Source organism: Ensifer sp. Root142 (assembly GCF_001426785.1).
In the GTDB taxonomy this organism is placed as follows: Bacteria; Pseudomonadota; Alphaproteobacteria; order Rhizobiales; family Rhizobiaceae; genus Ensifer; species Ensifer canadensis.
The window spans coordinates 432,558-488,916 of record NZ_LMFK01000012.1 but is presented as its reverse complement, the minus strand read 5'-3'; the positions used below and the strand labels follow the sequence as shown (position 1 = coordinate 488,916).

54 protein-coding genes and 2 pseudogenes (1 of these 56 running past the window's edge) are annotated in these 56,359 nt (G+C 61.4%); 15 read left to right on the top strand and 41 right to left on the bottom strand.

The genetic code is table 11. The features are described from left to right. Positions 1-687 carry the 5' portion of a polyamine ABC transporter substrate-binding protein gene (locus ASD52_RS14890; protein ID WP_025425981.1) on the bottom strand. 408 nt of this gene lie to the left of the window's left edge, so only the first 687 of its 1,095 coding nucleotides appear in the window; it begins with the start codon at positions 685-687; its stop codon lies beyond the left edge, outside the window. 89 nt (positions 688-776) lie between these two features. Here ASD52_RS14890 and ASD52_RS38405 point away from each other — a divergent pair, with 89 nt between their 5' ends. Both ASD52_RS38405 and ASD52_RS14885 read left to right on the top strand, forming a co-directional pair. Further along, positions 777-965 carry a hypothetical protein gene (locus ASD52_RS38405; protein ID WP_128090405.1) on the top strand — a complete coding sequence of 63 codons (189 nt, stop codon included), beginning with the start codon at positions 777-779 and terminating at the stop codon, positions 963-965. 60 nt (positions 966-1,025) lie between these two features. Continuing rightward, complete coding sequence (locus ASD52_RS14885) at positions 1,026-1,979, top strand: fatty acid desaturase family protein (RefSeq protein WP_162254166.1); 954 nt, start codon at positions 1,026-1,028, stop codon at positions 1,977-1,979. A gap of 12 nt (positions 1,980-1,991) precedes the next feature. Here ASD52_RS14885 and ASD52_RS14880 read toward each other — a convergent pair whose 3' ends face one another. Beyond that, complete coding sequence (locus ASD52_RS14880) at positions 1,992-3,401, bottom strand: XRE family transcriptional regulator (RefSeq protein WP_025425979.1); 1,410 nt, start codon at positions 3,399-3,401, stop codon at positions 1,992-1,994. 228 nt (positions 3,402-3,629) lie between these two features. Here ASD52_RS14880 and aceA point away from each other — a divergent pair, with 228 nt between their 5' ends. From aceA to ASD52_RS14865, 3 genes are all read left to right on the top strand, one after another. After that, positions 3,630-4,919 (top strand): isocitrate lyase, encoded by a 1,290-nt coding sequence (gene aceA / locus ASD52_RS14875; protein ID WP_025425978.1) that lies wholly within the window; start codon positions 3,630-3,632, stop codon positions 4,917-4,919. A gap of 82 nt (positions 4,920-5,001) precedes the next feature. Then, the gene (locus ASD52_RS14870; RefSeq protein WP_025425977.1) at positions 5,002-5,241 is read left to right on the top strand and encodes a hypothetical protein; all 240 of its coding nucleotides are present in this window, start codon (positions 5,002-5,004) and stop codon (positions 5,239-5,241) included. A gap of 255 nt (positions 5,242-5,496) precedes the next feature. Beyond that, positions 5,497-6,603, top strand: a complete 1,107-nt coding sequence (locus ASD52_RS14865; protein ID WP_025425976.1) for a helix-turn-helix transcriptional regulator — start codon at positions 5,497-5,499, stop codon at positions 6,601-6,603. A 5-nt stretch (positions 6,604-6,608) separates the two neighbouring features. On the opposite strand, the gene ASD52_RS14860 is transcribed toward ASD52_RS14865, so the two are convergent. Next, positions 6,609-7,478 carry a LysR family transcriptional regulator gene (locus ASD52_RS14860; protein WP_057211594.1) on the bottom strand — a complete coding sequence of 290 codons (870 nt, stop codon included), beginning with the start codon at positions 7,476-7,478 and terminating at the stop codon, positions 6,609-6,611. 88 nt (positions 7,479-7,566) lie between these two features. Between ASD52_RS14860 and ASD52_RS14855 the strand changes: the two genes are divergently transcribed. Further along, positions 7,567-7,779: a hypothetical protein gene (locus ASD52_RS14855; RefSeq protein WP_057211550.1), complete on the top strand. Its 213-nt coding sequence runs from the start codon at positions 7,567-7,569 to the stop codon at positions 7,777-7,779. A 27-nt stretch (positions 7,780-7,806) separates the two neighbouring features. On the opposite strand, the gene ASD52_RS14850 is transcribed toward ASD52_RS14855, so the two are convergent. After that, on the bottom strand, positions 7,807-10,332 hold the full coding sequence (locus ASD52_RS14850; protein ID WP_025425973.1) for a methyl-accepting chemotaxis protein: 2,526 nt from the start codon (positions 10,330-10,332) through the stop codon (positions 7,807-7,809). Here ASD52_RS14850 and ASD52_RS39555 point away from each other — a divergent pair. After that, on the top strand, positions 10,325-10,576 hold the full coding sequence (locus ASD52_RS39555; protein WP_146160867.1) for a hypothetical protein: 252 nt from the start codon (positions 10,325-10,327) through the stop codon (positions 10,574-10,576). The genes ASD52_RS14850 and ASD52_RS39555 overlap by 8 nt on opposite strands. Before the next feature lie 104 nt (positions 10,577-10,680). On the opposite strand, the gene ASD52_RS39330 is transcribed toward ASD52_RS39555, so the two are convergent. Further along, positions 10,681-10,827, bottom strand: coding sequence for a hypothetical protein (locus tag ASD52_RS39330; RefSeq protein WP_164474899.1), 147 nt, complete (start codon positions 10,825-10,827; stop codon positions 10,681-10,683). Between the two features lie 230 nt (positions 10,828-11,057). Then, positions 11,058-12,242, bottom strand: a complete 1,185-nt coding sequence (locus ASD52_RS14845) for an NAD(P)/FAD-dependent oxidoreductase (RefSeq protein ID WP_057224764.1) — start codon at positions 12,240-12,242, stop codon at positions 11,058-11,060. A gap of 123 nt (positions 12,243-12,365) precedes the next feature. On the opposite strand from ASD52_RS14845, the gene ASD52_RS14840 reads away from it, so the two are divergent. The 5 genes from ASD52_RS14840 to edd all read left to right on the top strand — a co-directional run bounded on the left by ASD52_RS14840 (position 12,366) and on the right by edd (position 19,488). Continuing rightward, positions 12,366-13,802 (top strand): glutamine synthetase family protein, encoded by a 1,437-nt coding sequence (locus ASD52_RS14840; RefSeq protein ID WP_025425971.1) that lies wholly within the window; start codon positions 12,366-12,368, stop codon positions 13,800-13,802. A 16-nt stretch (positions 13,803-13,818) separates the two neighbouring features. Continuing rightward, on the top strand, positions 13,819-15,105 hold the full coding sequence (locus ASD52_RS14835) for an FAD-binding oxidoreductase (RefSeq protein WP_025425970.1): 1,287 nt from the start codon (positions 13,819-13,821) through the stop codon (positions 15,103-15,105). Positions 15,106-15,307: 202 nt separating this feature from the next. Beyond that, on the top strand, positions 15,308-16,783 hold the full coding sequence (zwf, locus tag ASD52_RS14830; RefSeq protein WP_025425969.1) for a glucose-6-phosphate dehydrogenase: 1,476 nt from the start codon (positions 15,308-15,310) through the stop codon (positions 16,781-16,783). A gap of 8 nt (positions 16,784-16,791) precedes the next feature. Further along, the gene (gene pgl / locus ASD52_RS14825; protein WP_025425968.1) at positions 16,792-17,490 is read left to right on the top strand and encodes a 6-phosphogluconolactonase; all 699 of its coding nucleotides are present in this window, start codon (positions 16,792-16,794) and stop codon (positions 17,488-17,490) included. Between the two features lie 177 nt (positions 17,491-17,667). Next, entirely contained in the window at positions 17,668-19,488 is a 1,821-nt protein-coding gene (gene edd, locus ASD52_RS14820) for a phosphogluconate dehydratase (RefSeq protein ID WP_025425967.1), read from the top strand. A gap of 97 nt (positions 19,489-19,585) precedes the next feature. Here the strand turns inward: edd and ASD52_RS14815 are convergent, their stop codons facing one another. The 7 genes from ASD52_RS14815 to ASD52_RS14785 all read right to left on the bottom strand — a co-directional run bounded on the left by ASD52_RS14815 (position 19,586) and on the right by ASD52_RS14785 (position 27,128). Continuing rightward, a complete protein-coding gene (locus ASD52_RS14815; RefSeq protein WP_025425966.1) occupies positions 19,586-19,951 on the bottom strand; it encodes a GFA family protein in 366 nt (121 codons plus the stop codon). Between the two features lie 166 nt (positions 19,952-20,117). Beyond that, entirely contained in the window at positions 20,118-20,528 is a 411-nt protein-coding gene (locus tag ASD52_RS14810; protein WP_057224761.1) for a hypothetical protein, read from the bottom strand. Positions 20,529-20,661: 133 nt separating this feature from the next. Then, entirely contained in the window at positions 20,662-21,750 is a 1,089-nt protein-coding gene (ugpC, locus tag ASD52_RS14805) for a sn-glycerol-3-phosphate ABC transporter ATP-binding protein UgpC (RefSeq protein ID WP_057211548.1), read from the bottom strand. Positions 21,751-21,787: 37 nt separating this feature from the next. After that, a complete protein-coding gene (locus ASD52_RS14800) occupies positions 21,788-23,446 on the bottom strand; it encodes an alpha-glucosidase family protein (protein WP_107026830.1) in 1,659 nt (552 codons plus the stop codon). 23 nt (positions 23,447-23,469) lie between these two features. Next, positions 23,470-24,618 carry a carbohydrate ABC transporter permease gene (locus ASD52_RS14795; protein WP_057211547.1) on the bottom strand — a complete coding sequence of 383 codons (1,149 nt, stop codon included), beginning with the start codon at positions 24,616-24,618 and terminating at the stop codon, positions 23,470-23,472. Position 24,619: 1 nt separating this feature from the next. Next, the gene (locus ASD52_RS14790; RefSeq protein ID WP_025425961.1) at positions 24,620-25,630 is read right to left on the bottom strand and encodes a sugar ABC transporter permease; all 1,011 of its coding nucleotides are present in this window, start codon (positions 25,628-25,630) and stop codon (positions 24,620-24,622) included. Between the two features lie 139 nt (positions 25,631-25,769). Then, a complete protein-coding gene (locus ASD52_RS14785; protein ID WP_025425960.1) occupies positions 25,770-27,128 on the bottom strand; it encodes an ABC transporter substrate-binding protein in 1,359 nt (452 codons plus the stop codon). A gap of 290 nt (positions 27,129-27,418) precedes the next feature. On the opposite strand from ASD52_RS14785, the gene ASD52_RS14780 reads away from it, so the two are divergent. Further along, a complete protein-coding gene (locus ASD52_RS14780; protein WP_025425959.1) occupies positions 27,419-28,450 on the top strand; it encodes a substrate-binding domain-containing protein in 1,032 nt (343 codons plus the stop codon). 54 nt (positions 28,451-28,504) lie between these two features. Here the strand turns inward: ASD52_RS14780 and folD are convergent, their stop codons facing one another. Both folD and ASD52_RS14770 read right to left on the bottom strand, forming a co-directional pair. Continuing rightward, positions 28,505-29,404, bottom strand: a complete 900-nt coding sequence (gene folD / locus ASD52_RS14775; RefSeq protein ID WP_025425958.1) for a bifunctional methylenetetrahydrofolate dehydrogenase/methenyltetrahydrofolate cyclohydrolase FolD — start codon at positions 29,402-29,404, stop codon at positions 28,505-28,507. A gap of 197 nt (positions 29,405-29,601) precedes the next feature. Then, complete coding sequence (locus ASD52_RS14770) at positions 29,602-31,623, bottom strand: GumC family protein (RefSeq protein ID WP_025425957.1); 2,022 nt, start codon at positions 31,621-31,623, stop codon at positions 29,602-29,604. Positions 31,624-31,794: 171 nt separating this feature from the next. On the opposite strand from ASD52_RS14770, the gene ASD52_RS14765 reads away from it, so the two are divergent. Next, positions 31,795-33,060 carry a transporter gene (locus tag ASD52_RS14765; RefSeq protein ID WP_038575893.1) on the top strand — a complete coding sequence of 422 codons (1,266 nt, stop codon included), beginning with the start codon at positions 31,795-31,797 and terminating at the stop codon, positions 33,058-33,060. Here the strand turns inward: ASD52_RS14765 and ASD52_RS14760 are convergent. The 3 genes from ASD52_RS14760 to ASD52_RS14750 are packed head-to-tail and all read right to left on the bottom strand — an operon-like array spanning position 33,004 to position 35,977. Next, positions 33,004-33,951: a DUF6492 family protein gene (locus ASD52_RS14760; RefSeq protein ID WP_057224759.1), complete on the bottom strand. Its 948-nt coding sequence runs from the start codon at positions 33,949-33,951 to the stop codon at positions 33,004-33,006. The genes ASD52_RS14765 and ASD52_RS14760 overlap by 57 nt on opposite strands. Next, the gene (locus ASD52_RS14755; protein ID WP_239637564.1) at positions 33,945-34,760 is read right to left on the bottom strand and encodes a WecB/TagA/CpsF family glycosyltransferase; all 816 of its coding nucleotides are present in this window, start codon (positions 34,758-34,760) and stop codon (positions 33,945-33,947) included. Before ASD52_RS14755 ends, ASD52_RS14760 begins: the two co-directional genes overlap by 7 nt. Next, the gene (locus tag ASD52_RS14750) at positions 34,757-35,977 is read right to left on the bottom strand and encodes a glycosyltransferase family 4 protein (RefSeq protein ID WP_063991842.1); all 1,221 of its coding nucleotides are present in this window, start codon (positions 35,975-35,977) and stop codon (positions 34,757-34,759) included. Before ASD52_RS14750 ends, ASD52_RS14755 begins: the two co-directional genes overlap by 4 nt. A gap of 159 nt (positions 35,978-36,136) precedes the next feature. Between ASD52_RS14750 and ASD52_RS14745 the strand changes: the two genes are divergently transcribed. Then, positions 36,137-37,126 (top strand): glycosyltransferase, encoded by a 990-nt coding sequence (locus ASD52_RS14745; RefSeq protein WP_025425952.1) that lies wholly within the window; start codon positions 36,137-36,139, stop codon positions 37,124-37,126. A 17-nt stretch (positions 37,127-37,143) separates the two neighbouring features. Here ASD52_RS14745 and ASD52_RS14740 read toward each other — a convergent pair whose 3' ends face one another. The 23 genes and pseudogenes from ASD52_RS14740 to ASD52_RS40010 form a co-directional block, all read right to left on the bottom strand. Beyond that, the gene (locus ASD52_RS14740) at positions 37,144-37,707 is read right to left on the bottom strand and encodes a hypothetical protein (RefSeq protein ID WP_025425951.1); all 564 of its coding nucleotides are present in this window, start codon (positions 37,705-37,707) and stop codon (positions 37,144-37,146) included. Then, positions 37,708-38,076 (bottom strand): hypothetical protein, encoded by a 369-nt coding sequence (locus tag ASD52_RS14735; protein WP_025425950.1) that lies wholly within the window; start codon positions 38,074-38,076, stop codon positions 37,708-37,710. It abuts the gene before it with no gap. Positions 38,077-38,090: 14 nt separating this feature from the next. Next, on the bottom strand, positions 38,091-38,642 hold the full coding sequence (locus ASD52_RS14730) for a rod-binding protein (protein ID WP_025425949.1): 552 nt from the start codon (positions 38,640-38,642) through the stop codon (positions 38,091-38,093). Between the two features lie 116 nt (positions 38,643-38,758). Next, complete coding sequence (locus ASD52_RS14725; RefSeq protein WP_025425948.1) at positions 38,759-39,172, bottom strand: hypothetical protein; 414 nt, start codon at positions 39,170-39,172, stop codon at positions 38,759-38,761. A 4-nt stretch (positions 39,173-39,176) separates the two neighbouring features. Then, a complete protein-coding gene (gene fliR / locus ASD52_RS14720) occupies positions 39,177-39,929 on the bottom strand; it encodes a flagellar biosynthetic protein FliR (RefSeq protein ID WP_057211542.1) in 753 nt (250 codons plus the stop codon). Continuing rightward, the gene (gene flhA / locus ASD52_RS14715; protein WP_025425946.1) at positions 39,926-42,013 is read right to left on the bottom strand and encodes a flagellar biosynthesis protein FlhA; all 2,088 of its coding nucleotides are present in this window, start codon (positions 42,011-42,013) and stop codon (positions 39,926-39,928) included. Before flhA ends, fliR begins: the two co-directional genes overlap by 4 nt. 220 nt (positions 42,014-42,233) lie before the next feature. Further along, a complete protein-coding gene (gene fliQ / locus ASD52_RS14710; RefSeq protein WP_025425945.1) occupies positions 42,234-42,500 on the bottom strand; it encodes a flagellar biosynthesis protein FliQ in 267 nt (88 codons plus the stop codon). Positions 42,501-42,507: 7 nt separating this feature from the next. After that, complete coding sequence (gene flgD, locus ASD52_RS14705; RefSeq protein ID WP_025425944.1) at positions 42,508-42,918, bottom strand: flagellar hook assembly protein FlgD; 411 nt, start codon at positions 42,916-42,918, stop codon at positions 42,508-42,510. After that, positions 42,909-43,358 (bottom strand): flagellar biosynthesis repressor FlbT, encoded by a 450-nt coding sequence (flbT, locus tag ASD52_RS14700; RefSeq protein WP_025425943.1) that lies wholly within the window; start codon positions 43,356-43,358, stop codon positions 42,909-42,911. Before flbT ends, flgD begins: the two co-directional genes overlap by 10 nt. Next, the gene (gene flaF / locus ASD52_RS14695) at positions 43,355-43,702 is read right to left on the bottom strand and encodes a flagellar biosynthesis regulator FlaF (RefSeq protein ID WP_025425942.1); all 348 of its coding nucleotides are present in this window, start codon (positions 43,700-43,702) and stop codon (positions 43,355-43,357) included. Before flaF ends, flbT begins: the two co-directional genes overlap by 4 nt. Before the next feature lie 35 nt (positions 43,703-43,737). After that, a complete protein-coding gene (locus ASD52_RS14690; RefSeq protein ID WP_057224756.1) occupies positions 43,738-44,790 on the bottom strand; it encodes a flagellar hook-associated family protein in 1,053 nt (350 codons plus the stop codon). Between the two features lie 2 nt (positions 44,791-44,792). Then, positions 44,793-46,208: a flagellar hook-associated protein FlgK gene (flgK, locus tag ASD52_RS14685; RefSeq protein ID WP_057224754.1), complete on the bottom strand. Its 1,416-nt coding sequence runs from the start codon at positions 46,206-46,208 to the stop codon at positions 44,793-44,795. A 23-nt stretch (positions 46,209-46,231) separates the two neighbouring features. Beyond that, positions 46,232-47,464, bottom strand: a complete 1,233-nt coding sequence (locus tag ASD52_RS14680; RefSeq protein WP_025425939.1) for a flagellar hook protein FlgE — start codon at positions 47,462-47,464, stop codon at positions 46,232-46,234. Between the two features lie 91 nt (positions 47,465-47,555). Further along, positions 47,556-48,227: a response regulator transcription factor gene (locus ASD52_RS14675; RefSeq protein WP_025425938.1), complete on the bottom strand. Its 672-nt coding sequence runs from the start codon at positions 48,225-48,227 to the stop codon at positions 47,556-47,558. Positions 48,228-48,497: 270 nt separating this feature from the next. Next, positions 48,498-49,055, bottom strand: coding sequence for a transglycosylase SLT domain-containing protein (locus tag ASD52_RS14670; protein WP_025425937.1), 558 nt, complete (start codon positions 49,053-49,055; stop codon positions 48,498-48,500). Next, positions 49,006-50,463: a flagellar hook-length control protein FliK gene (locus tag ASD52_RS14665; RefSeq protein WP_025425936.1), complete on the bottom strand. Its 1,458-nt coding sequence runs from the start codon at positions 50,461-50,463 to the stop codon at positions 49,006-49,008. Before ASD52_RS14665 ends, ASD52_RS14670 begins: the two co-directional genes overlap by 50 nt. Further along, positions 50,460-51,770 (bottom strand): chemotaxis protein MotC, encoded by a 1,311-nt coding sequence (gene motC / locus ASD52_RS14660; RefSeq protein WP_025425935.1) that lies wholly within the window; start codon positions 51,768-51,770, stop codon positions 50,460-50,462. Before motC ends, ASD52_RS14665 begins: the two co-directional genes overlap by 4 nt. Before the next feature lie 5 nt (positions 51,771-51,775). Next, the gene (locus ASD52_RS14655) at positions 51,776-52,984 is read right to left on the bottom strand and encodes a MotB family protein (protein WP_057224752.1); all 1,209 of its coding nucleotides are present in this window, start codon (positions 52,982-52,984) and stop codon (positions 51,776-51,778) included. Continuing rightward, complete coding sequence (locus ASD52_RS14650) at positions 52,981-53,634, bottom strand: hypothetical protein (RefSeq protein WP_025425933.1); 654 nt, start codon at positions 53,632-53,634, stop codon at positions 52,981-52,983. The genes ASD52_RS14655 and ASD52_RS14650 overlap by 4 nt, the downstream gene beginning before the upstream one ends. Before the next feature lie 454 nt (positions 53,635-54,088). Further along, positions 54,089-55,057, bottom strand: coding sequence for a flagellin (locus tag ASD52_RS14645; RefSeq protein WP_025425932.1), 969 nt, complete (start codon positions 55,055-55,057; stop codon positions 54,089-54,091). Positions 55,058-55,389: 332 nt separating this feature from the next. Beyond that, positions 55,390-55,630 (bottom strand): annotated as a pseudogene (locus ASD52_RS14640) (flagellin); the annotation flags it as partial. A gap of 1 nt (position 55,631) precedes the next feature. Next, a partial coding sequence (locus tag ASD52_RS40015; RefSeq protein WP_277996385.1) for a flagellin occupies positions 55,632-55,778 on the bottom strand: 147 nt, incomplete at its 3' end. A 158-nt stretch (positions 55,779-55,936) separates the two neighbouring features. After that, positions 55,937-56,359: pseudogene (locus tag ASD52_RS40010) on the bottom strand (flagellin); the annotation flags it as partial.

Genomic DNA, 56,359 nt, shown 5'->3' with positions numbered 1-56,359 from the left:
ATTGGCAAGCGCGTTGATGTATTCCGACGAGTGAAACTTGCGGATATTCGGACGAACGCTGGCAAGCAGTTCGGCAGCCTTTTCAAGATCGGCCGCTTCGTGGCTATCAGGATTGAGGCCGAGATAGGCGAGCGCCGACGGCATCACATCCGTCGGGGAATCGAGAACATGGATGCCGCAATCCTTGAACTTGGCGGCTAGTTCCGGCTTGAAGATGACGTCCCAGTTGGGCTTCTCGTCGGTGCCGAGAATTTCCTTCATCTTGTCGACGTTGTAGCCGATGCCGGTGGTGCCCCACATGTAGTCGATGGCGTATTCGTTGCCCGGATCGTACTTGGCCGTACGCTCCATGATCACGTCCCACATATTGGTGAGGTTCGGGAGCTTGGACTTGTCGAGCTTCTGGAACACGCCGGCCGCGATCTGGCGCTGCAGGAAGGTCGCCGTCGGGACGACGACGTCGTAGCCCGAGCCGCCTGCGAGCAATTTGGTTTCGAGGATCTCGTTGGAATCGAAGACGTCGTAGACGACCTTGATGCCCGTTTCCTTGGTGAAGTCTTCCAGAATGCTGCTGTCGATATAATCCGACCAGTTATAGACGTTGACCACCCGCTCCTGCGCCGAAGCGAGCATGGTCGAACCGGCCAGTATGACCGTCGCCATGGTTGTAACGATGAATTTGGACATGCAGTTCCCTCGTTATTATCGGTTCGGACAAGGCCGCCCCGTGACACGGATCCAGGCCCATTCTGGATCGCTCCGGGGCGAGGTTAGGCATGTTTCTCGACAACCTCAAGCGGTTTTGTGCTGGAAAGAGGCGGACCTCTTCAGCCACCCCAGTTTTCGCAAGCCAAGGAAAATCGGGCACTTATGGCGAAGGGCGCGATCCCGCCATCGGCAGGTACCAAGCGGCCGACGTTAACCATGGCGGCAACCAGCCAGAACACGCGTTCGTTTACGATTGATTAACCATAAGGCGCATGCGATTTTTCCCCTCGGTTGTGTATCAGCGTCTGGGTAGTGTCATGAGTGGACGGAACCGCAGGATCGATCCGAGAGAGTTGAAGCGCCTTTCGATACTCGAGCCACAGAAATCCCTTGCGGCGATCGCGGTCGACTGGGCGATCATCGCCACCGCCATCGCCGTCAGCGAATATACCGGCAATATCCTCGTCTACCTCATGACCGTGATCGTGATTGCCGGTCGCATGCATGCGTTCGGTTGTCTCGTTCATGAGGCGGCGCACTACCGCATCATCAAGAACCGCAAGCTCAGCGACTGGATGAGCGACCTGTTGCTCGCCTGGCCGATGCTGGCGACCGTCGATGGCTACCGGCAGAACCACCTGGCACACCACCAGCATGCCAACACCGACGACGACCCGGACCGGACGGCAAAGCTCGGCATGGCGCAGTTCACCTTTCCGCAGAAGATCGCGCGTGGCGTGATGCAACTGCTCGGCTATCTCGTCGCCGTCAACTCGATCCGCGACATGGTGCACATGGCCAAGCGCATGTCGAAGAACGACCGGTCGACGCGGAGCTACAAGATGCTGCGCCTTTGCTTCTATATCGCTGCCGCCGCCATTTTCAGCCTTCTCGGCATCTGGCGCGAATTCGCGCTCTACTGGCTCGTGCCGTTCTTCACCTTCTTCTGCCTGTTCCTTTACGTGCGCAGCGTTGCGGAGCATTTCGGCAACATGGACTATAGCGACGAGCTGACGAGTTCACGCACGGTCTATCCGCATGCCTGGGAAAGACTGTTCTTTGCTCCGCACCACATCAACTATCATCTGGAGCACCACCTCTATCCCGGCGTGCCGTTCTATAACCTGCCCGAACTGCACGCGATCCTGATGCGCGACAAAGCCTATGCGGACAAGGCGCACATTACCCGCGGCTATACGACCGGACTACCGGCCGAATGCTTCGCCGCCAGTGCGCCGCTGCTGCCGAGCCATCACCCCGTCAGCTACTGAAAGTCCCAGCGCCTACTGAAAATCGAAGACGCTGAGGCCTGTTGCCATCTCGTCGAGCCCAAGCGGGCGCGTCACCGGAGGCTCGGCGCGCGCAAGACAGCCCTGCCGCTCGCAGAGCCGACAGGCCGCCCCGATCGCAACCGCGGGCGAGCGTAGCGTGCCATAGACCACCTCATCGGCAAAAGAGGCCTCACAACTGATCAGCAACGCGGTGCGGCGAACCCGCTCTTCAAAGCCCGCCTGCGGACCATCGAGCGTGCGCGACACGGTAAGGAACGCCAGTCCCTCTGTTGTCTCTACGCGGTCCACCAGGATTTGCCCCGGCACCGAGAAGGCGGCATGGATATTGAGCTTCGGACAGCCGCCGCCGAACCTCGCTTGCGGGAAACCCGATGCGCCGGAACGACGGAGCCGATGCCCGGCATTGTCGATCTCCATCAGGAAAAACGGAACGCCGGTCGCGCCGGGCCGCTGCAGCATGGTCAGCCGGTTGGCGACCTGCTCGAACGACACTTGGAAACGCGCCCTGAGCACGTCGATATCGTATCTCGCCCGGACGGCTGCCGCATGAAATGCCGCATAGGGCATCATCAATGCGTGGGCGGCATAGCGGGCGAGTTCGAAGCGGCCGATGCGGCGCGCTTCGGCGGTCGACAGGCGCAGCGTCTCCAACTCCCGGACGATCGCTTCGTGACAGGCAATCGAGGCAACCTCCATGGCGATCTCGCGCAACTGGTCATAGGGCGATAGGCGCTCGGAGATGAAGAGCCGCATGGAATGGCGATCGAAGCGGCGACGCAGATTGGGCATGGCATGAACGGGCAGATTGCGCACGACCAGGCCGTGTTCCTTCTTCAGCCAGGCTTTCAGTGCGCCGATCAGATCATCGCCCGGCGAAAGCGCCTCGTGAAAGGCCTCCGCCATTTCTTCGATCCGGGCGAAATGATTGGGTCTCGCCTCCAGCGTCTCGCGCACCTCGTCCATCGGTAGGCGGGTGCCCGACAGCGCCTCCATGTGCCCCTGCCCCGCCAGGAGGTCGGCAAGGTCCTTTAGCCGCGCCGCCTGCTCGCGATAGGCGCGGTAAAGCTTGACGACGCCGCCGGCGGCATTGGGCGCCGCTTCGGCAACTTCGATCAATTCCTGATCCCCCGGCAGTTCCGCCGCCAGCAGCGGATCGGCAAAGACCTCGCGCAATTGCGCCAGTCCACCGCCAGTTTCACCCTGCAGTTCCTCGAGGTCGACCTTGTAGACCGATGCGAGTTTCAGAAGCAGCTGGACGGTCAGCGGACGCTGATTGCGCTCGATCAGGTTGAGGTAGGACGGCGAGATGCCAAGCGCTTCGGCCATCGCCGTCTGCGTCAGCGAGAGCCCGTTGCGGATCCGCCGGACACGAGGACCGGCAAAGATCTTGTTCTCAGCCATTTGTCACTACCTTTACAACTCTGACGACGACCACACATTTACATAATTTACAAATTTACCGTGCACGCCTGTCAAAGGCAAGACAAGATAACCCTTTTGAAAGGCCATGAACTTCGATTTCCATAGCCCTATTGCGCAGCGCAATGTAAAAACTGTCACATCAACTAGAGACGAGGAAAGCCATACGACAAAAGTCGAATGGTGGATGAGTTCCAGCAGGAGGAAATGATGACTGATTTTTACAAGCTTGTTCCCAGTGCCCAGCAAGGCCGCTTTGATGGCATCGAACGCCCCTACACCGCTGAAACCGTGAAGCGGCTGCGTGGTTCGGTCGAGATCCGTTACTCCCTGGCCGAAATGGGTGCCAACCGCTTGTGGAAGCTCATTCACGAAGAGGACTTCGTCAACGCGCTCGGCGCGCTCTCGGGCAATCAGGCCATGCAGATGGTTCGCGCCGGCCTGAAAGCAATCTACCTCTCCGGCTGGCAGGTCGCGGCCGACGCCAACACCGCATCAGCGATGTATCCGGACCAATCGCTCTATCCGGCAAATGCCGCTCCGGAGCTGGCAAAGCGCATCAACCGCACGCTCCAGCGCGCCGACCAGATCGAGACCTCGGAAGGCAAGGGGCTATCGGTCGACACCTGGTTCGCACCGATCGTTGCCGACGCCGAAGCCGGTTTCGGCGGCCCGCTCAATGCCTTCGAGATCATGAAGGCCTTCATCGAGGCCGGAGCTGCGGGCGTTCACTACGAGGACCAGCTGGCGTCCGAAAAGAAGTGCGGCCATCTCGGCGGCAAGGTCCTGATCCCGACGGCCGCGCATATCCGCAATCTCAACGCGGCACGGCTTGCAGCCGACGTCATGGGTACGCCGACGCTCGTCATCGCCCGCACCGATGCGGAAGCGGCCAAGCTGTTGACGTCGGATATCGACGAACGCGATCGCCCCTTCGTCGATTATGACGCCGGACGCACGGTCGAAGGCTTCTACCAGGTGAAGAACGGCATCGAGCCGTGCATCGCGCGCGCCATCGCCTATGCGCCGCATTGCGACCTGATCTGGTGCGAAACCTCCAAGCCGGACCTGGAGCAGGCCCGCAAGTTTGCCGAGGGCGTGCACAAGGCGCATCCGGGCAAGCTGCTCGCCTACAACTGCTCGCCGTCGTTCAACTGGAAGAAAAACCTCGACGACGCGACGATCGCCAAGTTCCAGCGGGAACTCGGTGCGATGGGCTACAAGTTCCAGTTCATCACGCTTGCCGGCTTCCACCAGCTGAACTTCGGCATGTTCGAGTTGGCGCGCGGCTACAAGGCCCGGCAGATGGCGGCCTATTCGGAGCTTCAGGAGGCGGAGTTCGCCGCCGAGGTCAATGGCTACACCGCGACCAAGCACCAGCGCGAAGTCGGCACCGGCTATTTCGACGCCGTGTCGCTGGCCATCACCGGCGGCCAGTCATCGACGACAGCCATGAAGGAATCGACCGAGCACGACCAGTTCCGCCCGGCCGCAGAGTGAAGGACCGGGGAGCGTGGCAATCCCTGCCCGCCGCGCTCCCCATGCAATCGACGAGAAACCGCTGACACCAAGGAGAACTCCAATGACAGTTCAGACACGCGTCAAGGAAAGGGCCGAGGAACAGTCTTCGGCCATGACCCCGGATCAGCAGGCGGCGATCCGCATGGTCGCCAACGACCTGCACCGCCTTAACCAGGCCGTCATGAAAGCCGTCGACGCCGGCGTATCGGTCGAGCTGGTACGTTCGGCCCGCCATCATGGCGGCGAAGGCAACTGGGGCGACCTGTTGATCCCTGTTATCGTCACTCAGGGACGCGCGTGATGACGGTGCTGACGGCCGCAGCCTTGCTGCTTCTGGCGGCTTGGTCGAGCATACCCAAACCACAGACGGCAACCGCGACCGTCCGCCGCCCCGTTTAGCACCCCACAGACCGACAACCCTGACGCGAAAACGGCCGGCAGCAACGCCGGCCTGCCGCGTTTCACGCCGGTCTTGCAAGCAGATATACCATTTCAAGTTGCTTATTGCCGAGGCTCCTGCCTATACTAACTCGGTCTAGTGCGAGCGGGGGCACGCATGTTCCGGACAGGAACGGCGAATACGGAAGAACTGATCGATCTGATCTATGGCGCTGCGTTCGGCGAATGCAGCTGGGAGGATTTTCTGAGCCGGTTGGCGGGCACTGTGCCAAACGGTAAGTCCGCGCTCCACTATCATGACCTCGCGGCACCCGCGTCGCATGTCCCCTATGTCTCCGGATTTACGGCCGACGACCTCGATCAATTCAACAACCATTTCGCCGCAGTGAACCCGTGGATCCCGAGAACCGTTCTGGTACCCGTCGGCCGGGGCCTATGTGGCGAGCATATCGTTTCGCGGGAAGATCTGGTCAAATCCGAATTCTACAACGACTGGCTAAAGCGACAAACCGGATGCGAGACCAGCGTCGGCGTGACGATCATAAGAGATGCGACACGCACATTCATTCTATCGACATGTACGACATCAACCGACGCAGAGTTCAACCATCACGCCGCCGATCAATATACGAGCCTTGCACCGCATCTCAAACGCGCGTTCGAGTTTGTCCGGAAGCGCGATGTGATGACGGTCGAGCGCCAGCAAGGGCAATCTTTGCTCGATTCGATCGGCGTTGGCCTGATGTATGTCGGCGAGAATCTCCGTGTCCGCTCCATGAATGAACACGCGCAACGCATATCGGCGACAGGCGCGCCAATTCGTATCGCTACAGGCGGGCGCTTGACGTTAAGCTGTCCGCAGACAAGCGCAGCGCTGGAAGCGCTGACATTGCGTGGCTGCACGGATACGCGCCCACATGTCTCCATTGTCAAGGGCGCCGGTGGGACGGCATATCGCATCACGCTCTTGAAGTTGAATTCCGATGCCTTCACCGAACTCCTTAGCGGCCCAACCGTTGCTGTCGTCATTGAACCGACCACGTCGCTGCTTCCGGAAGTGCGGAGCAGGCACTTGGAGGACATCTACGGATTGACTCCCGCCGAAATCAGAATCGCCTCCGGCCTCGCTGCAGGACTGTCGTTAAGGGAAATCGCCCTGGCGAACAGCGTCAGCTACGAAACGATCCGCACCCAGCTGAAGAGCATCTATTCCAAGACCCAGGTGAACTCGCAGGCGGCACTCGTCAGCCTCTTGATGCGCTGACCGCTTCAGCTGCGGCGGGGTCGTTTGCCGGCGAAGATGTCGGCGTGGCTTTTCAGTAATTTTGTCATGCGATCGACGACCGTGCGGATTTCCGTGCGATGGCGGTCCTCGTTGTTCATCACGATCCATTGCCGATGCATAAGCGCAGGGATCTCCTCGCCCGCCCGCTCCAGCAGAGGGTCGAGGTCGCCGACGAAACAGGGCAGCACGGCACAACCGGCTCCCGCCCGGGCGAGATCGAGCAACGAACGAGGGCGCGTTACGGTCGCTACGATACGTCCCGTCGCGTTCTCATGCGGCCAACGCAGATAGGACGAGATTGCATCCTCGTCGCCGACGGCGACCCATCGGCCGTTTACCGCCGGCGTTGCATTCTTCTGCCGGTAGACGGCATAGGCAACTTCTCCCACCGGGCGGGCTGCCAGATAGCCCTCTTCCGGCTCGAAAGCGCGGATGCCGATATCGCTCTCGCGATAGGCAAGGTTGGCGCGGGTCTCGCCTATGGTGATCGCAAGGCTGAAGCCATCGCGCTCGGTGCAGAGCGCCGGGAAATTTTCGGCAAGCAGCCAGGACACCCAGGTTCCGGCGGTGATGCGAACGACCGCCCCCTCGCCCTCCCGTCGCCAGCTCTCGACGCGGCGGGCCGCCGCCTCCATCTCCTCGAGCTGCTCGAACAGAACCTGCCCGTCGCCGGTCAGCTGGTAGCCGGTCTGGCTGCGCACGAACAGCGTGCGGCCGGTGCGTTCCTCGATCTCGAGCATGCGCCGGCCCAAGGTCGCCGGGCTGGAGCCCAGCGCCTGCGCGGCGCCCGTCAGTCCGCCGGTGCGCGCGACACTCATGAAGCAGCGATAAATGTCCCAATCCATGTCTTTCATCGGTGAAAAACATAGGCCGATATCTTGTGTATGTAAAATAGCCTTTGCTGCATAGAAGAGGGGATGCCATCCAATGAGGAGCATCACCATGGAAATACTGGCAATGGCCTATCTGGCCGATATGACGATGAAAAGCCGCCGCTGGGACGAACATTTCGACCCCAAGCCGCCGGGGTTGGTGAGGCGGATGTTTCGCCGCTGCATCGCTGCGTTTGCGGCGCATCAAGAGATACAAGCCGGCAAGAATAGCCTACAAACGACTTGCGCCGCGCAACCGGTGGGTCGCGCGGCGCGATGCTGAGGACGAAGCCGCTGTGGCCTTGGCCAATCAGGCGGCGCGGTAAGCGTGGATATCGGCGGCTTCCGGCTCGAGCCGGAACTGCTCGACCAGCATCATCAGCGTGTCGGCCTGGTTGGAGAGCGCCAGGCTCGTTGCCGTTGCCTCTTCGACCATCGAGGCGTTCTGCTGGGTCATCTGGTCCATCTGGTTGACCGATCCGTTGACCTCGTTGAGCGCCACCGCCTGGTCACGGCTGGCGGTCGCGATCATTTCGACATGCTGGCTGACAGTAACGATCTGGGCGCTGATCGAGGCCAGCACCGCGCCGGTCTCCTTGACCAGGTGCGAACCGGAATTGACCTCGTTGGTCGACTTGTTGATGAGGCCCTTGATCTCGCGGGCAGCTTCGGCTGAGCGTTGCGCCAGTTCGCGAACCTCCTGTGCCACCACCGCGAAGCCCTTGCCGGCTTCGCCGGCACGTGCCGCCTCGATGCCGGCATTCAGCGCCAAGAGGTTGGTCTGGAACGCAATGTCGTCGATCACCTCGATGATCTGCTCGATCTGGCGTGAGGCCTCTTCGATGCGGCCCATGGCGGCGATCGCATTGGTGACGACGGTTGCCGAGCTGTCGGCGCTCTTCTTCGTCTGCGTGACGGCGACGTTAGCCTCGTTCGCGCGCTCCGCCGACGAGCGGACCGTCACGGTGATCTGGTCGACCGCAGCGGCCGTCTCTTCGAGCGAGGCTGCCTGGGCCTCCGTCCGCTTCGACAGCGAGTCAGCGGCATGATGCATGTCCGAGCCGCTCTGCTGGATCGCCTGTGCATTGGCGCGGATCTGGGCCAGCGTATCCTGCAGGCGGATCAGCGAGCCGTTGAAGTCCGTGCGCAGCTGTTCGAGGCGGCCATGGAACGGAATGTCGATCTGGCGCGACAGGTCGCCCTGCGCCAGACGGCCGAGGCCGGCGGCGAGTTCGCTGACGGCAAGATCGATCTGGCGATCGAGCTCGCGCTTCTCGGCGTCGTTGCGGCTTCGCTCGATCTCGGCGCGGGCGCGCTGTTCTTCGCTTTCTGCCTCGATGCGCACCTTGGAAAGCGCGTTTTCCTTGAAGACGCCCAAGGCGCGGGCCATGTCGCCGATCTCGTCCTGACGGGCGTCGCCGTCAATGGAGGTATCGAGGCGGCCGTCTGCCAGGCGACGCATGGCGGCGGTGATCTGACCGATCGGCTTCTTCAGCGTCAGCGTCAGGGCGATGCCGGCAAGCAGGGCGATGACGACGCCTGCAACAGTCGCGGCCACGGAGATCTGGTTTGCTTCCTGGCGCTCGGTGCCGGCGGCAACCTTCTGCTGTTCGGCAAAACCGGTCAGGTCGCTCCAGATCTGGTTGATCGACTGGCCGGCGGCGTCGAAATCGGCGGTCCGCTTCACGGTGATTTCAACCAGAGACGCGGCGTCCTTTTTCATTACGGTGATGATCGGCATCAGCGTGTCGGCAATGGCGTCGAAGGAGGCACCTTCGCTTGCAACACCGCGCAGCGTTGCCATGTTCTGCTGAACTGCAAGGAACTTGTCGAGCAGCTTCTGGCGGTTGCTTTCCGTCGTCGACCCCATGAAGGTTGCGGCGGAGATCTGGATGTCGGTGATCGAGCTCGAAAGCCGGCGCGTGGCCGTCAGAACGGATTCGGTGCTGACGATAAGCTGATCGAGTTCGGCGAAAATCCGGGTGGCATCGCGCATCTTGCCGACAGAAGCCGCTTCGAGACGGAAGCTCGCGGTGCGGAAACGGTCGACATACTTCGAGATACCGGCAAGCGTTTCAGGACCGGCGGGCGCCTTCAAAAGCGCACCGATCTCGCTCGATGCGGAGGTGATCGTCTCGGTCAGCGACTTCTCGTCTTTCGGCAACAGCCGGAAGATGTCGCGCTCGGTGCGGCCGATCATCGGGAAGCGTTCCTTGACGGCCTTGAGCTTATCCTCCACCGTCGTCGCCTTGCTGACTTCGGTGCCGAACTCGTTGAAGAAGCGGCTGGCGCGCATCAGCTTTTCGGCTTCGCGCAGCATGGTCTTGGCGGCATTCTCGTTCTTGCGCACGGCATATTGCAGCCGGTTCGACTCGTCGTTGATCTTGGCGCGTTCGACCAAGAGAGCATCGAGGTTCGCCGTCATCGTTGCGCGCATCTCCTGCTCGCCGACATGCAGCTTCCAGAGCCCGTCGATGCGGGCTTCGATGTCGGCGGTCGCGGCGATAGCGGCCGTCAACTCGTCCTGGCCGCTCTGGCCGGCAACCTGTGCGGCGGTCTCGGCGAGAATTTCCTTCTGCGCAGTGATCTTGCCCTGCACGGCGTCGCGGGTTTCCTCGGTGGTCGAGTGCAGGAAGTTGTTCATCCCCGCATAGACATCCTTGAAGCCGCTCAGCGTCTGCAGGACGCTGTTCGAAATCTCCATCCGGCCCTGAAGCAGGCCGGACGCATAAAGGCCGGTAATGCCGACGGCACAGATGCTGACGACGAAGGGCAGAATGAAGAACAGCACCTTCGTCTGGATCTTGAAACGGGCAAGAATTCTATCGATGAACATGGAAAACACCTTGGCTCGCAGCTCGCATTCGCCTCCCCCGGCGGCTCGAAACATGTCCCGCCTTCCGCGTAACCGCGAAAAGGACGAAACGATCGAGAGCCACCCGATGCGCAAACAGGCTGATGTTTTTCGGAAAAATCATGCGGCGCACACCGCCAGTCCGTCAGCAATCATTGCGGGACCGCGCCACCTCCCCGGTAGCGAAGTCCTGACGGAACTCACTTCGTCGCAATATTCATTTTGAACGATTAAAAATTGTATAAGCGCGGAGCACTCGCCAACGAATTTCCGAAGGCGTTGGGCTCATGAGGCGCTCGAGGTCCGGCCGTTAGCGGCCGGCTGGCAGCATCAGAGCCAATAAGCCGGCAGCGTTGCGAGGGCAGCAACGGCAAAGAACGCGATCAGAGCAATGCGGGTCAACGCTACTCTCTGGACGCGGCTCTCGTCGGTGCGAGCGATCGCGATGGCGCGGGGACGACGGCGTGGCTGGTTCATGACATCCTGTCCTTCTCACTGACCGGCAACGTTCGGCCCGGATAAACCGGCTTGCCAGTCCAGACCATATTGCAGCCATGCCGTGGCAGAGAAAAGCCCTAAAAATGGAAACAGTGTGATTTCCGTTTGCGGAACAGTTCTTTCTGACCAACCGCCGGCTGTGCCGACACCAAAGAGGTTCCGGCATATCCGTTAACAATGGCTGAAGCCAAATGCCGCAAAACCAGGGATCAGACGTCCTGGCCGGCTGCGAAGCCCGATGCCCAGGCCCATTGGAAATTGTAGCCGCCGAGCCAGCCGGTCACGTCGACGCATTCGCCGACGAAATAGAGACCGGGAACAGCCTTCGCCTGCATCGTCTTTGAATCGAGACCATTGGTGTCGACGCCGCCGAGCGTCACCTCGGCAGTGCGATAGCCTTCGGAACCGGCGGGCTTGATCGCCCAAGCCTGGATCGATGCCGATAGCGCATCGATGGTCTTGTCCGAGAGGTCGGCGAGCTGCCGTCCCGTCAGCTTGGCGCCATCGGCAAAGAATTGCGCAAGCCGGCGTGGCAGAATATCGCCGAGCGCCGTCTGGACGGCCTGCTTGCCATTGGTGCGGCGCAAACCTTTTAGGATCGAGGCGATGTCGATATCGGGCATCAAGCTCAGAACGATGTCCTGCCCCTCGCGCCAGTAGGACGATATCTGCAGGATCGCCGGGCCACTGAGGCCGCGATGGGTGATCAGCACCGCCTCGCGAAACGCCGTCTTACCGGAGCGCGCCTCGGCGTCGGCGGCGACGCCGGCTAGTTCGCCGATCGTCTCAAGCTGCACCGGATCGAGCGTCAGCGGCACAAGCCCGGGACGGGTTTCGACCAGGGCCAATCCGAACTGCTCTGCGATTTTATAGGCAAGCCCCGTTGCGCCCATTTTCGGGATCGACTTGCCGCCGCTGGCCACCACCAGCGACTGGGCATCGACCGGTCCGTCGCCGGTCATCACCCGGAAGCCGGCACCATGGCGCTCGACACTCGCGACCGTCGTCTCAAGCCGAAGCTCGGCGGCCGCATCGCGCATCTCGGCGAGCAACATCCTGATGATGTCCTTGGCCGAATGATCGCAGAACAATTGCCCCAAAGTCTTCTCGTGCCAGGCGATGCCGTGTTTTTCGACCAGCGCCAGGAAGTCTCGCGCGCCGTAGCGCGCGAGCGCCGATTTGCAGAAATGCGGATTGGCCGAGAGGAAGTTCTTCGGCCCGGCATGGATGTTGGTGAAGTTGCAGCGGCCGCCGCCGGAGATGCGGATCTTCTCGCCCGGCGCCTTTGCATGGTCGATGACCAGCACCCGCCGGCCGCGCTTGCCGGCCTCGATGGCGCACATCATGCCGGCCGCACCGGCGCCAATGATCACCACATCCTTCTTCTCAGCCACGAAACACCTTTGAGCTCTTTGCGCATTCCATTCCGGTCACGGCGGGGAAAGTCAATCGTCACGCTCTAGCCAATTGCCAATCTCTGGTTATGATGCGCTATCCGAAGCCAAAACCGGTGATTTATGCCCTCCAAGAGAAGTGCTGCCCAACAAACAACGAAAATCAGCAAAACCTCGAAAATACCCGCCGCCCTGCATTCCCTCCGAGGCGTCAAGACCTGGAAGGAAGCAACGGATTGGCTGAAGATCCGCGGGATCGAAGACATCGAATGCATCACGCCCGACCTTGCCGGCGTTCCCCGCGGCAAGATGATGCCCACCTCCAAGTTCACCTCCAACACCTCGCTTGCACTGCCTTCCGCCGTCTACCGCCACACGATCTCAGGCGAATATCCTGACGAGACCGGACAATTCCGCTACGATTCGCGCGACAGCGACATCAAGCTCGTCCCTGATCTTTCGACGCTTTCGGTCGTCCCCTGGGAAACCGACCCAACGGCGCAGGTGATCTGCGACATCGTCGGCTCCGAAGGCGAACAGATCAGCTACACGCCGCGCAACGTCTTGAAGCGCGTGGTCGACCTCTATCGCCAGAAGGGCTGGAAGCCGGTCGTTGCGCCCGAAATCGAGTTCTACCTCGTCGCCACCAATGACGATCCCGACTATCCGCTGCATCCGCCGAAGGGCCGCTCCGGCCGGTCGATCCTTGGCGGCCAGGGCTATTCGATCGCCGGCATCAACGAATTCGACGAGCTGATTGACGACATCTATCACTTCTCCGAGAAGCAGGGTCTGGAGATTGACACGCTGATCCACGAGGAGGGACCAGCGCAGCTCGAAATCAACCTTCGTCACGGCGATCCGATCGAGCTTGCCGACCAGGTGTTCCTGTTCAAGCGCACCATCCGCGAGGCGGCGCTGAAGCACGGCATCTACGCGACCTTCATGGCCAAGCCGATGCAGGGTCAGCCGGGTTCGGCCATGCACATCCACCAGTCGGTGATCGAGATCAACACCGGCCGCAATCTGTTCTCCAATCCGGACGGCTCTGCCTCCAAGGAGTTCTTCAACTTCATCGGCGGCATGCAACACTATGTGCCGCGCACGTTGGTGATGATGGCGCCCTACGTGAACTCCTTCCGCCGGCTGACGCCCGATATGTCGGCGCCGGTGAATACGGCTTGGGGCTACGACAACCGCACGACCGCGTTCCGCATTCCGGTTTCCGAACCGGTTGCCCGGCGGATCGAGAACCGGCTGCCGAGTTCGGATGCCAACCCCTATCTGGCGCTCGCCGCCTCGCTTGCCTGCGGCTATCTCGGCATCATCGAAGGCCGCGATCCGACGGCACCGACGGAAGACACGGCCAACGAAGGCGAAATCGATCTGCCGCGCGGGCTGCTCGAGGCCGTCGCCCTGCTCGAGTCGGCGCCGTCGCTTGCCGAGGTGCTGAGCCCCGAATTCATCGCCATCTATGCCGGCGTGAAACGTGGCGAGTTCGAAACCTTTATGCAGGTTATCAGCCCGTGGGAACGCGAGTTCCTGCTGCTGAACGTCTGACCTGAAAGGCAGTCCAATGCCCTGGCAAAGCCCGATCTCGCCCGGTTTCTCCTGGTATGAGGCAACCGTTCCCGATCGACCCGAATATCCGCAGATGCCGGGATCGAGGAAGGCGGATGTCGCCATTATCGGCGGCGGCTATACCGGGCTTCAGGCGGCCTACAACCTTGCTCGGCAAGGCGTCGATGTCACGCTCATCGACGCCTGCCGCTTCGGCGACGGCGCGTCGGGGCGCAACGGTGGCCAGTTCGGCACCGGCCAGCGCGCCTGGGCCGACGAGACCGAGGAAACGCTTGGCCAGGAACGGGCACAACTGCTGTTCGATATGGCAGAGAACGCCAAGCGGCACGTGCTCGACTTCGCCAGCCAACACGACATCGATATCGAGTTCATGCCGGGGCAGCTCTCCGTCGGCCACAAGAAGAGCCTGGAGAAGGATTATCGCGACCACGTCGAGGCGATGGCGACCCGCTTCGGCTATCCGCATCTCTCGTTCATGGAACGGGAGGAGACGGCGAGCCGGCTCGGATCGTCTCGCTATCACTTCGGCATCCGCGATGTCGGCACCGGACATATCCATCCGATGAAGCTGCTGCTCGGACTGGCGAAGCAGGCGGCCCTTGCCGGCGCCAATCTGTTCGAGCAGACCAAGGCGCAGAAGATCGAGCGCAAGGGAACGGCTGTTGTCATCACTACCGATCGCGGCACGATCACCACTGAGCGGGTGCTTGTCGCGTGCAATGCCTATATCGGCAATCTCGAGCCGGTCAGCGCCAGCCATGTGATGCCCATCCGCTCCTTCATCGGCGCGACCGAAGTTCTTTCCGCTCACCCCAACGTGCTTCCCGGCGGTGAATCGGTCGACGATTCGCGCTTTGTCGTGCGCTACTTCCGCAAATCGAAAGACGGGCGGCTGCTATTCGGCGGGCGCGAAGCCTACACCGCCGACAATCCGCGCGACATTTCCACCCATATCCGCCGGCAGATCAGCGAGATCTATCCGGAACTCGGCAATGTCGAGATCACCCACGCCTGGGGCGGTTCCGTTGGCATCACCTTGCCGCGGACGCCCTTCTGTCGCGAGGTGATGCCGGGCGTCACCTCGATCGGCGGCTATTCCGGCCACGGGGTCATGCTTTCCAACTATTGTGGCAAGCTCTACGCTGACCTTGTGCTGGGCAAACCGACGGAACTCGACCTGTTGAAAGCCTTGAAAATACCGGCTTTTCCGGGCGGAACACGCTTCCGATCGGCGCTTCTGTTCCTGGCGCTCAGCTGGTATGCGCTGCGCGACAGGCTCTAAGGCACGTTGTGTCAGGATGGTGTCACACTATGTGCATTAGATCTTTGTTTCCGTGCATGTCGTCGCCCCGAAACCGCGGCATATTTTCGGGCGACATGCATGAGAAAGCGTGTGCGACAGCATTTTATTGCGTCGCACCCTAGCGCGTTTAAATCGATTAGATTATATGTGTCCCTGACCTGAACAAGATCGAGATTATCCCATGAGCAGCCAGATCATTCCCGTCGAACCATTTGATTATGTCGTGTTCGGCGGCACCGGCGATCTCGCGGAGCGCAAGCTGCTGCCAGCGCTCTATCACCGCCAGATGGAAGGCCAGATTACCGAGCCGACCCGCATCATCGGCGCCTCGCGCGCCGCGTTGACGCATGAAGAATATCGCAAGTTCGCCGCCGATGCGCTGAAGGAACACCTGAGGCCGGCGGAATACAATGAAGAGGAAGTGGCGAAGTTTACCGCCCGCCTCTTTTACGTTTCCGTCGATGCCAAGTCCGACCAGGGCTGGGATACGCTGAAGAAGATCCTGGAAGAAGGCAAAGACCGTATCCGCGCCTTCTATCTCGCCGTCGGACCGGCGATCTTCGGCGATATTTCCGAGAAGATCCGCGATCACAAGCTGATCACCAAGACCACCCGCATCGTCGTCGAAAAGCCGATCGGCCGCGATCTGGCGTCGGCGACCGAGCTCAACGACACGATCGGCAAGGTCTTCCGCGAAGAGCAGATCTTCCGCATCGACCACTATCTCGGCAAGGAGACGGTGCAGAACCTGATGGCGCTGCGTTTCGCCAATGCGCTCTACGAGCCGCTGTGGAACTCCGCCCATATCGACCACGTGCAGATCACCGTTTCGGAAGCCGTAGGCCTCGAAAACCGGGCCGGCTACTACGACAAGGCCGGTGCGCTGCGCGACATGGTGCAGAACCACATCCTGCAGCTCGTCTGCTTTGTCGCAATGGAAGCCCCGACCTCAATGGACGCGGAAGCCGTGCGCGATGAAAAGCTTAAAGTTCTGCGCGCGCTGAAGCCGGTCAATGCATCCAATGTCGAGCAGGTGACGGTGCGCGGCCAGTACCGCGCGGGCGCCTCTGCCGGCGGCCCGGTCAAGGGCTACCTGGAAGAGCTCGAAGGTGGCGTTTCGAACACAGAGACCTTCGTAGCGATCAAGGCCGAAGTCAGCAACTGGCGCTGGGCCGGCGTGCCGTTCTACATCCGCACCGGCAAGCGGCTTGCTGGCCGCATGTCGGAAATCGTTATTACCTTCAAGCAGATCCCGCACTCGATCTTCGACAACAGTGCCGGTCGCATTTCCGCCAACCAGCTCGTCATCCGCCTGCAGCCGAACGAAGGCGTCAAACAGTCGCTGATGATCAAGGACCCCGGTCCAGGCGGCATGCGCCTTCGCAACGTTTCGCTCGACATGAGCTTCGCCGAGGCTTTCGACGTGCGCAATGCCGACGCCTACGAGCGGCTGCTGTTCGACGTCGTGCGCAACAACCAGACGCTGTTCGTACGCCGCGACGAGGTCGAGGCCGCATGGAAGTGGGTCGATCCGATCCTGAAAGCCTGGGAAGAGACCGGACAGCAGGTGCAGGGCTACACCGCCGGCACCTGGGGTCCGAGCCAGTCGATCGCACTCATCGAGCGTGACGGCCGCACCTGGCACGATGCGATATAGGTAAGGCAATGAGCACGACGCTTCACACATTCGACAATGGCGCCGCCCTGGCAGAGGGCTTGGCGGACGCCGTCAGCGCCGCACTTGCCACCGGCATTGCCACCCGTGGCACAGCAAGCATCGCCGTTTCCGGCGGCTCGACGCCCAAGGCATTCTTCCAGGCGCTCGCCAGGAAGGATATCGCCTGGGACAAGGTGACGGTCACGCTGGTGGACGAACGCTTCGTTCCACCGGAGAGCGATCGCTCCAACCACGCGTTGGTCACGGCCAATTTGCTGCAAGGCCCTGCGGCGAAAGCGCATTTCCTACCGCTTTACCACGCCGCCGCTTCGGCAGAAGATGCGGCCGGGCTCTCCAGCAAGGCGACGGCAAAGATCGGCACGCCCTTCGACGTCGTCGTGCTCGGCATGGGAACGGATGGCCATACCGCGTCGTTCTTCCCGGGCGGCACGCAACTTTCAAGGGCGATCGACGCGACGACGCCGCGCGGCGTGATCACCATGGAAGCCGAAGGTGCTGGCGAACCGCGCCTGACCTTTACCTTCTCCAGCCTTCACGATGCCAGGCTGCTGGTCCTGCACATCGAAGGCGAGGGCAAGAAGGTGGTGCTTGCCAAGGCGGAAGGTCCCGGCGACGAAGCCGAGATGCCGATCCGCACCATGCTGCGCCGTGCGGCCTCGCCGCTGCAAATATACTGGGCGCCATAACGGCCGGATCACCGGCCGGTTCAGGACGCTTTCAACCGGTGGCGCCCCACCGGAACGCGAAGGCGTTGAAAGAGCTCATACCGGGGCGTGGCCTGCACGTTCTCCCAAGCAGGCAACGCTCCGGATCGATGACTGGATGAAGATGAGGAGTCTCAAGACTCCGGAACAGGATTTGCCATGTCCGCCGATTCCCGCATTGCCGCAATCACCGCCCGCATCGTCGAGCGCTCGAAGCCGCACCGAGAGCCTTATCTCGATCGGGTGCGTCGTGCGGCGTCCAGCGGCCCACATCGCAGCGTTCTTGGCTGCGGCAACCTCGCGCACGGGTTTGCCGTCTGTTCCCCCGCCGAGAAGGTGGCGCTCGCCGGGGATCGCGTCGCCAACCTAGGCATCATTACCTCCTATAACGACATGCTTTCGGCGCATCAGCCGTTCGAAACCTATCCGGCGCTGATCCGCGAAGCCGCGCACGAGGCAGGCGGCGTCGCCCAGGTTGCCGGCGGCGTGCCCGCCATGTGCGACGGCGTCACCCAGGGCCAGCCGGGCATGGAACTGTCGCTGTTTTCGCGCGACCTGATCGCCATGGCCGCCGGTGTCGGCCTGTCGCACAACATGTTCGATTCCACCGTCTATCTCGGCGTCTGCGACAAGATCGTGCCGGGCCTTGTCATCGCGGCCCTGACCTTCGGTCACCTGCCGGCAGTCTTCGTGCCGGCCGGGCCGATGACGACGGGCCTGCCGAACGACGAGAAGGCGCGCGTGCGCCAGCTCTTCGCCGAAGGCAAGGTTGGCCGCGAAGAGTTGCTCGAAGCGGAATCCAAGTCCTATCACGGACCCGGCACCTGCACCTTCTATGGCACCGCCAATTCCAACCAGATGCTGATGGAGATCATGGGCTTCCACCTGCCCGGCGCCTCCTTCATCAATCCCGGCACGCCGCTGCGCGACGCGCTGACGAAGGAAGCGACGAAGCGGGCGCTGGCGATCACCGCCATGGGCAACGAGTTCACGCCATCAGGTGAAATGATCGACGAGCGCTCGATCGTCAACGGTGTCGTCGGGCTGCACGCCACCGGTGGCTCGACCAACCACACCATGCATCTCGTCGCCATGGCGCGCGCCGCCGGCATCCTGCTCACCTGGCAGGATATTTCCGAACTTTCGGACATCGTGCCGCTGCTTGCGCGCGTCTACCCGAACGGCCTTGCCGACGTGAACCACTTCCATGCCGCCGGCGGCATGGGCTTTCTGATCAGCCAGTTGCTTCGGGGCGGCCTGCTGCACGACGATGTGCGCACCGTCGTCGGCCAGGGCCTGGAGGCCTACAAGATCGACGTCCGCCTCGGTGCCGACGGCGGTGTCGAGCGCCGGCCGACGCCGGCCGAAAGCGCCGATCCGAAGGTACTCTCCACCATCGACCAGCCGTTCCAGCACTCGGGCGGCCTCAAGATGCTGACCGGCAATCTCGGCAAGGCGGTCATCAAGATTTCCGCCGTCAAGCCGGACCGCCACGTCATCGAGGCACCGGCAAAGATCTTTCATGACCAGGGCGAGTTGAACGCCGCCTTCAAGGCCGGCAAACTCGAAGGCGACTTCGTCGCCGTCGTGCGCTTCCAGGGCCCGAAGGCGAACGGCATGCCGGAACTGCACAAGCTGACGACCGTGCTCGGCATCCTGCAGGACCGCGGCCAGCGCGTGGCGATCCTCACCGACGGCCGCATGTCGGGCGCCTCGGGCAAGGTGCCTGCCGCCATCCACGTTACGCCGGAAGCCAAGGATGGCGGGCCGATCGCCCGCATTCAGGAAGGCGACATCGTGCGTATCGATGCCGTCACCGGCACGATCGAAGTGCTTGTCGAGGATATCGCGCTCAAGACGCGCATTCCCGCCCATGCCGATCTCTCGGACAACGAGTTCGGCATGGGGCGCGAGCTGTTCGCACCGTTCCGCGCCATTGCCGGCTCGGCCGACCACGGAGCAAGCGTGCTGTTCAACTGAGCCGAACCTCGGCGTCACCGCGGAGGATTTGTCTTCCATCGAGCTATCGCTGCCGGCCCTCGCCGCCGGTAGCGGGCCGCGCTTGCGAAGACGAGCGCTACTTCAGCGGCCCCGGATACATGTCGTTTCGACCGTCGTAACGCTCGACCTCCAGCGTGAAGATGTCGATATCCTCGATGCAGCGCGCATTGAGCGAGACGCGATTGTTCGGGTAGCCGCTGCGCATGATCGCCACACTGCAGGTCGGGCAGAAGTGATGACCTTCAGTCACGCCGCGCCAGACATAGGTGGAAAGGCGACGCTTCTCGGTGATCAACCGGATCTTGCTGCCGTCAATCTTCCAGTGGAGGAAGCCGGTGCGCCGGCATGTCGAGCAGTTGCACTCGACCAGCCCCGAGAGCTCCTCATCGACTTCGATGCAGATATCGCCGCAGTGGCAGGAAAGGCGGTAGGGTCGTTTCATCGATCGGTTGCCTCGCTTCTGGCGTGCAGGCGACAACAATCCAACGCCCACACTCCATGTCAAGCATAGTTTGGAGGCCTCGAAATACGGTGTCCCTGGCCGCAAAGGCGCATCGCCCGCCAGTCCGTCTCGGCCGGACGGGGCACCCGCACGAACGCTTGCCGGTTCAGCGGTAGATGTCGAGTGTGCGGTTCCGGTGGTTCGGATGGGTGCTGTAGACGAAGATGCGATTGAGGTCGCGATCGGTCAGGAGCCGCAGGAAGCGCGCTTCGACGATGTTGTTGGCGTGCACGCGCTTGAGCAGGCAGCCGACCATCTGGATGCGGGCGCTTGGAATGTCGAGGTAGAAATTCTGCGGCAGCTGGTACTTGGTCAGGATACCCAGAACCGCGCCGCTTTTCGACAGCTTGATGATTTCGCAGCGGCGGGAGCTCAGCTCCGTCATGCCCTTTTCGGTATATTCGATCCGCGCCTCGTTCCTCGTGTCCTCCATCGGGAACGTGGTTTCGCGATCGTACATGAAAGATTCTTCCTTGTTCAGGAAGTGTTGCTGCATCACCGGTGCCGCGGTCGTCATTCTACAGGCCCCTTAGTATCCCCTGCCCGTCAGGCTAGAGGAAGAAATTTAACAGAGGGTAGATTGAGGGCCTTCGCAAAGAAAAACCCGTCCGAAAATCGGACGGGTTGAAGACAAACGATGGTGGTCTTTGTCAGACGCGGTAGCTCTTGCCGCCGGCTTCGAACAGATGCAGCTTGTTCTTATCGGCCGTGAACCGGACTTTTTCGCCGCGATGAACGGGCAGGATGCCCGGGATCTTGGCGATGATCGGCTCCTTCTCCACCAGTCCCTCGATATAGAGCAGCGTCACCTCGCCGAGCGCCTCGACGATGGCGACCGTTCCTTCGAACAGGAAGTCCTCGCCGCTGGCCGTCTGGAGATCTTCAGGACGCACGCCGAAGCTCGCCGTCTTGCCGTTTTCCGACGCGTTCGTGGCGATATCGAGTGTCACCGACTTGCCGCCAGAAAGCTTCACCGTCGTCTGCGGGCCGGTGGCGGTGATCGTCGCGGGGATGACGTTCATCGCTGGCGAACCGATGAAGCGGGCGACGAACAGGTTCGCCGGGCGCTCGTAAAGCTCGAGCGGCGGGCCGACCTGCTCGATATGGCCGGCCGACAGCACGACGATACGATCGGCAAGCGTCATCGCCTCGACCTGGTCGTGGGTAACGTAGATCATCGTCGTGTCCGCCATCTGCTCGTTGAGCTTGGCGATCTCGATGCGGGTGGCAACGCGAAGCGCCGCGTCGAGGTTCGACAAAGGCTCGTCGAACAGGAAGACCTTGGGATCGCGGCAGATCGCCCGGCCGATCGCCACGCGCTGGCGCTGGCCGCCCGAAAGCGCCTTCGGCAGACGATCGAGGTACTTGGTGAGCTGCAGGATATCGGCTGCCGCGCGCACGCGCCGGTCGATCTCCTCCTTCGTCTCCTTGGCGATCCGCATGCCGAAGGCCATGTTGTCGTAGACGGTCATATGCGGATAGAGCGCATAGGACTGGAACACCATGGCGATCCCGCGCTTGGACGGCGGCACGTCGTTGACGCGCTCGCCATCGATGAACATGTCGCCGCCGGTAATCTCCTCCAGACCCGCGATCATGCGCAGCAATGTCGACTTGCCGCAGCCGGACGGACCGACAAACACGACGAACTCGCCCTGCTTGATGTCGAGATTGATGCCGTGAATGACATCGACCGCACCGTAGGACTTGCGGATATCTTTAAGCGTCAGACCTGTCATCGCACCCTCCCCTTCGTCTCTTTTGTCTGTCGTTGTCTCAAACCAGCCGCGCGAAGAATGCGCTCCAGGCTGGAAGATTGACCTTGTCGTTCTTGATCTCGGCCGTAAAACCATGGCCGTCAAGCGCTTCCACTGGCTCCTTCGGCAAATCAACCGTAGCGGCCGTACCGCTCATGTTGAATGCGCAGAAGAGCTTCTCGTTGCCGTGGCTGCGCACGAAGGCAAGCACGGGCGCATCGGTGCTGCGGAACTCGATCTCGCCTTTGGCAAAGGCCGGATGCGCCTTTCTGAACTGCAGGAAGCGTCGATAGTGCTCCATGACCGAAGCGGTGTCATCCTTCTGCGCGGAGACCGCCCGGTTCAGGTGTTCGGCCGGCACCGGCAGCCAGGGTTTGGCATCGCCGAAGCCGCCATTGGCAGCAGTGCTATCCCAGACCATCGGCGTGCGGCAGCCGTCGCGCCCCTTGAAGTCGGGCCAGAACTGAATGCCGTAGGGATCCTTCAGATCCTCGAAGGCAAGCTCGGCTTCGGTGAGAGCCAATTCCTCGCCCTGATAGATGCAGACCGAGCCGCGCAGCGACATCAGCAGGCTTGCCAGCAGCTTGGCGTGCGCGTCGCGATCGGCAACGCCATCGCCCCAGCGACTGACATGGCGAACGACGTCGTGGTTGGAAAAGGCCCAGCAGGCCCAGCCCTCCGGCGCCGCCTTGTGAAAGTCGCGCAGAACCTCGGCGACACGCGCCGGTGTCAGAGCGTCGGGCGCCAGGAACTCGAAGGCGTAGCACATGTGCATCTTGTCGCCGCCGGAGGTGTACTCGCCGGCGATCTCGAGACCACGCTGGCTGTCGCCGACTTCGCCGACCGCCGCGATTGCCGGAAACTCGTCCATGACAGCACGGAACCGCTTCAGGAACGCAAGGTTCTCCGGCTGGTTCTTGTCGTAGAGATGTTCCTGATAATTATACGGGTTGACCGCCGGTGCAGTGGAGGCGTTGCGCCGCTCCGGCGCCAGCGCCGGATTGTCGCGCAGCTGTTTGTCGTGGAAATAGAAGTTGATGGTGTCGAGGCGGAAGCCATCGACGCCGCGCTCCAGCCAGAAGCGCTCGACGCCCAAAAGCGCCTCCTGCACATCAGGATTGTGCAGGTTGAGGTCCGGCTGCGAGGTCAGGAAGTTGTGCAAGTAATATTGCAGCCGCGTCGGATCCCAGGCCCAGGCCGAGCCGCCGAAGATCGACAGCCAGTTGTTCGGCGGCGTTCCATCGGGTTTCGAGTCTGCCCAGACGTACCAGTCCGCCTTGGCGTTCGCCCGGCTGGCGCGGCTCTCGACGAACCAGGGATGCTGGTCCGAGGTATGGGACAGAACGAGGTCGATCATCACCCGGATACCGAGCCGATGCGCCTCGGCGATCAGCGCATCGAAATCGGCGAGATTGCCGAAGATCCCGTCGACGTCGGTATAGTTCGAAACGTCGTAGCCGAAATCCTTCATCGGCGAGGTGAAGAAGGGCGATATCCAGATAGCATCGGCGCCGAGCGAGGCGACATGCGGCAGGCGGGCGGTGATGCCCTTCAAATCGCCGATGCCGTCGCCGTTGGAGTCCTGGTAGGAGCGCGGATAGATCTGATAGATCACCGCGCCTCGCCACCAATCCTTGTCGGCCTGCAAAATGGATTCGCTCATTTCAGTCATGCTCATTCCGTTCAGAAGTCCCTGTGAGGTCAACCACCCTTGACCGATCCCGCCAGCAGGCCGCGCACGAGGTAGCGCTGCAGGCTGAAGAACACGATCAGGGGGACGACGATGGTGATGAAGGCGGAGGCGGTCAGGATTTCCCAATTGCCGCCGCGAGAACCCAAGAGATTGACCAGCCGGCCGGTGAGGACCAGTTCATCCTGGCCGGCGCCGAGGAAGACGATGGCGACGAGCAGGTCGTTCCAGGTCCACAGGAACTGGAAGATCGCGAAGGACGCCAGCGCCGGGAACGACAGCGGCAGGATGATCTTGACGAAGATGTCGAAGTCGCTGGCGCCGTCGACGCGTGCGGATTCCATGATCTCGCGCGGCAGGCCGGCCATGTAATTGCGCAGGAGATAGATCGCCAGCGGCAGGCCGAAACCGGTATGGGCGAGCCAGATGCCGACATAGGTCTTGGCCGGCACGCCGAAGAAGGCGCCGACGCCGTTATAGAGTTTCAGAAGCGGGATCAGCGACATCTGCAGTGGCACGACGAGCAGGCCGACGACGACCGCAATCAGGATCGCGCGCCCCGGAAACGGCATCCAGGCGAGCGCATAGGCGGCGAAGGCCGCAATCAGGATCGGGATGATCGTCGAAGGAATGGCGACCGTCAGCGAGTTGATGAAGGAAGCGCCGATGCCTTCGGCGCTCAGCACTTCGACGTAATTGTCGAAGGTGAAGCGCGGCGGAACGGCGGCGGTGAAGAAGATGCGCTGGCCGCGCGAGCCTTCCATCTTCGCGTCCGAGACGATCTCGAAGCTACCATCGGCCTGGACGGTCAGCTTCTCGCCGTCGTTGAGCTCAGCAGTTTCGCCAGGCTTGAAGGCGGTCGGCTTTTGGCTCGAAAAGCCGAAGGCGGAAACCTCACCGGCAGAGGTGCCTTCAAGCACGTCGCCCGAGATCACGAACTTGCCGTCGCGTTCGACCTGGGTATCGGCACCCGGCGCGCGGGCGACGATATTCTGGGTCGAAGTCGACAGTGCCGTCCACCAGCCGGAAACCGCGAGCTGATCCTTGTCGCGCAGCGACGAGATCAACAGGCCGGCGGTCGGCAGCGTCCAGAGGGCGACCAGGAGAAGAACAGATAGATGTACGGCCCAGGTGAGAGGGGAGCGTGTCGCCGGGTTCATCTCAGTGCCCCTTCATTTCTTTGGCCGCATTGCGGATGTTCCAGATCATGATCGGGATGACGAGGACCATGATGACGACGGCGATCGCCGCACCGCGCCCAAAGTCGCCGCCGCCGCGGAACATCCAGTCGAACATGAGATTGGCGAGCACCTGGCTCTGCCATTGCCCGTTGGTCATCGCCAGAACGATATCGAACACCTTGAGGACCAGAATAGTGATCGTCGTCCAGACGACGGCGATCGTGCCCCAGATCTGCGGCACCATGATCTTGAAGAAGATCTGCCAGCCGTTGGCGCCGTCGATCACGGCGGCCTCGACCGTCTCTTCCGGGATACCGCGCAGGGCGGCCGAGAGGATCACCATGGCGAAGCCGGTCTGGATCCAGACCAGGATGGCCATGAGGAAGAAGTTGTTCCAGAAAGGCAGCGTGATCCAGGCCTGAGGATCGCCACCGAAGGCAACGACGATCGCGTTCAGGAGGCCGATCTGCTCCGTGCCCTCGGCGCGATAATCATAGATGAACTTCCAGATGACGGCGGCGCCGACGAAGGAGATCGCCATCGGCATGAAGATCAGCGTCTTGGCGATGTTGCCCCACCAGATGCGGTCGGTCAAAGCGGCGATGACCAGCCCGAAGAAGGTCGCGAGCGCCGGCACCACCAGCAGCCAGAGGAAGTTGTTGAAGATCGACTGGCGAAACTCTCCGTCGTTCAGCATCCAGACGTAGTTACTGGCACCGACGAAGTTTTGTCCGGCGCGGTCATGCAGGCTGAACCAGACCGACATGATCACGGGGTAGATGAGGTAGATCGTCAACGCGAACAGCGCCGGGGCGAGAAACAGCCATGGCCGGATGGCATTGGTGATGCGCAGGTTGCGCGACGCCTCGACACCAGATCTCCCCTTCGATGGGAAAATCAGATCGAGAATGAAGCTGGTTCCCCAGAAGTAGGCGGCGCAGCCGAGAACCCCGGCCACCATCGTTCCTACGGCAAAGACGAGCTGTTGCATGACATGTCCCTCCCCCTGAAATGCACTTTGCGTGCAGGGCATGGCGATTGTCGCCGTTCTCGTTGGGGCCCTGCCGCGCCAAGCGTTCAACGGACCCAAGGACAGGACGGGCGGCGCAATCGCCGCCCGTCGTCCATTTTTACTTGATGGCGTCCCAGGCCTTCTGAACGCTGTCGGCAACGTCGGAAGCGGACTTGCCGCCGACGAAATCGACCATGCCGGTCCAGAAGGCGCCCGCGCCGATCTTGCCGGGCATCAGGTCGGAGCCGTCGAAGCGGAAGGTCGTCGCATTCAGCAGGATCTCGCCCTGCTTCTTCAGCGGCGGGTTGCCGTAGGCATCGACGTTGACGCTCTTGTAGGGCGTCAGGAAGCTCGTCTGCGCCATCCAGACTTCATGCGCGATCGGTGTCTTCAGGAACTCGATGAAGGCGCGTGCCGCCGGCGTGTCCTTGGTGATCATCGCCAGCGTGCCGGCACCGAGAACCGGATTGCCGAGATCCTTCTTGCTGTCATAAGGCGGCATGTAGAAGAAGTCGGCATCCTCGCCGATCACCGTGCCCTCAGGGAAGAACGACGGAATGAACGAAGCCTGGTGATGCAGGTAGCACTTCGGCGGCGACGCGAAGAGCCCCTTCGGGCTGTCGCGGAAGTCGGAGGACGCGACCGCTGCCGCGCCGCCGTCGACGAACTTGTCGTTCTTGGCAAACCAGCCGAACTCGTCGATCGCGCCGACGACTGCCGGATCGTTGAACGGGATCTCGTTCTTGACCCACTTGTCGTAGACATCGGCCGGCTGCGTGCGCAGCATCATGTCTTCCACCCAGTCGGTGGCCGGCCAACCGGTCGCGCCGCCCGAGCCGAGGCCAATGCACCAGGGCTTCTGGCCATCAGCGGCGATCTTCTCGGTAAGCGCCTTCAGCTCTTCCATGGTCTTCGGCACTTCGTAGCCGGCGTCCTCGAAGTTCTCAGGCGAATACCAGACCAGCGACTTCACGTCGATCTTGTAGGGGAAGGCATAGAGGGCGGCGTTACCGTCCTTGCCCTTGTAGGTCGAGAGATCGACCCAGGACTGGCCGGCCGCATAATTGTCGAGCAGCCACTTCTGAGTATCATCGCCGAGCGGCGTCAGGTAGCCCTTGGACGCCAAGTCGCCAATCAGGCCCGGCTGCGGCAGGATGGAAATATCGGACGGGCTGCCGGCCTGGGTGTCGATGACGATCTGCTGTTCGTAGTTTTCAGAGGACGAATATTTGAGCTCGACGCCGGTCGCCTCGACGAAATAGGCATAGACGCTCTTGAAGAGCGCTTCGTCCTCGCCGCGCCAGGGTCCGAAGATCGTCAGCGTCTGCCCCTTGAGGTCGTGACCCTTCTTGAATTCCTCGAAGCTCGCCCAGTTGAATTTGGAATCTTCGCCAGGCTTGAACTTCAGATCCGCAGCGCCGGCAGCGCCCGCAAACAGCGCCAGCGCAGCCACGCTCAACAGAAATGATCTCTTCACGGTGTTCTCCTCCCAAGATGAACCCGGATCCCGCCGGGCAGATCATCAACGCGCAAAATTCAAAGCGCTTTGAGTTTGCTAACAAACCATTCCGACACTCCAGGAGTCAAGAGCTTTCGATTCACCGGCCTTCTGCCGACAGTATTTTGCTTTGCGGCAACTTTTTGCAGCGCGAAGTCGGCTAATTCCGCTTTGTATGATGAAAAACGAGTGTTACAGAATTCGAGGGCGCTGGATCAAACCATAAAAATCATACGGATATTCAAAGCGCTTTGGGAGGGAAATTGACCATGGCGGTCAATCTCAAGCAGCTCGCGGAACTGCTCGGCCTGTCGCAGACGACAGTCAGCCGGGCGCTGAACGGCTACCCGGAAGTCAATGCGGAAACCCGCCAACGCGTGCTGCAGGCCGTGCGCGAAACGGGCTATCGGCCGAACCGGGCCGCCCAGCGCCTCGCTACCGGCAAGGCCTATTCGATCGGCATGGTCATGCCGATAGCGGCCGGCATCGATTCCGACGTGCATTTCGGCGAATTCCTCGCGGGCCTCGGCGAGGAAGCGGTCAAGCACGACTTCCATTTCGTGCTCAATCCGAGCGCGCCGGAAGACGAGGAGGCGACCTTCCAGCGCCTGGCCGCCAGCGGCAACGTCGACGCACTGTTCCTCGCCTATATGCGCGCCAACGACCCGCGCATCGCGATGCTCAAATCGCTGTCGATGCCCTTTGTCGTCCATGGGCGCTCGATCGGCGAGGCACGGGACTATCCTTTCCTCGACATCGACAACACCGGCGCCTTCTATGACGCGACACGGCTGCTGATCCAGCTCGGGCATCAGCGGATTGCGCTGATCAACGGACCCGACTACCTGACCTTTTCCATCCGCCGCCATAAGGGCATGGCCCGGGCGCTGGCCGAGCATGGGCTCAACCTCGACGAAACCCTCGTCCACCACTCGCTTATGACCGACGAACACGGATATCGCAGCATGCAGCGCTTCCTGCAGCAGCCCGACGCGCCGACCGCGGTGCTCTGTTCAAGCACCGTGCTGGCGCTTGGCGCCGTCAGGGCGATCAACCAGGCGGGACTGGCGATGGGCCGCGACATCTCGCTGATCGCGCATGACGATGTGCTGCCGATGCTGAAGCCGGAGAATTTCAGCGTGCCGCTGACGACGACGCGGTCGTCGCTCCGGGCAGCCGGCGGGCGCATCGCGACCCGACTGATTGCAGGCATCCTCAAGAGCGGCGATTATCCCGACCAGGAACTCTGGCGCGCCGAATTGATCGTCCGCGCCTCGACTGGCCCCGCTCCGCAGAAATGAAAACGCGCCGCAGAGGCGGCGCGTCAGATATCGACGGATACCAATTTGCGCTGATCAGAAGCGCGGCGGCTTGCGACCCGCCTTGCGATAGGCAGCGATGACGGTGTTTGCCATCAGCATGGCGATGGTCATCGGACCGACGCCGCCCGGTACCGGCGTGATGACGCCCGCGACCTTTTCCACTTCGGAAAATGCAACGTCACCGACGAGCTTGGATTTGCCTTCGCCCTTTTCCGGCGCGGACACGCGATTGATGCCGACATCGATGACGGTGGCGCCGGGCTTGACCCAATCCGCCTTGACCATTTCCGCACGACCGACAGCCGCCACGAGAATATCGGCATTGCGGCAGACTGCCGGCAGATCCCTGGTGCGCGAATGGGCCGTCGTTACGGTCGCATTGGCGGCAAGAAGCAGGGCCGCCATCGGTTTGCCGAAAAGGTTCGAGCGGCCGATAACCACCGCATTCAGGCCCGAAAGGTCTTCGCCATGGGTCTGGCGCACGAATACCATCGCGCCGGCGGGCGTGCAGGAAACCAGACCGCCTTCGAGATCGCCGGTCGCAAGCTTGCCGGCGTTGACGACGTGCAGGCCGTCCACGTCCTTTTCCGGCAGGATCGACTGGATGATCGGTTCGGAGTTCAGATGCTTCGGTAGCGGCAGCTGGACCAGAATGCCGTGGATGGCGGCGTCCGCATTGAGCTTGGCAACCAACGCCGCCAGATCTTCCTGGGTCGTTTCTTCAGGCAAGGTGTGCTGGACCGACTGAAAACCGCATTCCTTGGCCATCTTGCTCTTCGAAGAGACATAGGCATGGCTTGCCGGATCATTGCCGACGATCACGACCGCGAGACCGGGGCGCACGCCCGCATCAGTTTCGAGCGCCTGTGTCGCGGATTTCACGGCCTCGATAACCGAAGCGGCAACCTGCTTGCCATCAATCACAGTCGTCACGGCATTCCTCCTGGCTTCCTGTTCGCGGGACACTCTAATTCGCCTCGGGAAAGGCGATTGCCTCAAAGCGCCCTATGCTGTCCCAAACGCATAAATGCAAGGGGTCGGCATGGCCAGATGCACGTTTGCAGCGCAGGCCGCGACATTTCCTCTCATCACTGAAAGGCTGCCTGCTCGTTCTTCGCAGATGCTGAGGTTCAGCGACGCGCGACCTTCTGGCGGGAGTAGCTCTCGACGCGCGACCTGAGCGCGCGAAGATCGTCCTGCACCTTGGCGATGCCGAGATCGTCCTCGGGCTCGATAGCCAGGGGCGACGGCCTTGTCGGGGAAGCCTGGCTTGCCAGCTCGCGCGAAGCGAGATAGGCGGCAGCCAGCGACTGCGCATGGTGGGCTGCTGGCGAGAATGGCGGCGGCAGATCCGGTTCGCGCGCCTTCATTTCTTGCTCATTGCGCGCGCCAGGCCCCGGTTCCGGGTCGGTGCCCGGCTCTGGCGGATCCGGGTCGACAGTCTCCGGCGGCGCACCCCTCGGGCCGACAAACAACCCGTTCAGGCTGCGATAGATGCCGAGCAGGATACCGAGACCGAAACCGGCGAAAAAGCCCGCAAGCGTTGCGCCGATGACGATGATCTTGCGCGACGGCCCCTTGGGCTGCAACGCAGGCTCCGCCCGCGAAACGACGCGGATGTTCTTGGCCGTCAGCTTTTCTTCCTCGCGCGTTTCGCTGGCGCGCTTCAGGAAGGACTCGTAGATTTCGCGGGTCGCGGCAGCATTTCGCTCCAGTTCGCGCAGCTCGACCATCTCGCCGGACGAATTGATCTGGCGGGCCTTCTGCGCTGCGAACTGCCGGACCAGATCCCGCTCCGCACTCTCGGCACGATCGAGTTCGGTCTGGGCGGTGGCCGCAATGCGCCGCAGCTCATTGGCGATCTCGGCGCGGGAGGATTCAAGCGACTGTACGGCGGCAATGCGCTGCGGGTGACGGGGACCGAGGCTTGCATCGAGCGAGCTCAACTGCGCCCTGGTCGCCGCATATTGCTTGCGCAGCTCGGCGAGCGCCATCGAGCTGACTTCCTCCGGAAAGGCGCCGGTCAGCACGTCATCGAGCCGGACCTTGCCGGACACGTCGGCCTTCGCCTTTGCTTCGGCGATCCGGTTGCGCGCAGCAGCGACCTGATCGCTGAGGCTGAGCAGTTGTTTGTCGGCGATCAGCTCGCCGCCGGCGCCGACGATATCGTTGCGCGCCTTGTATTCCTCGATCGCCTTTTCAGCGGTATCGAGTTCGGCCTTGAGTTCGGAGATACGCTGATCGAGCGCCGCGGTGGTCTTCTGGAAGAAGCCGGACTGTGCCGCCGTCTCCTCGCCCAGAAAGGTTTCGACCAGGCGGTTGACGATCAGCGCCGATCTCTCCGGGCTTCGGCTCTGCGCTTCGACGATGACGATGAAGGTCTTGGGATCGCGCCAGACGCGGATGGCGTCGCTCAGTTTCTGCAGGGTGCGCGGCGAGACTTCGCCTTCCGCCGCGCCAGTTCCTGAAAACTCGGCATCGTTCTGCAGATCGAGATCACGTGCGACCTTCTCCATCACGGTGCGCGAGCGCAGAACCTCGAGCTGGCTGTCGACAAGCGCAAGAATGGCTTCCGTCGCCAGCGACTGCTTGGAGAGATCGGAATCCGTCAGCCGCACCTCGCGCGGGTCGATATAGAGCCTGCTCTCCGAGAGATAGATGCTGGGTGTCGACAGGGCGATCGCGACGCCGGCGACGGCGCCGAGTATCGTCGTGGCGGCAATGACGAAACGAACCTGCCAGACGGAGCGAAGCACGGCCTTGATGTCGACGAGCGGTCTGTCACCGGGTGGCAGCAATGCATCTCCACCCGAACCGTCGGAGGCGTCGTCCGCATCCCGACCGGCCAGCCACCGGGCAATCTTGCCGTCCGCACCGCCAAGGCCACGCTGCGGCCGAGTAGCCGGACCGCTCAGTGCCGACGGTATCTTGGGTTGGGGTGTCGCGCGAGCTGCATGCCGCGACGCGGCATAGCCCGGCTGTGTAGCCGCTTGATCGGCCTCGACAAAGCGGTCGAGCAACGACGAGCCGGCGGATCCTCGGCCTTTGGCGTCGGGCTTTTGCGCGCGCGCCGAGACCCGCGGGCCCCCTGCTGCGATATCGAGCAACGATGCACGCGGAACCGGGCGTTTTTCGTCGTCGACGTTGAACATGACTTATCCCGCGGCTGCCGAGATGGCGAATTCCGAATAGTGAATTCAACCTAAGGAAACAGGGAAAACAAATGGTTAATTTTGGAGAAAGAACCAACCCCAGAAACGGGCGATCTCACGCCTTATTAAGCTTTCCCGCCTATGACGGGAGAGACTCCTGGAAGTTCGATCGTGCACCACCGCATCAAAGCGCTTTATCTTCGCCACAGGGCGCTTGTTCACGCCTATCTCTCGATGACGGGGGGTTCGGCGGGGCGGCTCGTGTTGTCGCTTGCGTATTTTATCGCTGTTGCCAACACGCTTTCCATCGCCGATTTCGGTCTCTTTGCCACGGCGTCCGCCGCCGGCATCATGATCTCGCGCGCACTTGCCTTCGGCTTCATGTCGCCGCTCTACCGCGTGGCGACGGTGAAACCGCTGCTGGTGGGTACCTATAGCGCCGGGTTTCTCGTCGGCGCGCTGCTTTCCCTGCCGGTGATCGCACTGATCTGCGTCGGCACCTTCATCGCGCTTTTTTCACGCGACATGTCGGCCGGCACCTTTGCGGCCTTCATGGCGGCCGAGATCATCTGTTGGCGCGGGCTCGAAACGGCGGTCATCGTTCTCAACGGCCTCGGCCGCTTCGGCCGCGGCGCTCTGCTCGTGGTCATCGCCACGGCAATCCGCACGGCGGCGGCGCTGCTGTTTGCGCTGCTTCAGGTCAACACGCTTGGCGCCTGGTCGCAGTTCTATCTCGCCGCCAACGCCATCAGCCTCGTCATCGCTCTCGTACTGTTTTACCCAAGGGTGCGTCTTCGCTGGCAGCCCCGGCTCTACTTCCGCCGCTGGGGCGATTCGGTCTCGGTCGCAGGCGCCGAAATCCTCTTCTACATTCAGTCGGAGTTTGACAAGATCGCCGTGCTGGCGATCGGCGGCCCGGCCGTATCCGGCATCTATGCGATCCTGATGCGGCTTGCCGATCTGACCGCCCTGCCGGTGCGCTCGTTCAACACGCTGCTCGTCCAGCGGATCATGCGCACACCCGATGCGATCGCCCGCTGGCCCGTTCGCCTATCGATCGAGTTTGCCGTGGCTGCCGCCTCGTTTGTCGCCATCGCTGCAATGGCCGTTTATCTTTACGTTTTCCCGAACGGTCTGGGCCATAACGTTTCGGCTGCAGCACCGATCGTGGCGATGATCCTGCTGGTACCATCGTTCCGCAATCTGATCGAGTATCATTCGGAACTGCTCTATGCGACCGGCCGCACCGTGCGGCGCATGGCCAACCTGCTGGTCGCGGGCGTGGTGAAAGTGGGGTTGCTTGCGATGCTGCTGACGACGACCACGGATGTTGCCGAGTGGGCGCCATCGCTCAACCTGATCTTCCTGGTTTTGTATTTGCTATCCTTCGGCCTGACCTATACCGCGCTGAGCAAGCCGGCCAACCGGGTCATCTGACGCGAGTTCGACCACAGCCTTGCGGATATCGTCGAGATCGTGGCCGACGAACGACTGGACGCCGATGCCGATCTGGTGCGGGGCCATATCCCTTAGGAAATCCCTGAGGCCGGCAATGCCCTGCCGATAACTGTCGTCGAACCAGAGCACGTGGCAAAGTGCATCGGATGAGGGCTTGTGCCCCTGCCCGCCCATAACCTCGTCGACGAAGCGGCCATAGATCGTGCATTCGGAAAAGGCGCGTGTTTTTGTCACCGCTCGAACCCAGTTGCGGCCATGCAGCGCTTCGACATGGTCGACGAGCTTGCGGCATGTGTCGTTGCGCCAGGCGATCAACGTATTGATGTAATCGTTGGCCGGCAGCGCATAGGGGCCGATACCGAGAAGCCGATCGGAATGCGCAAGCCATGCCAGATGATTGGAGCGCATATTTGCGTCAATCGCCGCATCCTTGCGGTAAAGCGTCAGTCGGCCGTCCCGCCAGAGTGTGGCGGGGTCGAAGTCGCGAAGGAAGACGACATCGGAATCGACCGCGAACATCGCCGCCTCATCGATATGGCGGGCAAGCGCCAGACGTCGAAGCTGCTGAACGTGCCAGCCGCGCAGTGGTAGGCCAAAGGGGCTCAGCCAGATCTTGCGGCGCCCGCCCGAGAGCGGGTCGGTGACGGGACGCAGCCACCAGGGCAGAAGATCGCGCTCGTCGATGACCTGCCGCCGCGATCCTTCGAGTTGGTGGAAAAGCGTGACGTCGAAATCGGCGACGAGCAGATAGTGCACCCAATCGCCCTGCAGCCGCCGATCCATGCTTTCGCACATCAGGCGGCAGCGCTCGAAATCATTGGCGTAGGACGCAGTGACAACAGCGGTTCGCCTGGAGGGCTCGGTCAGCATTTTCGCGCTCCGAGGCTGGAGTTGCCGACGCTTTTTCGAGCGCGGCCCGTCAGCTTGTGCAGGAATACACGCAGCAGGAACAGCGGGTTGCCGAGGACATAGCGGCGCCACATGCGCTTCGGCTCAAGAGCCAGCCGGTAGAACCATTCGAGCCGCAGCTTGCGCAGAAGCTTCGGCGCACGCGGGAACTCCTGAGCGACGAAATCGAACAATGCGCCGACGGTGATCACCAGCCGTGCATCCTGCGGGCCGACATAGGTATCGACCCATTTCTCCTGCATCGGGCTGCCCATTGCCACGAGAAGAATATCGGCTCTCAGAGCCCGCACGTCGGCGAGCAGTTCGCGCGACCGGCTGCGATCGAAGAAACCGTCCGAAACAGGCAGGAATTCGTGCCAAGGCGCGTGTTTGCGAAAGTTCTCGGCCGCGCGCGCCAATACGTCCGGCCGCGCGCCGATCATCGCGATCCGCATCGGCCGATCGAGGTAGGTCAGCAAGGCCGGAACGAAATCGGTGCCGTTGAGATTGGCCGGGAACATGCCTCCATGGAACAAATAGGAAGCGATATCGACGCCGTGGCCATCGGGAAATACGATCTGGCGGCGCAGCACATCCCGATATTCGGTGTCCTTCAACATCAGGTTGGCGTTGTTCGCATTGAGAAAGGCAAGACTCACCTGTCCACTGCTGCGAGAAACCGCGTCGTTGGCAAAGGCGAAAGCGCTCGCCCAGCCGAGATCGGCGACCGGCATGCCCAGGATCATGCGCTGCGATACCGCAACGTTCGAGGCGGCGACAGATATGGTCACGACCGGCCTCCGTCGTGGACCTTCAATCGTGGTCGAACCTGGGCGCTTGCGTCATTTGCGGCAAGGCCGGGCAACACATCCAGCATGACCTGCATCATCCTGGCCTTTTGAGTCCGGTGGAACGCTGCGCCGTCCAGGCGCTGCGAAAGGCCGGCGCGCGCGTGGGCGACCTTTTCCACCAGCAGGCGGGCAAACTCCCGGGGATCGTCGGTCGGCGTGCAATTTTCCGGGATCGTCTCGATGCCACGCAACGAAGCCTGCGTGGCAACCGACGGCATGCCGAGCTCGAACGTCTCGATACTTTTCAGCTGTACCCCCGTGCCGCCACGGCTGATCAGCGGCACGACGGCACTGGCCGCAACGAAGGCGCGGGCGTCCGGCACGCGACCAACGAAACGAATGCCCGGATGCGAAACGACAGGCGCTCCATCCAGTTGCCCGGCGATCGCGATCGACATGTCCTGGGGAAGATGGGGCACGACCTGATCCAGGAACCAGTCCAGGCCGAGCCGGTTCGGCCGCCAGCTCCAGGTGCCGATCAAGCCGAGGTCGTGCTGGCGCTGCACATCAGGCACAATCGGCGCGTCCCAGCCGGTAACCAGCGGCAGCACGAATGCCCGGTCGTAAACAGCACGACCGAAACCGAGACGATCCGCCTCGGCGAAGGTCCACAATCCGACGGCATTCTGCGCCAGTTGCTGTTCGTAGCGTTCGAGATACAACGCCTCGCGCCGAAAGAGGAAGCGCTCCAAAAGGCCCTTGGCACGCTCGGCATTTTCCAGGGCGGAATCGGCCTCGACATTGTGAGCGACATAGATCGACGGATAGGACCTGAAAACTTGAGCGAACGCCGCGGGCAGTTGCACGGAATTGAGGACCTGACCGTCGAAGGGTGCAAGCCCGTCGAGGATCGACTGGATCCGGCCCGCCGATACGCCAAGCATCTTGGCTGACGACACCGAGGTGCGATTGAGAAAAGCGGTCGCAAGCCAGCTCAGCTTTTGCAGGCGGCCAGCCTTGGCATTGGTCACTTCCAGTTCGCCAAGCAGGTGCATCTCGCAGTCGGGCGCCGGGCGCCGCCCGGGCTGCAGAAATCCGATGACACTGACCCGATGGCCAAGCGCGAGCAGACCGTCAAGCACCGCACGATTGGCGATATCGAAACCGGAGGCGGGATTGTCTACGGGAACGAGTGAGGAAACCAGGACCAGATGCATTTTGCCACACGTCATGGATGGAGCATTGCGCCTTTCTTTAGCAGCGCGGGGTGAAGGACCGCTTAAAGCATTCATTCAAAAGTCGTTTTGCCGGTTCAGCATCTGTTTAGGAAGATTTGCTTTAGTGCTTGCCAGCAATCCGCTTGCACAGGTTTCACGATGACGTCTATCGGCCAGGATATTTCCGTCTATTTCCGGACCGAGTTGGAAGACGCCGGTGACATCGAACTCGTCGTGGTGCTACCGACCTTTCGGCGCCCGGAACATGTCATCAAGACGCTGAAAACCATTGTTTCCCAACGGCCTGACGTTGCCTTTGCCACGGTCGTCATCGAGAACGACGATGAAGGTCTGGCAGGTGCTGCGGCGGCGAAGGACTTCTTCCTCGGGCACCCGTCCGACTCCATCGTCATCATCGCCCACCAGCGTGGAAACTGCTACGCCTACAACGCCGGCTGGGCGATGGCGCTCGAAACCTATCCCAACCTGCGCGCCATTGCCATCATCGACGACGACGAGATCGCCTCACCCGAATGGCTCGATTGCCTCGTCACGGCACAGCAAGCGACCCAGGCGGACATGGTCGGCGGTCCACAGCTGCCGGTTTTCGAGGATATGAGCGGGCAGAAGTGGAAGCGGCACCCGGTGTTTACGCCCCATTATGAGACGACAGGACCTGTGCCTATCCTGTTTTCTTCGGGTAACGTGCTGGTGACGCGCCGGGTTCTCGACGCCATGCCGCGCCCGTTTCTGGACCCGGCTTTCAACTTCATCGGTGGCGGCGACGCCGACTTCTACAGCCGCAGCAAGGAGAAGGGGTTTTCGTTCGCCTGGACCAAGGAGGCCTGGGTGGCGGAAACGGTGCCGGCACGGCGCACCAACGCATCATGGATCCGTGCGCGAAGCCTCAGAAACGGGGCAATTTCGACGATGCTCGAGCACCGCCGGGATCCGAGCTTTGGCGGACGGGTGAAGACCTTCGGCAAATCGCTTGCGCTGCTTGGCGCCGCTATCCCGCGCGGCATCAAACTATGGAGAAAAACCGGTCTTGCCGCCGCCGGTCTCTACCACTTCTATGTGGCTGTCGGGCGGCTGATGGCGGAGTTCGGCCTGGTCAACGAACAATACCGCAACCCCGAAAAGAACTGAGCGCCGCTGAGTGGCGATCAGTGGGTGCTGGCGTTGATGCTGCCTTCCGGCAACTTGTCGTTGGCGACGTTGCCGTTCTTGTCGACGATGGCGACCGGCTTCTGACGCGGGACGTTCTGGCCGTTGGCCACGCGCTTGACGTCGTCCTTGGTCAGATATTCGAGCTGTTCGACGAGGACCTCGGTGATCACCTCGCCGCCAAGCTTCTTGTTGAGCCCATCCTTGACCGTCGACTTGAAGGTCGGCAGGTCGAACGTGCCTGTGTCGCCGACATCGATGAACCTCGAACCGACCAGCATGTCGTAGAGTTCGTCGGTGACCATCTGGCGAAGCGGCGCGCGCAGATTGTTGATGCCTTCCTTCGTCGCCGAGAAGGAAAGCTTGGTCAGGAAATAGCCCTGTACGGCGCCGTCCTTGATGACGGGAACCGTGATCATTTCTCCCGGAACATATTGCTCCGATGCACGCCGCGTTGCTTCCGCATCCGAGACGACGGGCGCCGAGGCGCTCTGCATCGAATAATAGACGGATCCGAGCGTGACGGCGCAGACCCAAACCCCGGTGAGAACGAGCTTGAGCATTCAGAAATCGCTATAGCGGAACTGCGCTTCGGAATAGATGCCGTCGGCATCTGCATCCTGGGCGGCGGTCTTCAGCAGATCGACGACGGATCGCACTGCGTCGAGGTGGGCTTCGACCTTTTGCGAGTTGATCTCGAGCTTGTCGCGCAGGTGACGGGTCTGCGACGCGAAGGCCGGCGAAAACTCGCCCGGCAGCGTATCGCGGTGCAGCATCGTCAGTTCGTAGAGGCAACGGCTCTTGTGCGCGTTCGACGTCTTGATATCGAACTCCGGATCGACGCCGATACGGCTGTTCTCATTGTCGATGATCATTTCCAGCCGGCCGAGCACGTTCTGGATCCGGACGTCGTTGGATGCCACAGCTTCCATAAATGAACTCCCAATTAAGCTTGTTTGTTTTTATCGTCTTCAGTCGTGTAGCCAGTGAGCGTCTTGCGCTCGTATTCCTGCACGAGGCTTGCGGCCAGGTTTCGGCTGTTGCCATCGAGCGAGGCATTGACACGTTCGCGCGCATCGCCGGCAGCCAACTGGTCGGCAATGCCGATGCCGCCGCTCTTGGAAATGACATCGCCGATCTGCTCGGCCATCATGCTTTTCCAGATGTCGCCGGACGTGCCCTTTCCGAAAACATTCTCGCTGTCGTTCGGAAGCATGGATTTCACGAAATTCTGCAGGATCATCGCTTCGAACTTGCGATAGGTCTCGGGAACCTTCTTCTGCTCGACCCGGTTGTTGATATCGCCGAGGCCGCTCGATCCCTCCGAAGAGTTGAGGACGTTGACGGCGGCGGCGAAACCGTTGCCGTTTTCGGCGAGGCTCGTCGCCTGGAAGGCGGCGCGATTGGCCTTCAGCCGGGCCTGCGCTTCCTGCACCTCGGCCGGATCGGCCGCGCGCACGACGTCCATCACCAGATCGCTGGGCGGAGAGATAGCCATGACAAATCCTCTCGACAACGGCATCGCAGCGACCCCGACCGGGCCGACGCAATCGCGCGTTCAACATCTCGACCGAACGTCCCACCACACGGGGGTGGAGCGTTCCGGATGTCGCACTATCGCCCGTCAACCTTACCGGAAGCTGGCGCTTGGCGGGCAACGTGTTGATCGATCAGGTCATAGATCGAATTGTCGGCCTCTTCCCGGTCTTCCGATTGCCGGGCATCCTTCATGTTTTCCTCGAGCCGGTCGGCCTTGGCCCGCTCCTTCAGCATGCGCGCTTCGTGCGTCTGCTGGATGCCGAACAGCATCTGGTCCTTCTGCACGAGGCGCCCGACCTGCGAGGAATAGTGGCCGGAAAACATGCGATGCATCGGATGGGCCGAGCCCATGGCATCGACGACGACATCAATCGTCTCGGCCAGGGCCTCGCGCTGCCGCACCATCTCGACAAAGTCAGCCTCGGCCATCTGCTCGAGATGCCGTTGGACTGCGACCAGGCGCTTGAGCTTCTGCGACCGCGTCTTCATGTGGCTATACCCCTTGCATGACCGGCGCAAAGCCGTCGCCGAACAGGCGCAGCATGGCGGCGATACCGAGATAGAGCAGGAACATGCCGCCCATGATCAGATAGGGCTGCGAGATGAAGTAGATCGGGATCTGCGGCGCCAGCTTGTTGACCATGCCGATGGCGACGTTGAACAAAAGGCCATAGATCAGGAAGGGGCTCGCGAGCCTCAGCATGATCATGAAGGTCTGCTCGAGCGAATCCGTCAGGGTGATGAGCACGCCCTGCGGATCGAAGACGCTGCCGACCGGCATGACCCGATAGGACTGGGCGATCGCCTCGAACATCACGTGGTGGAAATCGAGCATGAACAGGATCATCAAGCCGGCAAAACTGATCATGCTGGTGAGCTGGTTTTCCGCCGTGTCTTCGATCACGTCCGACGACGGCGGCGGGCTGAAGCCCATCAGCATCGTTATCGTCGTGCCAGCGAACTGAAGGCCGAGCACATAGTAGCGGGCAACCAGGCCGATGACCGCGCCGACGGCGGTTTCGGCAGCGATCAGGTAGATATAGGTGTGTCCCTTGCCGGTCACCTGCGGATAGATATCGGTCCACATGACGGGTAGGATCGCCATGGAGATGGCGACCGCGATGAACAGCCGGATCTGCATGGGAATGCGCGCGGTCGAGAACCCCGGCATGATCATGATACACGCCCCGATCCGGCAGAATGCCGCAAACAGTGCGAGCACCGTGCCCTCGGGGTCGGTTATCATGAAATAGAGCCGATGATCTTGATCTCGAGGCCCTTGGCAAGCTCGACATGCGAGAGCACGGGCAAAGTGGCAAAAAGACGCTCGATGATCATGCGGACATAAGAACGGGATTCGGGCGAACTTACCAGTACGAAGGGCATGCCGCGATCGAGATGTTCACGGATAACTTTCGTCGCCTGCTCGCTGAACTCTTCGAGATGGCGCGGATCGATGTCGAACTCGACGACTTCACCCTTTGCGTCGCGCTTCAGCGCCTGGTGGAACACCATATCCCATTTGTTGCCGAGGCGCAGGACGCGCAGGACGCCGTTGTCGGCAAGGTCGCCGCACAGCTGCTGCGACATGCGCACACGCACGTGCTCGACGATCTGCTCCGTCTTGCGGACATGCGGCGCGAGTTCGGCCACCGCTTCGAGGATCAGGTGCAGGTTGCGGATCGATACCCGCTCCGCCAAGAGCAGCTTCAAGACTGCCTGCAGGCCGGAATAGGACATGTGCGAAGTGCAGATTTCGTCGGCCAGCTTGCGGTATTCCGGGTCCAGCCGATCGATCAGTACCTTCACATCCTTGTAGGACAAGAGATGCGGCAGGTTGTTGCGGATCACTTCGGACAGATGCGTCAGCACCACCGAGACGTTGTCGATCGGGTGGAAGCCTTCGCGCTTCAGGTCTTCGGTGAATGTCTCGAGGATCGAGACCGCCGGCATGCCGAAGGCGGGCTCACGGATCTCGTCTCCCGGCACGCTCGGACGGCGGCCGCCGCCTGTGACCACCAGAACTTCACCGACACGCACCGTGTTGGAGGCGATCGTCGTGCCGTGGATGCGCACGTGATAGGCCTTGTCCGGGATGCTGATGTCGTCGGAAACCTTGATCTCCGGAATGACGAGACCGTATTGACCGGCGAACTTGCGGCGCATCTTGCCGACGCGGAAGGCCAGTTCCTGGTGCGCGCCGAGCAGTCGGGTCGACACCTGCTTGCCGAGCAGCAATTCGATCTCCGCCGTCTTCAGCACCGATTTGACCGAGTCCGCCTCACCGTCCTTAGCCTGCTGGGCCGTCGCGGCTTCCTCCATCCGGCGCGCCGCATTTTCCGCCTCGATCTGCCGCGGAATGACCCAGCTCAGGAACGCCATGCCGCCGCCAAGGAACGCAAACGGCAGAAACGGCAGTCCCGGAACCAGCGCAAGCAGGATGATCAGACCGGAGGCAACCATCAAAGCGCGGGGATAACCACCGAGCTGCCCGACAACGGCCTGGTCGGTCGAGCCGGCGGTTCCGCCACGCGACACGAGGAGGCCGGCGGCGAGCGAGACGATCAGCGCGGGGATCTGTGAGACCAGACCGTCACCGACGGAAAGCTTGACGAAGACGTCGGCCGCTTCGCCGATCGGCATGTCATGGCGCAGATAGCCGATGATGATGCCGCCAAAAATATTGATCGCGGTGATGATCAGGCCGGCGATCGCATCGCCGCGCACGAACTTCGACGCGCCGTCCATTGCGCCGAAGAACGAGCTTTCCTGCTCCAGTTCGCGACGACGATGCTGCGCTTCCTTTTCGTCGATCAGACCGGCCGAAAGGTCGGCGTCGATCGCCATCTGCTTGCCGGGAATGGCATCGAGGGTGAAGCGCGCGCCGACTTCGGCGATACGCGTCGCACCCTTGGTGATGACGATGAAGTTCACCGTGATCAGGATCAGGAAGACGATCAGACCGATGACGAAATCGCCGGACATGACGAGGCTGGCGAAACCGGAAATGACGCCGCCGGCGGCGCCGTGGCCTTCGTGACCGTGGGAAAGGATGACGCGCGTCGTTGCGATATTCAACGCCAGGCGAACCATGGTCGAAATCAAAAGGATCGTCGGAAAGGACGAGAATTCGAGCGGCCGCTGGATCCACAGCGCCACCATCAGGATCAGGACCGAGAAGGCGATCGAGAAAGCCAGCCCCATGTCGATCAGGAACGGCGGGATCGGCAGGAAGAGAATTGCCAGGATCATGACGATCCCGAGCGCAAAGCCGATGTCCCGGCCCTTTGGTGCTACTTTCGGGATGATCAACGCCGCTTGCTGTGCCATGTCTCTTCCGTCTCTTCATGAGAGGTCGGGCAGCATTCACACGCGCTGCCCCAATCTTAAGACCGGAGATAGAGGCCCAAGCTTGCGCGAAGGTGGTAGCGCGACAGCGCCGCGCGTCAAATATGACGCGCAAAGGACGCTGTATCGCTTTAAACTTGCTGCATAATTTCATTCTTAAATCGGATCCGATTTAAGAATGAAATTATGCCGTAAGGCGCGCTCAGAATCCGGACTGGATTCGGGAGAAGACGATGTCGGTGAAGATCGAGATCTGGGCGCCGATGAAAGGCGCGGAAACAGCGACCGTGATCATCACGGCAAGGATCTTCGGTACGAAGGTCAGGGTCATTTCCTGAACCTGGGTCAGCGCCTGAATGAAGGCGATGACGACGCCGACGATCATCGCGGCGAGAACGGCGGGCCCCGAGGCAACGATCACGGTCCAGATCGCAGCCTGCACGATATCGAGGGCATCCGCCTCATTCATAGGGGTATCACTTTACCTTGACGCCTGGGCCGATAACGAGCTCCTTGCCGTTATCCAGCACTGCAATGATTCCGTCAGAGTATAGTTTGACTTCCTTGACAACGCCAGTGACTGTGCCGTCGGCATTGGTGACAGTCTTGCCGATCACCGCGTCCGCCTCGCTGAGCGACGTGCGCTGCAGCAGGCTTTCGAGATTCTTGTTGGTCTTGATCGTCTGTTCGACCTGCGAGAAGGTCGCGAGCTGCGCGATCTGCTGCGTGGCGTCCATCGGCTGCGTCGGGTCCTGATTCTTCATCTGGGCCACGAGCAGCTTGAGGAAGCTCTCGTAGTTCAGCGACGCCTTGCTGGCGTCGTTGCCAGAGTCGGCACCCGAGACGATCGGGGTGTAGTCATTGTTGCTGACGCCGCTTACCGCCATGGTGCGATCTCCTTGCGAATCTGCTCGACCGTGGCCGGCGTGATTTCCTGCGTGTTGAGGATGCGGTCTTCGATGGCGTAGAGCCCACGGATCGCCTTCAGCGCTTCGAAGGCGCGGCCGTTGGTGACCAGGCCGTCGACCCGCTTCAGTTCGGCCAGGATCTCTTCGTTCTTGAAGCAGTTAAGCAGCATGACGACCGACTTGCGGAACATTGCGGTCGATTGCTCGGCGCCTTCCGGGTTGATCAGGATCATCTGGGCGATGAAGTAGAGCTGCTTCAACGGCGTCGTCGCGTCTTCCGGCTGAAGCACGTGGTTTTCCAGAAGGAAGGTCACGTCATTCAGGAATTCGACGGCGACCTTGCGGTCAACGCGAAGCACCGCGCCGTTTACAAAAATTCTTTCGCCCGACTTCAGCGAGATACGCAGTGTGCTCTTCATTTCAGTCCATCCCTGATGATGGTGGTAATGTCAATTATGCCCTGGAAGTTGGAGGATTCGCGTTTGCGGATCTTTTCCGTCTCGTTGAGTATCCAGATGGCGATCGAAATCAGATTGGCGCGCAGCTCTTCGTTGAGCTGGTTTTCCGGAGCGCGAAGATCCTCGATGAAGCGGATCCAGACGCGCCGGGTGAAATAGATCGCCTCGATGGCTTCTCTCGAATACCCGTTCTGCTGTCTTGCGGCTTCAAGGAGCGCAATCGAGCGATCGAGTACCTGCCGCTCTCGATTCTTGGAGTCGGCAACGCCATCCTCCATGATCTCGGCATAGGAAAATTGGTACATTCAGACATCCTTCATGTTTGTCCGGTCGCCTCTTCTCAGAGGTAGTTGAGCAAGCTCATCTGCTGCAGTCTCGACGTCAGCGCGTAGGATGTATCGAGCTGGGTCTTCAACATATTCACGCGCGTTGCGTTTTCTTCCTGATCGACGCCGTTGACGTCGATGATGTGGGTCTTGATGAGCTTCTCCTGCGCCTCGATCGAAGTCGTCGCCTTCTTGACGCGCGACTCCGAGATACCGAGCGAGCTGCGTTCCCCGTTCAGGCCGGCAATAGCCTGCTCCATGTAGCCGAATGCGGCGTTGTTGAGCGTGTTGCGGACCTGCGAATCGACGTTCTTGTCCATCAGTTCCGACGAGATCACGCTGGCAAGCGCGAACATCCGGAAGCTCTTGGTATTGGCGTTGGTCGAGCTCTCGATGACCTCGCTGGCGCTGATCCGGCTCGTCATGTTCTGGCTCGAGGCATCAGACCAGTTGGCATCCCAATCCGTGCCCATGAACATCGGTTCGAGCTTGGTCGTGATGAAGTCCTGCATCTGTGCCGGCGTGAACTGGCTCATGTCGGTCAGGCTGTTTGTCGACATGTAGCTGCTGAGCGCCGTATCGAATGCGGCCTTGGCCGCAGACGGAGGCACGGAGTTGTAGTCCGCGAGCGGCTTGACGTCTGAGTTGATGCCCGAAAACAGGAACTCACCGTTGAAAGAGGTGTTCGCCGCCGATGTGAAGATCTGAAGCGCGCCATTCACTTCGGACTTCAGGATCTTCATCGCGTCGACGCTGTCGTTGCCCTTGTAGGTCACAAGCGTGTCGCGCACCTTCTCGGCGGCCTTCTGCATCGTCTCAAGCGCGCCCTGGGAGGCGGAAAGCCTCTGCGTGACCACGGCGTTGGTGCCCTTCAGGGAGCCCATCCTGTCCAGCTCGCGCTGCAGATTGAGCGATCGCGACGTCGACGCCCCAAGCGTTAGGCCGATGTCGTAGTGAATGCCGCTCGTGCTTTCCTGGGTGCGTCGCAGCAACTCGGCCTGAGTCTGCTGGATCGTCAGGCGCATGGCGGTCTGAATCGCCAGGTTCGAAACGAAGGATGTCTTCATGATTACCTCACAGCTTCCATAAGGGCCGCCATCATGGCGTCCACGGTGCTGACCAGCTTGGCCGATGCTTTGTAGGATTGTTCGAGATCGAGCAGCAGCGACAGTTCTTCGTCGATGCTGACGCCAGTCTGCTTGCTCAGCGCTTCCGCCGTGCGCGACAGCAGAGCCGACTTGTTGTCGTCGGCTGTCGATGCCGTCTTGCGGAACTGCTCCAACCAGCCGACGGAGCTGGTGGCGAAATTCAGAATGTTGCTGTTGCTGTCGAGGCCGGACGCTGGGTCGAACGCCATGTTCTCACCCATTGCGTTGATGAAGCCGTCCAGCAGGGCGGTATAGCCTGCATTGCCGGTGGGGTTGTTCGACGTACCGTCGAAACCACCGTCGCGCAGCATCAGCGGGTCTGCCTTGGCAAGCGCGTTGACCGTGATCTTCGATGCCATGCCAGGCACGATGCCGACTGGCGGAATACCCGCCGTTCCCCAGGTAAACAGGCCGGGCTGGCCGCCTTCCTGGAACATCGTCACCAGGCCGCGGGCGATTTCGTCGAGCTGCGACTGGAATTTCGGCCCGACGTCGTCGCGCAGCTGTACGAGTGCTGCTAGCTTGCCCTTCGCCGTCGTATCGGCGCCGGTTCCCGCGGCAATCGGCACGCCGTCGACATAGATCTTGTTGCCGACTGTCGTCGCGTCGTAAACGTTTTGCGAGGCGAAGGTGACCGAGCGCGGAATCGTCTCGAACAGCACGGTCCCGTCGGTGGTGAAGATCACAGTGTCGTTGTTGGCGCGCGTCGTCGTCGAAATGCCGACGATCTCGGAGACCTGCTTCAAAATCTTGTCGCGCTGATCGAGCGCGTCGTTCGGGTCCGACCCTTGCGCCGTTGCCGCCTTGACGGCGTTGTTGGCCTTTTCGAATTCCGCCAACAGGCCATTCAGCTTGTCGACCTCCAGCGCGATTTCCTTGTCGGCATTCTCGCGCATGTCCTGGACGGACTTGGAGGCCTTGTTGAGCGAATCCGCCAGGTCCCCGGCATCAGAAACCGCCGTTGCGGCGATCGTCTTGTTGCCAGGGGTCGCGGCAAAGGTCTGAATGCTGTTGCGGAAATCGGCCAGCAGCTTGGAAGGCGCCGTCTCGTAGCTGTTGCCACCGAGCGCCGACTTCATCAGTTCCAGCCCTTCCCGCAGCCTTGCCTGGCCCGAGGCCTCGCCCATGCCGGCGATGCTCTGTTTGAGCAGCGCCTCGTTCTGGGCACGGTAGATGGATACGACCTGCGCGCCATTCGCCGTGCTTCCGAGCAAAGCAAGCCGACGCGAGTAGTCCGCGTTGCCCGCGTTCGCGATGTTCTTCGACACGATCGCGGTTTGCTGCGCCGTGTTGCTGAAAGCCTGTTGTGCGATGGATATTGCGGAGGACAGCGACATAACGCGGACCGTATCTCTTTCAATTACCGTTTCAGGTTGACCAGAACTTCAAGCAGGTCCGATGCGGTCTGGAACACCTTGGAGTTTGCCGTGTAGTTGCGTTGCGCCTCGATCATCGAGGTCAGCTCGTTGGCGATATCGACGTTGGAGTTCTCGAGCGCCTTGGACTGGATGTTGCCGAACGCACCGGAGCCGGCAAAACCGGTGACGATGACGCCGGAATCGGTGCCCTGCGAGTAGACGTTGCCAGACTGCGGCAAGAGCCTGTCCGGGCTCTGGACGGTGGCAAGCGCGATGCGGAACTTCGGAATGAGGTTACCGTCGCCGTACTTGACGTAGACCACGCCTTCCTTGTCGATCTCGAAGCCCGACATCTTGCTCGGCTTGCTGCCGTCGATGCCGCCGCCGGTGCTGGTGAAATCGCCACCGAGCTGCGACGTCTTTGTCGTGTCGATCGTCAGGGCGCCGAGATTGGCGCCTGTGCCCGGCAGGTTGTTGATAGGCGTCGTCGTCAGCGTGGCGGGCGTGGCCGAAATGCGCTTGCCGGCCGCGTCAAACGTCATGCTCTGCGAGCCGATCACGCCCGTTGCCGGCGGGCCTGCCGTGTATGTCGAACGGTCCCGTATCTCAAGCGACCACTGGTTCACGCCGGTTTTCTTGTAGACGAAGTCGAGGATGCGGGTGTTACCCTGGCTGTCGTAGACGACAAGCGACGTCGGCTTTTCGTCGCCGACGGCAGCACCTGACGGCAGGTTCGCTTCCATCGTGCCCTTGGTCGAGCCCGACGCCACCAGGCCTTCGTCCTTGAGCTTGACTTCCGTCAGGCCGTCGAAGCCGTTGACCACGACCGTCGGGTCGGCGCCAGCCTTGTATTCGTAGCCCATCAGCTTGAAGCCGGCGGTGTTGACGAGGTTGCCGTCCTTATCGGGAACGAAGGAGCCGGCACGGGTCAGGAAATTCTCGCCGCCGTTGCCCTGCACGATGAAGAAGCCGCCGCCGTTGATCGCGAGGTCGCTCGAGGACGTCGTGTAGCTTGTGCCGCCCTGCTGCGAAATGCTGTAGCGCACCTGGGTCTCGACGCCGCCGGAATTGTAGTTGCCGCCGCCCGAAGGCAGGATCATCGATGAGAACTCTGTCGAGGCGCGCTTGTAGCCCGTCGTGTTCGCATTCGCGATGTTTTCGGCGACAGTGCCGAGACGGTTCGACTGAGCGTTCATACCGGAGACGCCCGTTCTCATGCTGCCATAGAGACTCATATCGGATCCTCATTTCCACGTTGCAGCGACACTAGGAAGCGGGCCTTGCGTGAACCTGTCTTAGGTACGCCCTGACCCGCCTAGCCGCGCCTTAGTTCCAGTCGATGCAGTAGCCAAGGAACCGCTTGGAATCGATCGGGTCGAAGCCCAACTTCTTGCGCAGTTTCTTGCGCAGCTTGCTGATGTGGCTTTCGACGACGTTCTCCTCGACGTCTTCATCGAAGATGCCGTAAATCGCGTTGAAAATCTGAGACTTGGAGACTCGGCGCCCGCGGTTGGAGACCAGATATTCGAGAATGCGGCGCTCGCGGCGTGGCAATGCGAACACGTCGCCGTTGATCTCCGGATCGCGGCCATCTGCAAAGACGCGGATCGGGCCGATGTCGGTGTAGTTGTTGATGGCTTTCAGGCGGCGACGGATCGCCGCAACGCGTGCCAGGATCTCGCGGGGGTGAACCGGCTTGCGAACGACGTCGTCGACTCCGCAGTCGAACAACGCCAGGGTGTTTTCGAGCGAAGGCGTATCGCTGACCGCAATGACGGGCGCCATCGACCGGTCGCGGATCGCGCGCGGCAAGGCAAAGGTGCTGTCACCCTGGCCGATCAGAAACGCTTCGACCGCGTCGATATCCGAATCTGCCGCCGCATTCACCCACTCGCCGAACTCCTTGGGATCAAAGCCCGTCGAGGGAATTCCTTCACGCCCGAAAAGCGACGTGTAGCCGTCTTTCACGAGTTCTCTATCGTCAACCACTACGATCATTCGTCCGCCTCCGAATCAGTATGGCACCGCACTGATTGAGAGGTACGAATCGAGGGATTCATGAACAACTAGAGGAAGTTAATGGGTGGAATTAATAATTGATTAACCATATCGCGCCGATTTGATCTACATCTAGTGGCTAAGCGTTAACGGTCACACTAAAATAATGTGGAAAAGTTAACGGCTTGCGACAAAACCACTTGCCGTCACATTCTCCACGCATTGTCGCCACAATGCAGAATGACCCGTAATCAAACAATCATTGGTTGCTTATTGACAGAACTGCGTGGCATTCGGCGTCCACTTGCCGTAGCCCGTCGCGACCAGATTCGCGATCACCCGGCAGACATATTTCTTCTGCGCCGGGTCGTTGTTCGGGCCGGCATGATACCGTGCGACGGCCATTGTCCAGCTCTCATGCTTCGCTCGAAGGTTGGACAGGAAGCGCGCGGCATATTCGACATTCTTGCGAGGGTCAAGCATCTCCGTCGGCGATGCGAACTGATCGCCATGGAAGTGGTAATTTATCTGCATGCAACCGAGATCGATGAGCTTGGCACCCTGCGCCTGAGCGTTGGCAAATCGAACGAGAACATCCTGCGTGCTGGTGCCGAAATAGGCCTTACCTTCGATATTCATTGCGTAGGGTTGCAGCGACCCCTTGCGGCCGGTTTCCGTCAATCCGACGGAGTAGAGTATGCCGGCCGGAATGCCGTATTTGGATGCTGCCGAGATGATTTCACGTTCGCAGATTCCAGTGTCGGCACCGGCGAATGCGCTACATGTAGACGTGACCAGTGCGAGAACGCTCAGTGCCGGCAACCGCATCATCCGTACCGCCATTGCCAACCCGCCTTTCCGCCACTGAACCCTGGCTGTCGCCATCCTGTCGCTGCCGCCCCTGCCCGCTACCGTCCTCGGCGCGATCGCGGCCCTGCTGGCCCGCCTGGGCCTGCGGCTGCGAGCTGCCGCCGCCCGTCGATGTATCGCTGCCCGAATTGAACACGACGTTGATCTGATCGACCGCGAAGCCCTGGGCTCGCAGCGCCTTGACCATTTCGCTCTGGTCGTCGCGCAGCTGGCGGAAGGCTTCGCCGTTCTCCACCTTCAGCTCGACCTGCAGCTCGTCGTCCTTCAACCGCAACGTTGCGGTGACGAGGCCAAGCTCGATCGGATGCATCTGGATCTTGAGCGTGTTCAAGGTCTTGCCGGCCTGCGTCCAGGCACCCGGCTGGCCGAGGGCAGCACTCGGCTGCAACGACTGGGCAAAGCCCGCGTCGCCGGCGATCGCGTTGGCGACATTGGTGGAATTGCTGTTCATCGAAATGCCGAGATAACGGCGAGCTTCGAGCACGGTGACGTTCTCAGCCTTGGCATTTGACCGCGCGGCGTCAACCGTCGCCCGTTCGCCGTCCTTCGATATGCTCATCGAAATCGCCTGCCCCTTGCCATCGGCGCGGGCGAAGCGGAACAACCGGTCGGTGCCCTGTTCGCCATCGGCACCTTCGGCACTCGCACCATGGGCATCGATCATCTCGCCATGCCCAGCGCCCTTGGCGCCGCGTTCACCGAGGGCATGGACGCCAGCGGCGCCGGCCGAGCCACCTTGGGCATCAGCACGCGTCGACGGCATGGCGTTGCCGCCGAGCAGCGTCAGCAGGTCGTCTACGCTGGCGCTTGGGGAAGTCTTGGCATCTGAAGCCGCGGCCGCATCAGTTGGCTCGCCGTCTGCACCCTGCGCGCCGTTTGCCTGGCCCCTACCCAAGCCGCGCGACAAACCCGCTATGCCGGCGGCCAATTCGTCGGCGTCGGCGGCAACCGTCTCATTCGCCTGTTCGCGCGCCCGCGCCGCCTTGGCAGCAACACGCTTGGCGTCTCGTCCACGCTCCGCGAGCGAGAACCGCTCGTTCTGAGCATTGTGATTGTCGAGCAACGGATCTTCCGGATCCCCAGGTGCACGATTGTGCGCCTGCTTGGAGATCGAGATCTTGGCGTCGCCGCCTTTAATGCCGCCATTGCCAATCAAGGTCGCAGCTCCAGAGTTTTCGCCTTCGGCCGCCTCGCCGTTGCCGGCGGACGAACCTTGTCCGCCCTGACCGTTCGCCTTCTGGCGCCCAGCGGTTGCGACGGCGTCCTCGAAGGCGCCGGGGGCTTGCTCCTTGCCGCCCGCACGTGCGCCCGGCTTGCCCGTCTGGGACTGAGGTGGTGCGCGCAGGCTTTCGTCGAGAGCTCTCATTTGCCTTCCCCCCTTAGCAGCGCATCGATCTCCTCCAACTTGGACCGCCCCTTGGCCACGAAACCGTCGTGAGCAGGATCGGAGGCGTCGGCAGTCTCAGCGCTGGCCTGTGTCGTCTCGCCAGCTTCTGGGGCGCTGGCATCAGCCGCCGGGCTACCGAACGGGCTCATGCCGCTTCCCGTTTCCGCACCTTCGATCTGCTCGACTGGCGTGGCTGGTCTAACCGGTCTAGCGGAGAACGCTTGCGTGAGGCTTTCATCGTCCGGTGGTCTGACAACGGCCTCTGCAACTGCCTTTGCCGCGTCACGCAGGGCTCGGTCACGCGGAGAAAGCTCAGCGTCCGGGATCGCGGCGATGCTCTGTGTTGCGGCAAAGACGTCAGACGACGGTACCGACGCCAGCCCGGCGTAAAAATTGGCGAGCACACGCGGCTCGGACGCACCGTCGGCTGCGAGCTGCTCGGCCCGTTCCGAGGCAAGCTTTGCCAAGGATTGCTTTCCGCTGATAGCCGCACGTCGTGCGACGCGAAGATAGACCTCGCGCTGGCGCGGCGCATCCATGAAAGTCAGGATTTCGGAAATCCGTTCGTGCGCCGCCTCGTCGAAATGCCCGACGGCCAGCTCGACGAAGACGTCGGCGAATTGGCTGGCATAGGGCGACGTCAGGTATCGGCGGGCGTAGTTCAGGGCATAACGAAATCCCTTGTCAGGCATGTTCGCCTGCACAGCAAGGAAGACCGAGCGACGAAGCGCCGCCTCCTCGATAATCGTTCCCGGAGCAGTCAATCGCGCCCAGTCGTAGAACTTCATCGCCCCGACCGGGTCCTGCTGAGATGTGGCATTGCCGAGGATCAGGAACAGGTAGGGACCAACACGGGAATTGCGGTACTCGGGCGCCGCCTTCGACAGGCTCTCGACGATCAGGCCACCCTTGCCGCCGAGATATTGCCTAAGCGCGTCAGTAACGCGCGAATCGAAATTGCCATCGACATCATGGTCGGCGAGATAGTTGAGTGTTTCCGGATTACCGCCGCTCATGGCGTAGACAAGTGCCGCATCGACATTGCGCGGATCGCGGAACACGGACGCATCCGCAGCCCTGAGCCGCTTGTCGATCGCACCCAGCATGAAGCGCTGCATCTCGATGGCAGAATGATCGCCGAGCACCACCGAGTCCTGCACGTATTGCAGCGACCGGATCATCTTGAAGGGTGCAAGCTCCTCGAGGTCGTTGGCATCCGCCATTCCCGCCGAAAGCGGGATGGCCAGTGCCGACATCATCAAGGCGGATCGCAAGCGTCGCAGCATCGGTTCTAACCCTTAGCCGACTGCAGCAGGATTTCGATACGGCGGTTGCCGGGCGCATAGGGATCGCCAGGGATCTGTAGCCGCCGGTCGGCAAAGCCGCTGATCTGGCTGACGCGATCTTCCTTGAGACCACCGCGAACGAGCATGTAGTAGGCGCTCTGGGCGCGCGCAGCCGACAGGCGCCAGTTGTCATAGGTGCCGTCCTTGAACGGACGACCATCGGTGTGGCCACGGATGGCGACAACGCCCTGGCGCTCAGACAGCAGCCGGCCGATCTTCTCCATGGCCATGACAAGTTCCTTCTGCGGCACGGCCGAGCCGACGGCAAACATCTGGGAATCCGTCTGTTCGCTGATCGTCAACAGCAGACCGCCTTCAGCCGGCGTCACGACGAGGCCCTCTGCCAGTTTGCCGGCATCGCCTCCGAGCTCCCTCTTGATCTCGGCCTTCAATTCCTCGGCCTGCGCTGCGGCATCCGGTTTGGCAAGTTCTGCCTCTTCGGCATCAGTCTTACCGGCGTCGGCCGGCTTCCCTTCGGCCTTTTGTTCTTCGGCGGTCTTCTGCAATGGCGCTGCGCCGCTCGCCATCGCCGCCTTGGACGCCAAGGCGACGTCCGTCTCGGTGGTGTTGCCGGCATCCTTGACTTCGACCTGTTTGGTCCAGAAGTCCGGGTCGAATGGATCGCGAAAGGCCTCGCCGCCTTCCGCCCCGGTCGACGGCCCGGACTGCGCCGCACCGCCGTCACCCTTGACGCTGATGTTTGCCTGCTGGCCGACTTCCTGCGCGATTTCCGAAAGCACCGAATAGGGATTCTCGAAGAAATCGGCGTCGGAGTATTTCGTTTCCTCGCCCGAGGTTGCGGTCAGCTGGTCGCCGGTCTTGGCCGAGCCGCCCGATTTTTCCTGCTCGCCGTCGACCTTCGATCGCTGCTGTGTCTCTTCGCCCTGCGCATCCTTGGCAGGATCCTTCAAGCCACGCTCAGCGGGCTTCTGGTCGGTCAGCTGCACCGGGTTGAAATAGGAGGCGATGGCCGCCTTCGTCTCCTCGTTGGCGGCATTGATCAGCCACATGACGAGGAAGAAGGCCATCATCGCCGTCATGAAGTCGGCGTAGGCAATCTTCCAGCCGCCGCCGTGATGCTCGCCATGACCGCCACTCACTCGTTTGACGATGATGATTTCGTTCTTGCCGTTGTGATGGCTTTCGTCGCTCATGCGAGGACCTTCCGGACAGTGTCGGCCCAAGCCGCCATTCTTGTAACGAGGATCGTCTCATCCATTTCGATGGCGAGGTCGATGTCGTTGGTTTCAACGTGGCGGAACACCGGCATGTCGTCGCCGAGGCTGCTCTTCAATGCTTCGAACAGGGGAAGCGGACCCTTGATGGTGATCGCACAGCCTTCGCCAGCGATAATTCCCTGCCGGATCATCTGCGCCATATCGGCAACGGCGCGCTGCGCGAGCGCCTCCTCCATGACAGGTGCAAGCACCCGGGCGGTCTGGTCACCCAGCGAAACCGCCAGATGCTCGGTCATCTCCTGAAACCGTCCGGCCATGCGACTTGCGGCCTCGTCCTCGAGGCGCCTGGTCAGGGCCTCGATTTCGGCCGCGTGGGCCGCCTGGAGATCGGCGATCTGATTGCCGTGTTCGAAGGCAAGCTCCGCCGACGCTTCGGCGCGGCCCTGCTCGAAAGCCTCGCGCCGTTCGGCTTCGACATCGATCTGCGGCGCAGCCGCTCGCGACGTGTGCCGGTCGCCATCGGAGTAGTCTGTATCCAGATCGGGGAAGTATTTCTGCGGCATCATCGACAATTCGACTTTCGGCGCACTGAAATCCTTGAGATAGCGGGACAGCATCGCGCTCATGGCTGGAACCTCGATGCGCGCAGCACGATAGAAGGCGATCCCCGTCTGCCCGACAGGCGCCGCCCTACGGCGCAGAATTCCCATGATCCTGACACTGCTGAAATGTCTCCCTCGGGTCCGGTCACCGATAGCGGCGAACCCTGCATTCTTTGACTTACAGCGGCCGGGCACGGGAATTTTCATTCCGGCGGCAGACCGATGCAGGCGGCGGCGCAAATCTCATATTGGCCGGCAGTCATCCGACAGGACTGCGAGGGAACGCTATTCGGTCAAACTTGTGCGAAAATGAATGTGTTGGACCGCGCCAGGGCAATTAGCGCGGTCCAACCGTTTCCACCGGGTGCCGTGACCGACGACGTGGCAGAACTCAACTCGATTCGATATCCGCCTTCTCGGCGGGCACGGACGGGCGGTCCCAAACCGGCGGAACCAAGGCGCCACCGGCTGGAAAACCTTACTGCTGGAAGAGGCGCAGGATGTTTTCGGAGTTGGTATTGGCGATCGACAGCGCCTGAATGCCGAGCTGCTGCTGCGTCTGCAGCGCCTTCAAGCGCGTCGATTCCTCATTCATGTCGGCATCGACCAGACGACCGACGCCCTTGTCGATCGTATCCATCAGGTTGGCGACAAAGCTTTCCTGCATGTCGATACGCTTGGTGATCGCGCCGAGTGTCGAACCGGCGTCCGTCAGCTGCCCGAGGATCTTGTCGACGACGCGGATCATCGCGTCCATTTCCGTGGGCGCGGTCGTCGCAGTCAGCTTGATTTCGGTGCCGGTCGGCGGCGCAGCCGGCGGGGCGACGATCAGATAGTACGGTGCGGCGGTGCCGGTCGGCGTCTGCTGCAGCTGGTCGGCATCATAGGCCCTGGTCAGCAGGCCGCGCGCCGCGCTGCCCGTGTCGATCAGCATCGATTGCGCCGTGTCGAAATCGAGCGTCGTGATGGAAACATTGCCGTTTCCGTCGCGGTTGAAGGAAGCGACGACCGACTTCGTGCCGACGGCGGCTGTATTGGTATTGTAGAGCCAGTTCTCGCTCGAGAACGACGCCGATTGTGCGGCGGACATGAGCTGGTTCTTCAGCTCGGTGATTTCCTTGTTGATCTTGAGCTTGTCGACGCCGGGCTCGCGCGCGGCGACGAGCTTGGTCTTGATTTCGGTGACGACGTCGATCGACGCCTTCATCGCCGCATAGGCAGTGTCGACCTTCGCCGCACCGAGACCAAGCGCATCCTGAACGGTGGAGAGTGCGGCGTTGTCCGAGCGCATGGTGGTCGCGATCGACCAATAGGCGGCGTTGTCGGCTGCTGTCTGCACGCGGTAGCCGGACGAGATTCGCTCCTGCACTTCGGCCATATTGGTGTTGATCGAACGCAACGTCTGAAGTGCGGCCATGGCGGCCGTGTTGGTCATGATGCTGGTCATTGGTCACTTGCCCCGAAAGATTTTCTGAGAACATTCCGGAGTGATTGACCGGCAGCGACGGGACCAGCGTCATGCGAACCGCCCCTGTTTTGCCCTGGGGGCGACCCTTCGCTCTTAACGAATGTGTAACGATTGTTTGGTTAACAAACGGTTAACGCCATTCATAAGTCAGTAACGAAGGTGAACAAAAATAAGGGAATATGAAGCAGGCGTTAACGGCAAAAGACAACGCCCCGGTAACGCAAAAACCGCGCCGTCCTTTCGGGCGGCGCGGCTTCCTGGAGGTCATGATCATGACGGGCGCAGATGCGTCCGTCATACCTATGCGCTGATTAACGGAACAGCGACAGGATGTTCTGCGAGTTGGTGTTGGCAATCGTCAGGGCCTGGATGCCGAGCTGCTGCTGCGTCTGCAGAGCCTTCAGGCGGGTCGACTCTTCGTTCATGTCGGCGTCAACCAGCTTGCCGACGCCCGATTCGATCGAGTCCATCAGGTTGTCGACGAAGTCCTTCTGGAGATCGACGCGCTTGTTGACCGCACCGAGGTCTGCAGCAGAGTCAGTCATGCTCTTCNCTTCAGGCGGGTCGACTCTTCGTTCATGTCGGCGTCAACCAGCTTGCCGACGCCCGATTCGATCGAGTCCATCAGGTTGTCGACGAAGTCCTTCTGGAGGTCGACGCGCTTGTTGACCGCACCGAGGTCTGCAGCAGAGTCAGTCATGCTCTTCAGGACGGTGTCAACGCCGCTGAGGTAATTGGCCAGTGTCGTTGCCGTTACGCCAGTGCTGATGTCGAGGGTCAGAACGCTGACGCCGGCGATGGCCGTGCCAGTGGAGTCCTTGAGTGCGTCTGTGAGCAGGCCGTTTGCTGTTGCTGCTNCCAGTGCTGATGTCGAGGGTCAGAACGCTGACGCCGGCGATGGCCGTGCCAGTGGAGTCCTTGAGTGCGTCTGTGAGCAGGCCGTTTGCTGTTGCTGCTTCGTCGATCAGCATGGTCTTGGTCGTGTCGACGTCGAGCGTCGTCAGGCTGACATTGCCGTTGGAGTCACGGTTGAACGAACCGACGATCGACTTCGTGCCCGGAGCAGTTGCGCCGGAAGCGGTGTAGAGCCAGTTTTCGCCGGAGAACGAAGCGGACTTGACGACGCTCTTAAGCTGTTCCTGAAGCTGCGTGATTTCCTTCTGGACCTTGGACTTGTCAACGCCCGGCTCGCTGGCAGCAACCAGCTTTGCCTTGATTTCGTCGACGACCGAGATCGCGGCTTTCATGCCGGTGTAAGCAACGTCGGTCTTGGCAGCGCCG

What these genes read in the sequence shown, in the direction of transcription:
- ASD52_RS38405 (WP_128090405.1), top strand. Translation starts at nt 777, where the DNA reads ATGTTTCTCGACAACCTCAAGCGGTTTTGTGCTGGAAAGAGGCGGACC.
- ASD52_RS14885 (WP_162254166.1), top strand. Translation starts at nt 1,026, where the DNA reads ATGAGTGGACGGAACCGCAGGATCGATCCGAGAGAGTTGAAGCGCCTT.
- ASD52_RS14880 (WP_025425979.1), bottom strand. Translation starts at nt 3,401, where the DNA reads ATGGCTGAGAACAAGATCTTTGCCGGTCCTCGTGTCCGGCGGATCCGC.
- aceA (WP_025425978.1), top strand. Translation starts at nt 3,630, where the DNA reads ATGACTGATTTTTACAAGCTTGTTCCCAGTGCCCAGCAAGGCCGCTTT.
- ASD52_RS14870 (WP_025425977.1), top strand. Translation starts at nt 5,002, where the DNA reads ATGACAGTTCAGACACGCGTCAAGGAAAGGGCCGAGGAACAGTCTTCG.
- ASD52_RS14865 (WP_025425976.1), top strand. Translation starts at nt 5,497, where the DNA reads ATGTTCCGGACAGGAACGGCGAATACGGAAGAACTGATCGATCTGATC.
- ASD52_RS14860 (WP_057211594.1), bottom strand. Translation starts at nt 7,478, where the DNA reads ATGAAAGACATGGATTGGGACATTTATCGCTGCTTCATGAGTGTCGCG.
- ASD52_RS14855 (WP_057211550.1), top strand. Translation starts at nt 7,567, where the DNA reads ATGGAAATACTGGCAATGGCCTATCTGGCCGATATGACGATGAAAAGC.
- ASD52_RS39555 (WP_146160867.1), top strand. Translation starts at nt 10,325, where the DNA reads ATGAACATGGAAAACACCTTGGCTCGCAGCTCGCATTCGCCTCCCCCG.
- ASD52_RS14850 (WP_025425973.1), bottom strand. Translation starts at nt 10,332, where the DNA reads ATGTTCATCGATAGAATTCTTGCCCGTTTCAAGATCCAGACGAAGGTG.
- ASD52_RS39330 (WP_164474899.1), bottom strand. Translation starts at nt 10,827, where the DNA reads ATGAACCAGCCACGCCGTCGTCCCCGCGCCATCGCGATCGCTCGCACC.
- ASD52_RS14840 (WP_025425971.1), top strand. Translation starts at nt 12,366, where the DNA reads ATGCCCTCCAAGAGAAGTGCTGCCCAACAAACAACGAAAATCAGCAAA.
- ASD52_RS14835 (WP_025425970.1), top strand. Translation starts at nt 13,819, where the DNA reads ATGCCCTGGCAAAGCCCGATCTCGCCCGGTTTCTCCTGGTATGAGGCA.
- zwf (WP_025425969.1), top strand. Translation starts at nt 15,308, where the DNA reads ATGAGCAGCCAGATCATTCCCGTCGAACCATTTGATTATGTCGTGTTC.
- pgl (WP_025425968.1), top strand. Translation starts at nt 16,792, where the DNA reads ATGAGCACGACGCTTCACACATTCGACAATGGCGCCGCCCTGGCAGAG.
- edd (WP_025425967.1), top strand. Translation starts at nt 17,668, where the DNA reads ATGTCCGCCGATTCCCGCATTGCCGCAATCACCGCCCGCATCGTCGAG.
- ASD52_RS14815 (WP_025425966.1), bottom strand. Translation starts at nt 19,951, where the DNA reads ATGAAACGACCCTACCGCCTTTCCTGCCACTGCGGCGATATCTGCATC.
- ASD52_RS14810 (WP_057224761.1), bottom strand. Translation starts at nt 20,528, where the DNA reads ATGACGACCGCGGCACCGGTGATGCAGCAACACTTCCTGAACAAGGAA.
- ugpC (WP_057211548.1), bottom strand. Translation starts at nt 21,750, where the DNA reads ATGACAGGTCTGACGCTTAAAGATATCCGCAAGTCCTACGGTGCGGTC.
- ASD52_RS14800 (WP_107026830.1), bottom strand. Translation starts at nt 23,446, where the DNA reads ATGAGCATGACTGAAATGAGCGAATCCATTTTGCAGGCCGACAAGGAT.
- ASD52_RS14795 (WP_057211547.1), bottom strand. Translation starts at nt 24,618, where the DNA reads ATGAACCCGGCGACACGCTCCCCTCTCACCTGGGCCGTACATCTATCT.
- ASD52_RS14790 (WP_025425961.1), bottom strand. Translation starts at nt 25,630, where the DNA reads ATGCAACAGCTCGTCTTTGCCGTAGGAACGATGGTGGCCGGGGTTCTC.
- ASD52_RS14780 (WP_025425959.1), top strand. Translation starts at nt 27,419, where the DNA reads ATGGCGGTCAATCTCAAGCAGCTCGCGGAACTGCTCGGCCTGTCGCAG.
- ASD52_RS14770 (WP_025425957.1), bottom strand. Translation starts at nt 31,623, where the DNA reads ATGTTCAACGTCGACGACGAAAAACGCCCGGTTCCGCGTGCATCGTTG.
- ASD52_RS14760 (WP_057224759.1), bottom strand. Translation starts at nt 33,951, where the DNA reads ATGCTGACCGAGCCCTCCAGGCGAACCGCTGTTGTCACTGCGTCCTAC.
- ASD52_RS14750 (WP_063991842.1), bottom strand. Translation starts at nt 35,977, where the DNA reads ATGCATCTGGTCCTGGTTTCCTCACTCGTTCCCGTAGACAATCCCGCC.
- ASD52_RS14745 (WP_025425952.1), top strand. Translation starts at nt 36,137, where the DNA reads ATGACGTCTATCGGCCAGGATATTTCCGTCTATTTCCGGACCGAGTTG.
- ASD52_RS14740 (WP_025425951.1), bottom strand. Translation starts at nt 37,707, where the DNA reads ATGCTCAAGCTCGTTCTCACCGGGGTTTGGGTCTGCGCCGTCACGCTC.
- ASD52_RS14735 (WP_025425950.1), bottom strand. Translation starts at nt 38,076, where the DNA reads ATGGAAGCTGTGGCATCCAACGACGTCCGGATCCAGAACGTGCTCGGC.
- ASD52_RS14730 (WP_025425949.1), bottom strand. Translation starts at nt 38,642, where the DNA reads ATGGCTATCTCTCCGCCCAGCGATCTGGTGATGGACGTCGTGCGCGCG.
- ASD52_RS14725 (WP_025425948.1), bottom strand. Translation starts at nt 39,172, where the DNA reads ATGAAGACGCGGTCGCAGAAGCTCAAGCGCCTGGTCGCAGTCCAACGG.
- fliR (WP_057211542.1), bottom strand. Translation starts at nt 39,929, where the DNA reads ATGATAACCGACCCCGAGGGCACGGTGCTCGCACTGTTTGCGGCATTC.
- flhA (WP_025425946.1), bottom strand. Translation starts at nt 42,013, where the DNA reads ATGGCACAGCAAGCGGCGTTGATCATCCCGAAAGTAGCACCAAAGGGC.
- fliQ (WP_025425945.1), bottom strand. Translation starts at nt 42,500, where the DNA reads ATGAATGAGGCGGATGCCCTCGATATCGTGCAGGCTGCGATCTGGACC.
- flgD (WP_025425944.1), bottom strand. Translation starts at nt 42,918, where the DNA reads ATGGCGGTAAGCGGCGTCAGCAACAATGACTACACCCCGATCGTCTCG.
- flbT (WP_025425943.1), bottom strand. Translation starts at nt 43,358, where the DNA reads ATGAAGAGCACACTGCGTATCTCGCTGAAGTCGGGCGAAAGAATTTTT.
- flaF (WP_025425942.1), bottom strand. Translation starts at nt 43,702, where the DNA reads ATGTACCAATTTTCCTATGCCGAGATCATGGAGGATGGCGTTGCCGAC.
- ASD52_RS14690 (WP_057224756.1), bottom strand. Translation starts at nt 44,790, where the DNA reads ATGAAGACATCCTTCGTTTCGAACCTGGCGATTCAGACCGCCATGCGC.
- flgK (WP_057224754.1), bottom strand. Translation starts at nt 46,208, where the DNA reads ATGTCGCTGTCCTCCGCAATATCCATCGCACAACAGGCTTTCAGCAAC.
- ASD52_RS14680 (WP_025425939.1), bottom strand. Translation starts at nt 47,464, where the DNA reads ATGAGTCTCTATGGCAGCATGAGAACGGGCGTCTCCGGTATGAACGCT.
- ASD52_RS14675 (WP_025425938.1), bottom strand. Translation starts at nt 48,227, where the DNA reads ATGATCGTAGTGGTTGACGATAGAGAACTCGTGAAAGACGGCTACACG.
- ASD52_RS14670 (WP_025425937.1), bottom strand. Translation starts at nt 49,055, where the DNA reads ATGCGGTTGCCGGCACTGAGCGTTCTCGCACTGGTCACGTCTACATGT.
- ASD52_RS14665 (WP_025425936.1), bottom strand. Translation starts at nt 50,463, where the DNA reads ATGAGAGCTCTCGACGAAAGCCTGCGCGCACCACCTCAGTCCCAGACG.
- motC (WP_025425935.1), bottom strand. Translation starts at nt 51,770, where the DNA reads ATGCTGCGACGCTTGCGATCCGCCTTGATGATGTCGGCACTGGCCATC.
- ASD52_RS14655 (WP_057224752.1), bottom strand. Translation starts at nt 52,984, where the DNA reads ATGAGCGACGAAAGCCATCACAACGGCAAGAACGAAATCATCATCGTC.
- ASD52_RS14650 (WP_025425933.1), bottom strand. Translation starts at nt 53,634, where the DNA reads ATGAGCGCGATGCTGTCCCGCTATCTCAAGGATTTCAGTGCGCCGAAA.
- ASD52_RS14645 (WP_025425932.1), bottom strand. Translation starts at nt 55,057, where the DNA reads ATGACCAGCATCATGACCAACACGGCCGCCATGGCCGCACTTCAGACG.